This is a genomic window from Actinobaculum sp. 352 (assembly GCF_003957265.1).
Taxonomy (GTDB): domain Bacteria; phylum Actinomycetota; class Actinomycetes; order Actinomycetales; family Actinomycetaceae; genus Asp313.
Genome location: NZ_RQSN01000009.1, coordinates 1 through 57,671, shown reverse-complemented (window position 1 = coordinate 57,671; position 57,671 = coordinate 1). Strand labels below are relative to the sequence as shown.

Genomic DNA, 57,671 nt, shown 5'->3' with positions numbered 1-57,671 from the left:
CCGCCTTGCTGCATCCCACGCCGATCACCATCGACGTCACAGGCGAGTGTGGCCATCCTCTTCACGTATCCGGACTGGGGGTACTGACATGCGGGCGAGGGTGTGCCGATCCCCGCCCCTTTCAACTGATACGGCGCCATGCTAACGCTTCGCGTCATGCAAGCGTTTCGCGTGGTACTTACGCTTCGCCGGTAGCCGATGAGAACTTTCGGACTTCGCGTGCTGGAGAACAGGTGATGTGGGAAGCGCGCGTGGCAAGTGGGCAGAAGGAGGTAGGAGGCAAACAAGCGGCCTATGGCCAGTGGAGGATCCTGGACTTTGCCGGTCCGTGGATTATTGAGCAGCGCTGGTGGGATCCGCATTCGGCTCAGCGTCGGGCCTGGTTGCAAATCGCTGTTGATGCCGGAGCCGTCCTCGTGTACGCGGAGGCCGGGCAGTGGTGGGAGGCGGGGAGTTATGCCTAGGCTTCTGCGCTCTCGGCAGCGTATTCCTTACGCGGAATTGCACGTACATTCGGCCTACAGCTTTCTTGACGGCGCGTCGTTACCGGAAGAACTCGTATCCCGCGCCTGCGAGCTGGAACTGGATGCGTTAGCGCTGACTGATCACGCAGGTTTTCCCGGCATTATGCAACTTGCTGTACCGGCGCGCAGCGCCGGAATGCCGATAGTGGTAGGAACCGAGTTGACGCTGGAGGCCGGTGAATGCCGGGAGGTGGAGCCTGACGAAGAATATGCAGACAACAAGTTGGGACTAGGGCCCAAAAGGGGAAGGGAGATTCGAAAGGCTCTGAGTCTCACGAGGGAATCCGACGCTCACAAAGGCCGGAACGCCAAGGGGGAGCCGAAGGGCAAGAAAGGTCTAAGCACCAAGAATCCGGAGGCGGCGGAGGAACATATTCTGCTGCTGGCGCGCGATGCCACCGGATACCAGAAACTATCCCACACCGTTGGTGCCGCCATGTTAGCCAGTGGAGTGAAAGGCGAGGCGCACTACACACTGGAAGGGCTCGCTGAGGCCGGTGCGGGAAACTGGGTGGTGCTAACCGGGTGTCGAAAAGGCGGAGTGCGCCGAGCATTGGAGAAAACGCCTGGGGTGTGGGCGCCGCAGGCAGCTCGGCGTGAGCTTGAGCGGCTGATCGGTCTTTTCGGTAGAGATAATGTGGCAGTGGAGCTTACCGCTACCGGTTCACCACTTGATCGGGAACGTTGTGATCTACTCGCAGACCTAGCCTGCGATACTGGAGTTAGGGCTGTTGCCACCGGCAATGTTCACTATGCCCGCCCGCAGGACCGGCCGGTAGCAGATGTACTGGCGGCAACAGGCGCGCGTATGACCCTGGAGGAAATCGATCCCTATCTGCCCGCATCCGGTAGTTATCTGCGTTCTGGAGCGCAAATGCTTGCCTGGCACAAAGATCGTCCCGCAGTGGTCAATGCAGCAGCGCAGCTGGGGCAGGAGTGCGCCTTCGATCTGGCTCTCGTTACTCCCAATCTGCCCCGCTTCCCGGTTCCGGAGGGCCATGACGAACAGAGCTGGCTACGGGCATTGACGGATGCGGGAGGCCAACAGCGTTATGGCACCCGCAGCGCGAACCCCACAGCATGGGCACAGATCGACCATGAAATCGACGTCATCAACCAGCTTGGTTTCCCCGGCTATTTCCTCATCGTTGAAGAAATCGTCTCCTTCTGTCGACAGCAGGGAATCTGGTGCCAGGGGAGAGGGTCAGCGGCGAATTCGGCCGTATGTTTCGCTCTTGGTATTACGGCGGTAGATGCGGTGCGGCATAAGATGCTGTTCGAGCGTTTTCTATCCCCGGGGCGTTCCGGCCCACCTGATATCGATCTTGATATTGAATCCGGTCGCCGAGAGGAAGTCATCCAACACGTCTACGAGCGCTATGGGCGGGACAAAGCCGCACAGGTAGCCAACACCATTACGTACCGACCTCGGCTGGCCATCCGCGATGCTGCGCGGGCACTCGGGTATGATCCCGGGCAGGCTGAGTACTGGACAAAATCGGTTGAGCACCGGGTGCCGCGGGGGCGTGGCCGTACGTCCGACCCGACCAAAGAACGTGCGGCTGCGGATATGGCAGTTTTTCTGCGGGAGCGGGGAAGGGAGGCCTTGTTCACCCAGCGCTGGCAAACCGATGGTATTCCACCGGAAATTGCAGCGCTTGCCGCACGTATGCAGAATCTTCCGCGACACCTGGGGATCCATTCTGGTGGGATGGTGCTGTGTGATCGCCCGGTTATTGATGTGTGTCCAGTGAGTTGGGCATCCATGCCGGGTCGCACTGTTCTGCAATGGGATAAAGATGATTGTGCGGAAGCCGGACTCGTCAAATTCGATCTTCTCGGATTGGGGATGCTGACGGCACTGCGCATCGCATTCACCGTGTTGCAGCAGCGTGGTATCAGCGGGGAGGACGGGCACGAACTCGGCTTGCATAACCTTGCTCAGGAAGATCCACGTGTGTACCGTCTTCTGCAAACTGCGGATACCGTCGGTGTGTTCCAGGTTGAATCGCGGGCACAGATGTCCACCCTGCCACGGCTGCGCCCGGAATGCTTTTACGACATTGTCATCGAGGTCGCGCTAATCCGCCCCGGGCCGATTCAGGGACACTCTGTCAACCCCTACCTGCGGCGACGACGCGGTCAGGAACCCGTCACCTATGCGCATCCATTGCTGCAACCTGCGCTGGAAAAGACTCTTGGCATTCCGCTATTCCAAGAGCAACTGATGCAGATAGCGGTTGATGCGGCAGGCTTCTCACCCGCGCAGGCCGACAAACTTCGTAAGGCGATGGGCTCCAAACGGTCAGTGGAACAAATGGAGCGGCTACGCGGTGAACTACTCGCGGGAATGCGTGGCAAGGGAATCGACCGGGAAACGGGTGAGGAGATCTATGCGAAGCTGCAAGCCTTCGCCGAGTTCGGTTTTCCTGAATCTCATGCGTTTTCTTTCGCATACCTGGTGTATGCCTCCGCCTGGTTGAAAGTGCATCACCCGGAGGAGTTCTACGCAGGCATGCTTGCAGCGCAACCGTTAGGTTTCTATTCACCACAGACTCTGGTGGCCGACGCGCGGCGGCACGGCGTGCTCGTTCTGCCGCCCGACGTCGTCGCGTCGCAACAGGCAGCTTGTGTAGAAGAGTGTGCGGCACGTGAGATGGCAGCTCACGAACTGGTAGATGTGAGCCCCAACCTTGCCGTTCGCCTTGGGCTGGAATCGGTGCGTGGTCTAGGATCAGCGGCCACTCGTATTCTCCAGGCGCGGGCCGATGCTCCCTTTTCCAGTGTGGCTGACATGGCTAGCCGTGCGCGTCTAAACGAAAGAGAACTGGAAGCCCTGGCTGCAGCGGATGCTCTGCGTTCATTGGGGACAAACCGACGGCAGGGGATATGGTTGGCGCATGCGCTGGCAGAGCATGGGACGCGGCGGGGTATCTACTATCAGCCGACAATTCCCGGCACCGAGGCAGCCGGGACAGTGCCACCGCTACCAGAAATCACTAAAGCAGAGGCGGCCGATGCCGACATTGCGGCAACCGGAGTTTCTACTGCGTCTTACCCGGTGGAGTTTCTACGCCCGCAACTGGATGAGCAGGGAATACGACGTATCGCAGACCTCAGCCACGTCCCGGAAGATGTGAGAATCCGAGTGGCAGGAATAGTCACTCACCGACAGCGGCCATATACCGCCAGTGGCATAACCTTTCTTTCTTTGGAGGACGAAACCGGACTACTGAACGTCGTAGTCTCCCACGGTTTGTGGCAGCGCTACCGAATGGTGGCGCTGCATAGTCAGGGATTAATCGTACGTGGCATGGTGGAGCGCGGCAATGGTGCCATGAATTTTGTTGCGGACGCACTCGAAGAACTGCCACTATCGGTACGACTCAAATCGCGCGATTTCAGGTGATAGTGGCACCTGCCAACAGTCCTATTGCCTGTTCGCTCAAAGAATTAGCATGGAGTCACTGCGGTGAATATGACAATTGCCCGCTAGACTCGTCATAACGAAAGGTGGAAATACGTGGCTGGATCCTTCAAGATTCTCCTTAAGCTGGCACGTCGGGCAGGCCCTGCTGTGTTTATCGTCGTCATGCAGTACGGTCCGCAACTGCGCAAACTTATGAATGACAATCCACAGTTTGCGCAGGGGATCACCAGTCGTTTTCAACGTGTGTTGGGGGTTGGTGATTCTGGAACGGCACGCCAAGACCTCTCTGCGCGCTGCCAGGTCTTGCGTGAACAGGTGACGTTTCTATACGCATCGGCCAATACGGCAGAAGTTGCGCAGCAAGCGCGCCAATGGCGGGACGAGCTGGAATCCATTGAACGCGCACTGCCTGTTCTCGATGCGATGAGCCGGAAACAGAGAAGTGTGCAACGCCGTCATTTGGAGCGGCGAATTGACATGCTGTCACAACACATTCTTGCAGCCAGCCTTGTTGACGACATTGAAAATGCCGAAGTCGCAGAAGAAGCAACGAAGGCAGAAGAATCAACGAGGACAGACGAAACGAACCACTATGACAGCCCCCAGAACTCCGATGAACCATTTCCACCGGAGGCGGATCAACCGGAAACTCCGGGCCAGTAGCCGATAACACTCGGCCAAGCACAGTTAGAAAGAGGAAGAATGTCGACAAGCGAAGAACCCGGTCGGGATACAGCAGCTTCGGAACCATCGCCCGTTGACGGTGTGATGTCGCCCGCGCCGCCACCCAGTGTGCCATCGCCGGAGAGGACGCCGAAAACGGCACCGCAACCCGCTCCCACCTTCCCGCCTGCTGCTCTTGGAGCGGAGGGCACAGCCTCCGTGCCGCCCCAGCCTGGTGCTACGCCGGGAGGATATCCGACTTCGGCACCCGGTGCGCCCGCAACTGCGGGACAATCCGCCGGCGGATACCCAGGTGGCGCAGCACCCCAGTACCAGGCGCCTGCCGGGTACCCGCAACAGCCTTCTGCACCATCGGCGCCACAGCCGTACAATGCTCAGACACCGGGGGCAAATGAGCGTCCGACGGTGTACAGTTCACCCGTACCGGCGACAGCACAATTGGCGAATGCGCCGGGGGGCTATCAACCCACCGGCGGCTACCAGCAGTCCGGCGGACCACAGCAACCTGGCGGTTACCCGCAACCGGGTTTCCCGCCGAACCAGCCACCGCAAGGAAACTATCAGCAATCGCAGCCGCAGCCAGATGCGTATTACGGTCAGCAGGGCTCTGCGGCGGGCGGCGCCGTGCCGGCAGGTTATCCCTACCAGCAGCCGGGCGGCTATCAGGCTGCGCCTTATGGGCAATACGTGGCCCACGCCGGGTCTGCTAAAAGGCGCCCGTCCGTTCTCGCCTGGATCTCATTGGGGCTGCTCGGAGTCGGCGCCTTGATTGCACTTATTGGTGTCTTCCTGCCGTTCCTGACACGGGAAGCGGGCGGTGAAACGAGGTCGATGAATATCCTGGATGGCAACATGGGTGGTGGCATTGCGATTATTGCAGTTGCACTGCTTGCTGTTGTTGCAGGACTTTTGGCCAATGTTGTCCTCGCCAATCGCACGCCAAAACTGCTCAGCAGTCTCCTGGCTCTTCTCAGTGGAGCTTTCCTGGTCATCTTCGTGCTAATGCTGTTCAACGACGGCAATGTGGCTAATGAACTCGCTGATGGTGCAGAACGCGGCTTGGGCGCCTTCCTGACGCTATTCGGCTCAATTGCCGCGCTGATCGGCGGTTTTGGCGCGCTGCTGGCAGAAGCGCTGCATCGCGAGTCGTAACAACGCCCTCGCGTCAGTCGGCCACCTTGTTCACGGACGGGTGGCCGACTTATTGTCCGGTCAGCCATACATGTGACCAGCTACGTTTGAGACGCAGAGTCCTCGCTGTCGCACAAACGTAGCCTGCCTATTCACGTCGGCAAGTGTGTTGGTCGTCGCGCGAAAGAGTTTGTGCGGGAACGAAAGCGGCAACAAAGGACGGTGATTACCAAGGGCGCCACGATATACGGAACCGCGAGAGTCCTATACCGGAGGGCTGATCGAGGCCTGGATTGTTGAAGGTGACCGGAGGAGGTCAATCTAGGCCGAGCACACGGCGGATATCCGGCCGGAAGTAATTCGGGCCCTTCAAGACCTTGCCGTCGGCACGGTAAATCGGCTTGCCCTCGGAATCGAGCTTGGAGAGATTTGACGCCTGAATCTCTGCCAACACGTCACGCATGGGGATTCCCAACTCCAGAGCCATGCCATAGATGACATACACAAGGTCACCGAGCGCGTCTGCGGCTTCCACCGTGTCACGTGTGTGGTGATCCGCGTCAACGGCTTTCCTCCACGCTTCTTCGACGAGTCGGCGGGCAGGCTGGCCATAGATCGCTCCAACCAATTCACAGAACTCTTCGGCCACCAGTGACATTCGCATATGTGTACGTTCACGATCCGCACGAGGACCATCGGAGACTATTGGAAGGCGATAGATCTGATGGAATTGACGTACCAGGGCCTCGGGATCGCGACTGTCAGCGAATCCAGGATGGGTGTCGTCCGGGCCGAACCATGCGTGCTGCGGGGCGCGTGGTTCGGACGGCAGAATACTGGCCAGCAGTGCGTCATATGCGCGGCCGTTCTTCGAGGCAGCTCCGCGTGCATAACCTTCGAACGTGAAGCCTGTGCGCCATGCGACCTTCGCCGATGCCCAGTTGGGCTCGCCGTCGTCGATCAGGCAACGCCAAGTAATGACCTGCAAACCCATCTGCGTGAAACCGAAATCGAGAACAGCCTGCACGGCTTCGGTTATCAGACCGCGTCCGCGGGCCTCGGGAGCGGCCCAGTAACCGATTGAGGCGGTTGTGCCATCGGATGTCAGACCGATCATTCCCAATAGGGGAGAGGTGAGTGGATCGGCGCTGCGCGTACGCTCCCGAATAGCCCAGTTGGGGCTATCGGCCTGCCAACCCGGTTCGACCATGTCACTGATGAATGCCTGCCCATCTTCCAGCGTGTACGGAGATGGAATGGTAGTCCAGCGCTGGATGGCATCGTCCTGGCAGATCGCCGTGATTCGCTCCGCATCGGCGGCAGTGGGCGGCGTGAGGAAAAGACGTGCCGTGGTCAAATCGCTGCGCAACATATTCTGTAGCCTAATCGTCGCCCACACAGATGGTGAAATCCGCTCTTCGGTTTTCTCACCGGTTCTGCAATACCATCATCCTGCGCGATCAGTCCGATTGCGTCGGGGGAGTGGGCTGCGCCGACCGCGTCGGCAACCATGGGGCGACGCAGTTCACAGTGCCACAGGTTGATCGTCGGTGGTTTCAGATCGGCCAACGTGCTAACCTCTTACTCGTTGCTCGGGGCGTCAGCCTCGTCGGTCATCTGCGCGGGTGGCGGAATAGGCAGACGCGCTAGCTTGAGGTGCTAGTCCTCGTATTAGAGGGTGGGGGTTCAAGTCCCCCTCCGCGCACAGTTCAAACAGCATCGCCCTCAAACGGCGGGCCGAGTTGTGTTGCCGTAGATCGGCAATTGGAATGGGGTCATGGCGGCCTACTGGAATCACAACAGTGCCTATCACCCCTGGATTGCGAAGATTGCCGTGGAGCATCGGCACGAGGATCTGCTAGACGTCGGTTGCGGTGATGGACTCCTCCTGCAACATCTGGCTCCGATCATGCACACGGCGATGGGTATTGAGGTGGATGAAACCGCTGCCACTCGGGCGCGCCGCCGACTCTCTGAACTGGCGAACGTCTCCGTCGTCTCCGAAGACTTCATGTGTTACCGCAGTGAGCGGCAGTTTGGGCTCATCACCTTCGTGGCCAGCGTGCATCATATGCCGCTGTCTGCCGCGTTAACGCGCGCAGCGGATTTGCTCGCGCCCGGCGGGGACCTTGCTGTGGTAGGAGTCGCTGCGAATCAATCCGTCGCGGATTGGGCGCACGCAGGAGTGCGTGTGCCCGTGGCAAGAGTAAGCTCCTGGCTTCACCACGAGAGTTACCCGGAGGGTGTGCCCGTTGCGGATCCGACGCAGACGCTGGCACAAATTCGCACTGTGGCACGCTATCTCCTGCCAGGGGCACGCATACGCCGGGGATTGTACTATCGCTATCTGTTGCGGTGGACGAAGCCTTCGCGGGACGTGTAGATGGACTGCGACGGCGCGCTTGAGTGCCAGCGAAAATGTTCGGGCGGCGTGTGGAAGGATTGCATTCGGTAGTGCCGGGCTTTTGTTGACCGTGGCCTGGCCTATCATAGTCCTGGTACGAGCATTACCGGTTTGACATCGTCGCGAACGCGTGGGAGTCTCCGTGGTTTACACGGGTGGCATATCGGTGACCCTGCTCGTAGAATGAGGACGCTTTTCATGGCAGGTGGAATCGGAGTGCCTGCGCATCTTGCTGGCGCTTAGGAGCAGTCAGCATCCCTCACGCTCGCAACGAAGTGCTCGGATTGCCGACGTCTGTGACGCTATCGGCGATGGTCTCCGGCGCGTCCAGCATCATGAGATGGCGAGAATGCACCTGGCGGACATGTGCATTGCGGAAAGATGCGAGGAGCGCTTTCCGTGCTCGGGTGGAGGTATACGGGGGCGCTTCCAGTATGATCGCACGCACCGGTGCAGCGCTGCCCTGACGGCGCCGCAACATGAGAAGGTCGGCGGCCTGGCCGCGGAACGCGAGGGCCTCCTTGAGAGTTGCTACAAGTGCGGACCTGCTATTCCACGTGGGGATCCAGCGGGCGGTATCAATAAGCTCCGGATGCTGCGTTTGTGCCTTGAGGCCAGCCCGCCAGAGCGCTGATGCTAAGCGACGGAGAGGGCCTAGGCGCGTCAGTTGAGCTGCCAGCGCACTCAGGCGCGGTGCTACACGCGAATGGTGAGCGTTCAGAGGAGCCGCAGAAGGATCCACGAGCACCACTGCGGTGACGAGGTGGGGAACGAGGCGTGCTAAGGCCTCGGCCTGAAACGATGCCATCGAGTGCGCGACGACGACGGCGCTTCCCTCATCCTCGAGAAGCTCGCGCACAAAACGGGTCTCGGCGACCAACGATGGGAAGGCATCACATGAGGTGCCCAGACGACCGGGCCGGTCGACCGTGATAATCCTCCAGTCGGGAAGAGCGGCAATAACCTGATCCCAGCAAGCCGATCCTAAACCACAGCCGCTGAGCAGAACGGCGGTTGGTCTGATTCTGCCTGCAGGAGTCGGCACATTGGCTGCCGAAGCCGGGGAGGCCTGCGCGTAGGTGTGCGACGGCTCCTTCGTGCTTTCGCCTTCGGAGCGGTGTATGTGAACGGTGTGTCCGCTCGGAGAGCGCATCTCACGCGGCGTGTTGTGCGTACTCGTTAGTCCAGTCATGGGCAGCCCGTCCTAGGGTTATCACTCGACGAATCGTCGCTCCCCGGTTTGCCGAAGTCTTCCGCAGTGTTGCGATTTGCTGGCGTGCTGAGACTAGCCGGCATGCTGCGAATCGCTGCGGCACAGCGGCCTTCCGACAAATGCACGGCCAGGTAGGCGATCCAGCCCGAGCATAGCAGTACCTGGACGGCCTGCACCGGTCCCTGCGTCAAGGGTAGAAACGCGGGCAGGATGGCGCTGGCGAGCAAAAGAGTCGCGACGAGCAGGGCGAATGCTGCTACCCCGCAGGCCCTGCCCCGCCAGCCGTCCTGTTCGGCGAAGGCGATAGCAACCAGGCCGATGAGCGCCACAAGGGCGAGGCCAACAATAACCGATGAGGCCTCATGAACATGGCGCACTGCGAACGGGGTCGCCTTACACACCGCATCACGGCTCTCGGCGCATGGCAGATTGAACGTAACATCAAGGACGGTTGCTACGGCGACGGTCAGTAGGGCAGCGGCCACCTGTGGGGCACGCCGTCCGAGCCATCCCGCCCAGCCGCGCCATCCGAGCAAAGCGATAAAGGCGAAAACCAAAGCGGCAAGCAGATCACAACCTCGGAACAACCAATGGTAGGGCTGATCGCCGGCCGCTAACTCGGACAGGTACCCGAGGGCTGCCTGCGGGTCGCCGTTCAGAGGCCACAGTACCCAGCTGTTGTAAGTGACGAAAGCCAGGATCGCCAGTGCGTAGCGACCGTATCTCATCGGTTCGGCCTGACGAGAGGGAAGGTGAGTGTCTCGCGAATAGAAGCACCGGTCAACGTCATGACGAGACGATCAAGTCCCATTCCCAAGCCGCCGGAGGGTGGCATTCCCTGCTCGAGAGCGGCCAAAAAGTCCTCGTCGAGTTCCATCGCTTCCGGATCACCACCGGCGGCAGCAAGCGACTGGGCGGTGAGCCGCTGACGTTGTATCACCGGATCGACAAGCTCGGAATAGGCGGTTCCTACCTCGGAGCCGAAAATGATGAGGTCCCAACGCTCCGCGAGTCGATTGTCTTCACGATGAGGCCGTGTCAGCGGTGACGTATCCGCAGGAAAGTCGGTGAAGAAGGTGGGACCAACCGTCGTGGACTCTGCCAGGTGCTCATAGAGTTCTTGCATCACTGCCCCCCAGCTCATTCCAGAGGTATCTGAGATACCGAGGCTTCCAGCGTGAGCGGAGAGAACTTCAACAGGTGTGTCGGTTCCCACCGGTTCTCCGAGAGCCGCGGAAACCGCATCGCAAACGCTCACCGTGTGCCACGGGGCGGCGAGATCGATTTCATGCGTAACTCCGGCCACGTTGCCGCGAATGACCGTAGTGCCGAGAGCTGCCTGCGCAGCCGAGATGACGAGATCGCGCGCGACCTCTTTCATGACGTTGTAATCGGCGTGCGCCTGGTATGCCTCAAGCATGGTGAACTCGGGGTTGTGTGTGGCGTCGGCACCTTCGTTGCGGAAGTTACGGCCGATCTCGAAGACGCGTTCCATGCCGCCCACCATCAGGCGTTTGAGATACAACTCGGGAGCGATACGCAGGTAGAGATCGAGATCGTAAGCATTGATATGGGTGATGAAGGGTCGAGCGTTCGCTCCTCCATGCACCGTTTGCAAAATGGGTGTCTCGACCTCGAGATACTCGCGCGCGAGCAGTTCGTGGCGAATGGCCTGTATGGCCGTGGAACGTGTCACGACCATGGAACGGTCCTTGGGCCTTACGATCAGCGCGAGGTGCCGCTGACGCACGCGAGTCTGCGCGTCGCGGATTCCATGGTGCTTATTCGGCAGTGATCGCAGTGCCTTCGAAGTCATCTGCCACGTCTCGGCCAGTAAGCTGCGTGTGCCGGTGCGTGACGCGCCGATTACGCCCGTTACCGCTACCTGGTCTCCTGCCCGAACGAACCGCCTGAACTGCGCGACGTCGTCGCCACCAGTTGTAGACACCTCGAGAAGGACTTGCAGATCACCCGTACGATCCCGCAGGTCTGCGAAAAGAACGCCACCGTGGTCGCGCACCGCCATCACGCGCCCGGCGACGCTGCATCGCCCATCGGCTTGCGCACAGGTGGCACTGACGGCCACCGAGGGTGGATACGGATCTAGACCGGTGGAGAGCATGGCCTCTCGGCATGCCAGGCGGGAGGCGATCTGTGCGGGACGCTGCGGCGACGACGTCGGCGCATCCCCCACTGATCCGGCGGAAATGGCCTGCAGTTGTGCCGACTGCTGCGGAGTTCGCTGCGGTTGTGTACTCGGCTCGCCAATGAATCGGTCGGGTAGGCTGATGAAGCCTTCGGCCACTCCCATGGCGAGGGAAACACGCAGTAGGTCGTTTCCGTCTGGATAGCAGATCAGACGGGGAGACCATTGCGGGTTGTATTTCGCATTGGAGCGATACAGCGAGTCAATTTGCCACCAACGGGAGGCTACTAGCAGGAGGCGACGCCAGTTGCGCAGTATTGGCCCCGCGCCAATTCGCGCACCATCAGTGAGAGCGGAACGGAACATGGCAAAATTCAGAGAAACGCGGCCGATACCGAATTCACGTCCTTCGCGCATAACGGAAGCCACCATGAGTTCCGTGACTCCATTATCAGCTTGCGGGTGGCGTCTCATGACATCGAGGCTGAGACCGTCTGCACCCCAAGGAGCGAAGGATAGTAGTGCTGCAACCTTTCCCCGTGGATCACCGGTGGGGAAGAGAGCCTCGACCATCACGCATTCGCCGTCGGAAGTGTCTCCTAGCCGACCGAGCGCCATGGAGAAGCCGCGTTCCGGCTCGCCGTCGAGCCAGTGATCGGCGAGCGATGTCAAAGCCTGCAGCTCGCCCCTGGGAATGCTCCGGTGGCGTCGGATCTGCACCGTATAGCCGAGGTCGGAAATATGACGCACGACACGCCGTACGTCCGGTAGTGATTCGAGCTGGAAGAGTGCCGGGTACAAGATCGCCTCGTCGCCAATGTTGAGAGCGTGGAACTCCTCGTCAACCCAGGCGCGTGCTCCCGCTTCGGAGGCGCCGATGACGGCGGGTGTCCAGCCGTAGTCTGCGGCATGCTGTACAAAGGCTTTTACGGTTGCGCGCCACCTTGACGGGTCGCCCAGTGGATCACCCGAGGCGAGTGCGACGCCCATACAGACCCGGTACGCTATTGCACCGTTCTGCGTCAACAGGACTGACTTATCGCGGCGAGTGGCGAAGTATCCAAGAGAGTCGGACGGGAATTTGGCGAGCAGCGTGCGTATCCGCGCTTCGTCATCCACACTCATCCGGGCTGACTCTCGCTGCGACCGTAACATGAGCCACAGGGCAATGATGAAGCTCAAGGCCCAGCCGAAACCGAGCAGGCTGAGAAGCCAATCCGGCCAAGCGCGCGGACTAAAGACTCGGTCGAAGTGCTCGCGGCCCTGCAGGATAAGCATGGTGAGAAGCGCTGCAGCGGCCAGCCCGAAAAATGCGCCGAGGAAAAAGACGAGGGCGCGTCGGATATTACCCGGCTGGGAACGCACTCGATAAAAGCGACGACTGGCTATGAGGAGGGCCAAGACTGCCACCAGGACGCCGGTGTTCAAGGCGAGCGCACAAGTCAGCCACGCCTCCTCCGGGTCGATGATGAAAGCAACCAGGGAGGCGCCGTACAGGACAATCGATAGTGCGGTGAAGATCATCATCGCGATCCATGCGATGCGCTTCCGCCGTTCCAATCCGAGCGCCAGAATGAGCGTCACGAGTCCGGAGAACCAGTCGATCAGTGGCAGGGGGATAATCCACGTGAAGAGAAAGTCAAGGATAGGCGTTCCGGGGAGGAAGCCGAGTAGGCTGTCCACCAGGGCGAGTATCGCAATTACGTATAGGACGCGCGGCAGAAGCCGGGGCACCAGAGCGTCACGTTTTGCGATTGCAGACATTAGTCCTCCCGTACAGGCCGCGTGCGGATGCACCTGCAACTGACTGCCAGCTATGACAGGAGCGGGTGCTGCGGTTGCGGCTTAGTTACCCTACGGGGAGGACCTTACCGAAAAAGCCGGTGCGTTCGCCATAGGGCAGGCGCCGGGCCGACGTGATGTCCGCAGCACCGAGAGGGGAGTGACGTTGATGCCAGAGTCGACAACACCCCATTCGGCGCGATCTCTGCGACACCGGGGAAGTGACTTATGCCACCCAGCATGAACGCAAGACGTCTCAGGCTCAGCATGCGGCGAGCCTGATATGCGTCTACCGCCTCTAACAAACATGCGCCTGACGAGTCCGCCTGAGTAGAGCCCGCACGAGGACGGGACTCTACGTCCTGTCGCGGCTGCCGATCCCAGTCTCCAGTCTCTGCCGTACTACTTAGCGGCGAGCCACCCAAGTGCCGAGAATATCTGCAGTTCCGGCGTCGAGTACCGTCGCGATCTCGTCCTCGGTTGGCATAGCGGTAGAGCACTCGAGACGGGAGGCAACAATTGCACCGGCGGCGTTGGCATAGTCGATGATCTTCTTTAGCCCCCAGCCCTGTAACAACCCGTGGATAAGTGATCCACCGAATGCATCTCCCGCGCCGGCCCCGCACATCGTCGTCGCGGGCATGACCGGGACCACGACTTCTTCATCGCGAGTCTTCGCGAGTGTACCGGCGCTACCTTGTTTGACGATGGCCAGTTCAACTCCACGTTCCAGGAGCGCATCGGCTGCTCGTTGCGGGTCGTCTTCGCCAACGGCAATGCCGCACTCTTCCCGGTTCCCGACTGCTACAGTCGCGTACTCGAGAGCCTTGGCGTAACGATCAACAGCCAGATCGCGGTTCTCCCAGAACATTGGGCGCCAATCTAGATCGAAGACGCTATGCGGCGTGCGACCGCGTATGTCCCAGGCGTGAAGATGCGCAGACCACGACGGGTCTTGACACAGCCCCGAACCGGAGAACCAGAACAGACGCGCTTGGCGGACCTGCTCGTCGGGGATTCTTTCGGGTGTTACCTGAAGATCGGGCGCCGAGGGCCAGCGGTAGAAGAAGAACGGAAAGTGCTCCGGTGGAATGATCTCGCAGAAAGTGACAGGCGTGTTATAGCTCCCGTCGGTGAAGATGTAGTCGGTCGCGACACCGAGGCGCTCGAATTCACTGCGGATCCAGCGTCCAAAGGGATCGTCTCCAACTCCGGTCAGTGTGGCAACGTCCTCACCTAGTCGTGCTGCAGCACAGGCGACGTTCGACGTTGTACCACCAAGATACTTGCCGAAAGAAGTTACCTCCTCGAGGGTGACGCCTACTTGGAGGGGATAGATATCTACGCCACACCGGCCAAATGTTAGAACATCGTGCATGATTACTCCTCAGTCAGATCTCCACTGATCCGATATATCCACGCTAACAAGGACAAGAGCGGCTGTCAATGATAGTCCTGCATGTACAGACAAACGCTACGCCCGGATAGGGAACCTTTGACACTGCTCTAGGAACTCGACCCGGCCGCGAAATGGCGAGTGGTGGTAGGCGGCATCGGACCCTAAATGGGCGGGTAGCTGCCGGGTGCAGAGTGCTACCGGGCAGAGTATTACCGGGTGCAGTCAGTTCGAGTAGCCATTGCCTGCCGTAGTCCGCCGGGGCTGCAGCTGCCGCGGCGGCGTTGGATTGGGGAGTTGCCGAGTTCTTTCGGCGACCCTTATGCGTGGCCGCAGGAGCTTTGGTCGGGCTGGCGGGATTTGAACCCACGACCCCTTGACCCCCAGTCAAGTGCGCTACCAAACTGCGCCACAGCCCGTCGTGTTGACTGAAGTAGATTACACCATCGACGGCGATGGCTCCAAGTGCGAACTAGTGACGGGTTTGGACGACACGAGGATGAGTCTGCAAAAGAGAGGTCGTACTGAGAAGTCGCGCTGGGAAAGTTCTCACTTTGCGTGGCGGGAATGGGCTCATAACGAAAACTGTCTATCCGTATTGGCCTCTGGCCCTTGTCCGTTATACGATTGTTACTCGAGGCGAGGAAGGCGCGCCTCAAGGAGGAGAAAAGGGGCATATATGTCCGAGCAGTTCGACCCACAGCGTTTATCGGGCAATGCTGACCCTACCGCAACGTCCCGGTTCACCGCTCTTGGCTCTGCTCCCGAGCTTGCTGATTCGGATTCGCGGCGAGGGCTCAAGCCGGAGGAGATCGCAGCAATTGACTCGCTGCCGGCGGGGTCGGCGTTGCTGATTGCATTGTCCGGGCCCAACTCGGGGGCACGTTTTCTTTTGAACTCGGATGAGACGTACGCGGGGCGGCACCCGCATACGGATATTTTCCTGGACGATTTCACGGTCTCCCGCAAACATGCGCGTTTCATCCGCGAGGGGAATGTATTCCGCGTGCGTGATTCCGGATCACTCAATGGCACCTATGTGAATCGCGAGAGGGTCGATGACTGCATCCTCCACACCGGCGACGAGATCCAGATCGGGAAGTTCCGGCTGACCTTTTACCCGTCACGGGCTAACGCATGATCCGGGCCGCATCGCGTGCGGCACGGTCATCCCAGGAGCCGTTGACGTGGCCGCAGGACTTTTCGCACGATCCGGTACTCAAGATCGGTGAGGTGCGCTCGCGGCTTGCCGGAGACTTCCCTTTGCTCACGGTATCCAAGATCCGCCACTACGAGTCCATCGAACTCATTCATCCGCATCGCACTGCATCCAATCAGCGCCTCTTTTCCGAAGCTGATATTGAGCGCTTGCGGTTCATCTTGACAGAGCAACGTGACCGCTATCTGCCGCTGAGTCAGATCGGTGAATTGCTCCGGCAACTGGACGCCGGCGAACAACCGGTGGACGTACATCCTGGGCGTATGCGTGTTATCGACGACGGCGAGTTACGCCGTCCGCAGCCTGGAACCAGGCTACGGCTGGCCGAGGTGTCCGAGCTCACAGGTGTCTCGGTGGCCGAGATTGATGAGATGGTCGAGGCGGGGATCCTCAAGGCTGACTCGCGGGGCCGGTTGACCGCTCAGGCGCCGGAGATTGTGCGGCTGGCCTCCATTCTGCGGCAGGCGGGGTACGACTTACGTCAAGTCAGGACAGTTCGTACCTCCGCACATGCACATGCCGTGATGATCACGAATTCTCTTGCCTCACAACCGGTGCGGACATCTCCGGTAGCGGGGGAGCGAGCCATTGCACAGGCAGCCGAGAGTTCTGCCCTGGTTTCACAGCTGTATCGTGCACTGTTGGCGGAAAACGTGGAGATCGAAATGCGCTAGCCGGTCTTGCGGGCGGGATGCGCGGTCCACTTGCCGATGGAAATCGTGGCGGATGCCGGAAGTGTCCATGCGGGCAAAGTGTGGCGCTTTTCCCCGTTCGAGGCGTATTCTGAGCAGAAGGGCGATGTGCTTAACCTCAAGTTCAACTTGATGTTAAGACACGCCGAGACTGTGCGCGCCTGTTGTCACTGTCTTGCTATATCGTTAACTCGTTGGCGCGCGAGGATCGGTTCGCCCGCGCGAAGAATTACTAACTGGAGGCCAAGAATGAGCGACGCGACGGCACACGAAGCCGCGAAGCAGCGTGCGCAGCAGATGCTCTTTGGCGACCCTTTACCTGATCTCGACGCGGAGACGGGTTACCGTGGACCGATTGCATGCCGCGCTGCTGGAATCACTTATCGACAGCTTGACTATTGGGATCGGACCGGCTTGGTGTCTCCGACCATTCGCAATGCCCGCGGCTCTGGGAGTCAACGTCTTTACTCCTTCCGCGACATCCTCGTGCTCAAGGTGGTTAAGCGTCTGCTCGATACAGGGGTCTCGCTGCAGCAAATCCGGCTGGCCATTTCGCAGCTGCAGGAATATGGCGTTGATGATCTGGCACAGATTACGCTCATGTCCGACGGTGCGTCGGTGTACGAATGCACTTCGGATGACGAGGTCATCGATCTTGTACGCGGCGGTCAAGGCGTCTTCGGCATCGCTGTCGGCCGGGTGTGGCGCGAAGTCGAAGGCTCATTGAGCGAGTTACCCACCGAGCGCGCGGAGGAGGAAGGCGCGGTCGTTGTGGAGGATGAACTTGCCAAGAGGCGTGCCGCCAAGCGCAACGCCATGTGATAGCGGCGTCGCGCGAAGATCAGCGCCGCCAGGGAAGTTGCGTTGCCTTGCCAACTCCGGTTTTGGCGAAGACCTGCTTGAGTAGCTGCCGGTCAGAAACCGCGTTGCGCCGCACGAAGAAGGGCGACGGCGTCGCCTGCTCCGCGCAGTGAGACTGCTGCGTGCTGCTCGCGGCCGAATGCGAATAACGCAATCTCCAGCGGTTCGCCGATAACAGTGACCTCTGCCTGATGTCTTCGCGTTGTCGTAACGGTGAAGTGGCCGTAACCGGGGGACTCGATCCGCACGCGCACAGGGGAGCGACCGAGGAGCGTATGTGTCAGGGGCCGCAGATGCCGGAAAATCACTTGCTGGGCTTCGGGTTTCAGAGTCCGACGCTGTGGATTCTCACCGGCGCGTAGAACATCCTCGTGATGAACTGCATATTCGATTGTGTTCATGGCGCTATCAAGCGCCTCCAAGCGTAGGGGCGAGTAGCGTTGACGGCCATCGCGAAAGAGTGCCACTAAACTCGGGTAGTCGGTGGTCTGCAAGGATGCGAGGCGGGCCATGGCCTTTTTGCGCCACGGGCCGGGGAGGCGGGATCCCAGCCCGGCAGCAGTGTAAATCTCGCGTTCAATGAGATGAATCAGCAGGTCGCGTGTGGTCCATCCGGCGCACAAGGTCGGTGCGTCGGGGCCGAACTGTTCCAGAGTTGTGGTCAGCGCGGCCCGCTCTTCAGTAACGAAACGCAGGTTGCCTCCGTTCACTAGTCAGCCTTGCCGAGTGTCTGAGATACTTCAAAGTCTGCCTCGACGTCGCGCAACGTCACCGTGACGACGCCGGTCGGATCCACGGTGCACAGTTCCTCAATCAACGGGCCGTTGCCAATGCGCTGCACGGGCACACTCTTGAGTTCGACGTCTGTACCACGCAGGGCCGCATCGAAGGGCATCAGCACTTCGCCGAGTGGGATGGCTGTTCCGCGCGGCAGTCCGTTGGCATCCAAGGTGTACTCGGCGAAGCGGTAACGGCCGACGTTGTGGACGGCCCGGTAGGTGCGCGATACCGTCACTGGATCCGTGAGGCTGGTACGCAGTTCGGGTGTCAATAGAGACTCGAAATTGACGCGCGCTCCGTTCTCCTCTTCGCGGTACACGCCCACACCGCGCGACAGGCGATCCGTGAGGGTGTATCCCGCCTCGGGATCGGCCGCAATGGCCAAGCCAACCGCGGTCGATGCTGCTGTCATAGGGGAGCGGTGTACGCGTCGGCCATAGCGTTCACGCAGCATACGGGTAATCACCGGGAGCTCCGAAGCGCCACCAACCACATATAGTCCGGCGAGATCGCGAGGTAAACTCTCCTCAACCTCACCCTCGCCATACAGTAGTGCCTCCACCGTGGCCATAGTGGTAGTGACGAAGGGGGCAACCGCTTGGTAGAAATCCTTGACCGAAATGACAAGCGGGGCGCCGCCCACCTCAAGCGTGATGTACCGCGACTGGGGGTGTAGTGCTTCCTTCGCCTCACGTGCGGCGTCCACCAACGCGTCCCACTGGCCATTGGGCAATGGAGCCCCGGAGCGCTCGACCGCCAACTTTGCGAGTGCTACATCGAAGTCGTCGCCGCCTAGTTCGTTATCACCCATGGATGCGAGGACGTCGTGATTCGTACCCGTGGCCGCTACGAGGGAGGCATCGAAGGTGCCGCCTCCCATGTCATACACGAGGACCTTGGTACGGCGTGAGGTGACGGTAAGTGCGTGGCGATGCGTGTACTCGAAGCCGGCAGCGGAGGGTTCGTTCAGCATCGCGACGACGTCGAAGCCGGCGCGCCGGAATGCCTCGAGAGTGAGCAGGCGCTGCCCGGAATGCGCCTGAGCGGGAATGCCGACTGCGGCGTCCAGTAGGTCGTTCTCATCGAGCTGGAGTTCGGCGCGAATTGCCTCCCCAACATGAGCAAGGAATCCGGTGACGAGGTCGATGAGGGGTAATTCGATTGAACCGACCCGGGTGGAGGTGGTTTCGGTGACGCCGGCGCTCGATAAGAGCCGTTTAAAGGAGCGTAGGTGTGGGGCACCTCGCCGTGCGGCGGCTGCCGCCTCGTGGCCGTACACCAAGCGTCCATCCACCTCAGCGGCGATTGAAGGGACGTAGCCCTGCGCATCGCCGTCGGCATCCGGAAAGGTGAGAGCCGGGTAGTTGCCGCGGTCGACGACGGCGGCAGTCGTACGTGTGGTTCCAAAGTCGACGCCAAGTCTCATAGTCATGAGGCTATCGCGCTTTGCGGTTGCGAGCCGAGATAGCCTCACCTTGTGGACTAGATTCACAACGCGGCACGTTTGAGCCGTGCAATGAGAACTGCGCATATGGCGTAGGAACCACTGCTCGGGTCGCGTGGCATGATTCTGCTTGCACCACTGTGCGAGCAGCAACTTTTGCGCGCAGCTCCCTGATCGTTCACACGCAAACGCGACAAGTTGCCCCTATGGCGTCCGCGACTTTCGAGGCCTTTTCCAGATGAGGCACCGAACGACTTTCGCGGGCAGCTGAGATGAGTCTCGTCGAGGGCTTGCAGGTAAGGGTACGCTACATCTATACTCAACAAGGTGAGCTACATTGTTCACAAACCGTGGACCGAGTCATCTTGGTAACTCTAACGAAGGAGGAACATATGAAGCGTCGAATCAGCGGTGTCGCTGCCATTTGCGCGCTAGCACTGACAGGAATACTTCCAACCGCGTCCGCATCCGATTTGGATGGAACTGTTGTGGGCGGCTGGTCCGAAGATGGCGGGTACTTTAGCGATCCATCCGCGACAGCAGTGAGCGAGGAGATTATGCCCGCAGCTGCGACGGGAACCCCCCGGCATACCGGCAAAGCTGAGTACACGATTATTAATGGCACGAGCCACAAAAGGGCGCATGGCTGGACGACTTGGACAGGTGTGCTTCACTACACTCATGCCCGATTGGAGCACTACTGGCCCCATAGTGGCGTGATCGCTTCTTCGGGAAGAAGATGGGGGAAGGGAGGCACTGAAGCCTATACAAGGTGGGTTGCCTATAACCCAAATAAGCCTAGTAATGGTAACGGGAAGGCTCGCACCTACTACGGCAAGTGAGTCGCTGTGGGTCCCCATATTGCGCATGTTGGGCGTATGGGGACCCAAGGGCTCGTACAGAGATAGGCGGTTACGGCGAAGCATGGCTAGGGCTAAGTTCATATCGGTTCTTCTCATCATCGCTACGGCATCGGCGCTTATTGCGCTACTGGGGCAGTACTGGTTTCGGCAACAGATGCTGCTACTCGAAGGTAGTCATCTGTATACGAGTGATGCGGTGCTGCTCAAAAGCGATTCTTCGGAGTTGCTGGAACAGATGAAGAAACTTGGCGACGATGCCCGGGTCTTCAGCGAGTTGGATGCCTATGAGAATGTGCGCGTTGTTGCTGCAAACGACATAACAAAGCTCCCGTTTCCTGTGCATGACGGTACCGGCTTCACAAACTCGCGGCACCGGGAGGCGTTGGTGGGTTCCGATATTGAGACAGAGCAGCGCAATGGTGAGCGATACGTAACGCTTGGAAATGAGCAGTACAAAGTGGTTGGCGTGCTGGGAACCAAAAATGGAGGTGCCTTGCAGAACGAGATCGTGCTGAAGGACAACGAACTCTTCAGCGCAGCCCCGGCGCGCAGTGTTGTTATTGACGGCTCAGAGGCGGCAACGCGGTACCGCGAGATCGAACCTGGTGCCGTATTGGAGGCCTTCGACTATGGCGTGGCGCGGCGCACCACAGTCGATACCGTCACGCCGGTACTCCTTGGGGTGGGATACCTGTTGGCTGCGTTGAGTTACCTGTTTGCAGGTTGGCTGTACGGCAGTCAATACGTGCCACAATACCGCGTGATTCACCTCTTGGGGTTCTCACGCAGGCTGTACATTGCCAGAAGGCTGGCTGTTGTAGCATGCCTGTCAGTTGCGACTTTCGCTGCCGCGCAGCGTCTCGTCGTCCATGCGGGCACAAGTTTGCCATTGCCGATATTAACGCCGGTCATAGGACTCGCCGCGCTCTGCCTTGTTCTTTTGGCGACCATGACTCCGTTGGTACTAAGCAGAAGGGGGCTGCACGCTGATGCGTGAAGTATTCTATGACCTGCGTAGAAATAGTCCAATAACCGCAGTGAAAGCGCTCATTGTGCTTCTGGTCTGTCTGAGCGTATACAACCTGCAGTCTTTTTCGCATAACACGGACATGGCCATTGAACGAGGTTTCATGCAACAGTCTGAGTACAACATGTACACCGTGATTGACGTATTGGCCGAGCCCGAGCTCTTTTCGGCGGCCACAGACTCGCCCCATCGTGTTGCCGAAGTTGCCGATTTCTATGATCTACTGAATGCAGACGATACCCTGAAGATAGTCTCTGTATTCGACCAGTCGCTACTGGGAGTTGAATTTCAAGGTGATGTTGGCCTTGAAGATGCTTACAGCAGCAATTTCTCATCGTCTGGTTTCTATGAGAATGATGAGAGACGGCGAGTCCTGGATGTGAAGTCCGTGCAGATGAATAGGCAGGCTTACGACTTCTACGGTTTGCGCGCTCAAGAAGGACGGGAACTGCCCTGGAACGAGGTCGATTATGCATCGGGTACCATTCCGGTGCTGCTCGGAAACGACTTCAAGCCGTACTACGCCGTCGGCGACACCATTGAAGGGTGGATGTACGAGGAACTGAAGTTCAAGGTGGTCGGATTCCTAGAACCGAACTCACCAGTATATTACAAAGGGGAGCCGAACTTTTACCTTGACCGACACATCGTCATCCCTTACCCGCCGCAGTTGAACGGTTGTGCTGGCCTAGAGACCAAGTTCTGCGGAATTCTGACATTCGCCATGATTAACGGTGATATTACCGTTCGAAAGTCGGTTGGCTCGGAGGAAGTGTTCCGGCGGCTCAATACCATAGGGGAGCAGAGCGGTTTTACGGACTTCACCTTGTTGAATACCCCGGCATTCCTTCTACAACTCGGCTTTATGCGCCAACTCATTGAGGACAATCGCGGGCTGCTCCTCGGGTTGGAACTAGTCATCGCCGCTGCGGCATGCGTGGTGTTGTACGTGCTCAATCGGTTCTTGAGTGCGCGACGCGCGGCAAAGACACGGGTGTGGGCGATGCTCGGGGCTGAGGACGCTCGCGTTGTGGCGCAACATCGACGCTTCTGGTTGCTCGAATACACCTGCGCCTTCGTGCTGTTGGTGTTCATCGCCCGAAACCTGCCAAACAGGGACGATCTTGCCCTCATGGGGGCCGGCGTCCTGCTGCTCGGCATCGCCCTTGTCGATGCCACCATTCAGCGTGGCATGGTGCTACGCGTTCTACGATCTGCCCGGGAGGCGAAGTGATAGAACTCAATGGAATCTCCAAGGACTTTACGGAGCCGGATGGTAGCAAGCGAGTCCTGTTCGATGATCTGAGCTTTGCGATAGAGTCCGAACGCTCCGTGGCAATCCTGGGACGCAGTGGCTCCGGTAAAACGACACTGCTGCGCATCCTGGCAGGGCTCGATATCGCGTACAGCGGCACTTACACCTTCGAAGGTAACCAGCTGGAAAAGAAGGGCGCCGAGATGGCGAGGTACCGGCGCAAGCATATTGGCGTCATTTCTCAGCACTATGATTTGCTGTCAGACCGCAACGTAGCGCAGAACGTCGCCCTAGCCGTTGCCGAACGAAAGGAGCGTGCGGACGTCGTCACTAGATGCCTGGAACGCGTTGGACTGGGAGGATTCGAGCGAAAACGCGTCGACAAACTCTCCGGGGGAGAGGCGCAACGGGTGGCGATTGCCCGTGCATTGGCGAAGAGACCGCAGATCATCCTGGCGGACGAACCAACCGGTGCCCTCGACGAAGCTACTGAAGCTGAGATCCTAGCGCTCTTCCGTTCGCTACAGGAAACGGGCACGGTGTTCATTATCGCCACGCATAACCACACGGTTGCCGCGCAGTGCGAGGTGCAATACCAACTCGAGGACAGGCGCCTCGAAAAGACGCACATCCGCTGAACCTGTATACAAGCGACAGCGGCAAGCCGCATCGGTGTTGGGAGGCACTTGCATTCGTTCTGGTTGCTCGGCCGGTTTCCCTCGGACCGTGCAGCCGCTCCAGGCGGCCGCAGCAACACTAAGCTCCCGAAGTCGTACCGCGCCGATCGCGACGATCGCGAGAGCGCCCGCAGGTGAGAATGTCGCTAGGAGCACGACCGCAACCTCCGGGAGCAGGACCATGCACACAATGGGCAGGGGATAAGCGACTGATGCTGCAGACGGGCGGCGCACGTATCCGCTCGGCCGTTTTGACATAATGTACATTATCGGCATGCTGTGAAAAGGGGCGCATAGCCGCTCAGCTGGAATTTGCCGCGTTAGAACACCGTTATCGCAACTGAGCGCACTCCGGCGACAATCCGCCCGATAAAATCGAGTGCTGAAACAAAGGAGGAACAACATGGCCGAGCGTTCACTGCGCGGAATGAAGATTGGCGCTAACTCTCTGGAGACCGATGAAGGTGTCGCTTTTGTCGACCGCAAGCAGGTGATGTATGACTGCCCGAATGGGCACGAATTCGGTGTGGCCATGGCCCTGGATGCGGAGCCTCCCGCAACGTGGGAATGTCGCTGTGGTCAAGAAGGTAAGTTGCGAGATCAGGTTGAGCTGGAGGAAGAGAAACCGGTCAAGCCTCCGCGTACTCATTGGGACATGCTAATGGAACGTCGCACCGAGGATGAGCTGCAAGTGCTTCTGGACGAACGTCTTGAACTGCTGCGCTCCGGCAAGCTGCGGATGCGACGTCGGCGTAAGTAGCGACGCTGCCATAGAGTGCTGCTGGCCGCCTCGGCCAGCAGCACGCCTAAGCAACTGCACCACTAGTAGATAAAAGCCGAACTCAGGCCACGTTTTGTCATAAAAACTGACATAATATAGACGCCATTCAGACATAGTATCTGGCTCGTGACATAACGTGGAAGCCAGCTACGTGATTGAAATACTTCGACGCCGGATAGGTACCTATTTGCGCTTTCGACGGATGCTCTGCCCGAAGGCCTTGAGCTGCCCTCCCCTACGCCGCAGCCCCATTTTGGTGGCCCGGCTCAGGGACTCCGTGAATACCGCACCGGACAGCTTCGACTCCCCCACCTCACGCTGGGCAAAGCTGATGGGCATCTCAACGATATGTCCCCCCAGTTGGTTGACGCGGTCGGTCATATCGGTCTGGAAGAAATAACCCTTTGATTCTACCGAGTTGAGATCGAGTCGCTGCAGCATGGCGACCCGATAGACGCGGTAACCGGCGGTGATATCCTGCACGGGAACGCCCAGCCACAGTCGCACGTAAAGATTTCCGGCCCGTGAGAGCGCCTCGCGCGACTTGGGCCAACCGACGGTCTCCCCTCCGCGCACATAACGAGAACCTATCACCAGGTCGGGGTGGTCCGACATCGCGGCCCGTTCAAGTAGCAAGGGAAGCTGTTCCGGGCGATGCGAACCATCGGCATCCATCTCTACCACATGGGTATATGCACGCTCCATGGCGAGGCGGAAGGCAGCGATATACGCACGCCCGAGCCCCTCCTTACCCGCTCTGTGCAGTACGGAGACCTGGCCATCGCCGTCGGCAATGCGATCAGCTATTTCACCGGTACCATCGGGCGAGGCGTCATCGACGACGAGAACATCCGCATCGGGAACGGCGTTACGAACCCGGCGAATGATAGGCGGCAGCGACTCCGCCTCGTTATAAGTCGGAATAATGACAAGGACGCGCACAGAGATCCCTTTCGGTATCGGTCAGCCACGCGCATGGGTGCGGCGCGTGTGCCACGAATGAACGAGCTGTAGCAATGCTAGCGCAGCAAGGGCGACACCGACGGCATAGCAGGTGATCCAAATCTGGTCGGTGAAGCGTGTCGCCAGTGTTAAGGAGGATCGCAGCCCAACTCGTGCCACCCGAGAATCGGCGGTCCACGGTTCGGTGGTTTCCCGTACCACGCCGTTCGGTTCCACAATTCCAGAGATACCTACAGTGGAGACCTGGATAGCGGTACGCCCCTGCTCCACCGCACGGAATCGCGTCATATCGAACTGCTGCAAGGACTCCGAGGAATCACCGAAGGACGCGTTGTTCGTAGGAACTACGATCAGCTGCGCGCCGTTGTCAACCGCCTCGGAAACCGTTGGGGTGACGGCAACCTCGAAGCAAATGGGTACCGCAATGCGCACCTTCCCGGCGGAAAGATCAACATCAACATACGCGGGCTCGGTCCCGGCGCGCATATCGACGCTCACCCGATCAACCGCCGAGGTTATCGAGCGGAACACCTTGCGCCCCGGGATGTACTCACCGAAAGGAATCGGGTGCTGCTTCGTATAACTATCGGCGATTTCGCCGTTGGGCATCCACACCACGTAGTCGTTGTACCGATAGTCCTCGGGATAGCGCTGCGTGCCAAGCAATATGGGTACACCGACGCTTGAGGAAGCTTGCAACATCAGACGGCGCGCATCGGGATCGCTACGGATATCTCGATCCGAAGCCGATTCGGGCCACAGCACGATCTCCGCTCCCCCGTCGGCGATCTCGGCCGATTCAGTGACGAGATTCTGTGTGACCGTTAAGGCCCGCGAGACACCTTCGGGTAACCTGCTCTCATCGGGGATCTCGCCTTGCACAAAGCCTACTGTGACATATGACTCTGCGCGGGCCGACAGTGGCAGAAACGCGGGGGTGATCATCAGCGCCGCCGCGGCCAGCAGGCTCGCGGTAGCCGTGACGTGCCGTCCTGCGGTGCCTCTGAAAATCGCCCAGTGGAGTAGTACGCCGATACTGATGACGAGCAACGCAACCAGCTGGGTGGAACCCCAGGGCGCGAGCCGTAACAGCGGGCCGTTGACCTGGCCGTATGCCAAGGCGCCCCACGGCATGCCACCCAGAGGCCATGATGAGCGTAGCTGCTCCATGGCAACCCAACTCAAGGCGAGAACGAGCGCGCGAACCCACACCACCTGACCGGTTATCCTGCCGCGCAGCAGCCCCTGCCATATAACCGCAAGAACCGCGAGGTACAGCGCCTCTACGGCTGTCAGGGCGACCTGTGCCAGAACGATGCCGGCAGCAATGTACGCCCAGTGGAACAGGAACAGGAAGTACGCCATTCCGAACACGAAGCCGAGGCCGAAGGAGGCTAACCAAGATCGTCCCTCCAAGGCGATTATCAGCAGGGCAATGCCCGGAAAAGCAGCGGGCCACCAGCCCAGTGGAGCAAATGACGTGTACACGCATAGTCCACCACCGAGTGCTGCGAAGACGGCCCATAGCCAGTGGTGTATCTTCATCCCTTAGAGATTACCGGCCGGTGCCCGAACTGCCGCCACGCCACCCCGATCACGCACCGCGTTGGTTAATTCATCCGCAACTTGCCGTAGCGCTCAAAGAAGCTCACTACGACGAACGAGACGCCTAGCCTCGAATGCGGTGGTTTCGATCCACGTTCCAGATCCGGCCAAGGCTATCTGCCCCAGCAGATCAACCAGACGACGCGCCATGGCAATAAAGTCACCGGCACTCAAGCGCACCATACGCAGGCACGTTTCCAGATCGGCCCCACTTGCCCACAGGGCGAAAAGGTCTGTACATCCGGGCGTTGGAGCAGCGGTGCGTTGTATCGAGTGCCGCTGCTCGACCGTCTGCAGGAACTCCGCCTCTCGTATGGCCCGAAGTGACAGAGTTCGCAGGTTAGCACGCTGCGGCAGGTTTGTGCCCATTCGGTCATCCACAAGGAACATCGAGGCCCAGCCCGCCATGCCAGCAGCGTCAACCTCTCCCTCCTGCAGCGCAGCCAGACACTGGTAAAGGAGCAGATCCGATTCGATATGCAATTGCCGCAGCAACGCTGCCCCAGGGCCCAGGCGGGCGGTGCCTACATCGTCGGACCGCAGCAGGCCCAGTTCGCGCAGAACGCCGACCGTGTTATCGAAGTCCCGACCTACCGAATCGACGTACGATGCCGACAACGCGTTCAACTCCTGCAGTCGCCCATCCAGCGAAAGCAGCGTTTCTCCCTCACGGATATGTGTGGCTATATCGGGACAGGCTGCACAGGGGTGCGAGGCGAGTTCCGGAATATCGGGTACCGCGAACCGCGACCAGGATTCCAGCAGATCACGGTCAACCCCAAGATCGGAACGCTCCTGAACTGCAGCCAGGATCGCATCGGCCACCTGTTCGCGAGTTTGAGGTGAGCGTAACGACCGTCCATGTGGGAGCTCCACGCGGCCGACTGCGCGCATCTCGGATGATAATGCGTCTACGCGTAGCCAAGACATCTGCCCGTACCAGTCGATGATTCGTAACCGATGACGCTCGGCGGATAGAACCACACCGTAGAACAGTTCACCGTCGCGCGCAAAGGCATACAGGCTGCCCGTAGTTGCGGCGTCGAAGCTCTTCGCAATACGCCGCTGATACTCCTTCTTAGCGGCCTTCCGGGCGGACTTTGCCGCCCGACCCGCGCTGCCACGTAGGCGAAGATAACCAACGAGATCGCCGAAATCGCATTCCAGGCGCTCTTCTTCAGCGACAATACGCCGGCGCAGCCGCACGCGACGTGCCTCTACTTCGCCCAGGTCCGCGTCGCGTTGGAACTGAGCGAAACTGGACCCCATGAGCTGGCGCGCCTCTTGATAGCTGCGCTGTGCCAACAGATTGATCACCGTGTTGTATGAAGGCTGGAACGCCGAGAGCAACGGTTCCAGACGTCCGGAGCCCAAGTCCGCGAGATGCTCGGGATCAAGCTCCGCATCGGCAAGCACTACCGCGTTGCCATGCGTATCTCGACCTCGTCGCCCCGCCCGGCCGATCAACTGCGTGTACTCGGTAGCGGTCATATCGACGAAGTCGCTGCCGTCCCAGCGGCGCAGTTCTTCCACCACTACCGTGCGTACTGGCATGTCGATACCAAGCGCCAGTGTTCCGGTGGCATACACGAGCCGGATAAGACCTCGTTCGACCAGACGCTCAGTCAACTCCTTGAGGGCGGGAAATACCCCTGCGTGGTGTGCACCAAAGCCGTTGAGCAAGGCACGTGTATAGCTGTCAAAGCGGACGGCGCGGCGGTCAGAGGCACTCAGCGTCTCACGTAGCGTTGCGATCTCTTGCCGTATTTCCTTCTGCTCGCGCGTTGATGTCAGCATGACACCGCGGCGTTGGAGTGCGGCGACTGCTTCGTCGCATCCCTTGCGGGAGAAGATGAACTCAATGGCCGGTAGCATGTCGTGCTTGGACAGGTAGTTGACGAGCCGGTGCCGCTCGCCCGCAGTGATGCGGCGATTTCGCCCGCGCGGGTCGTTCTCGGCTCTCGCCAGTGCTGTGGTCAGTGTTCGGGAGGGTGTGACGCCGTCGTCGGCGTATAACGGGTAGACCTTGTTGCCAACAGAGACGAACTGGCTCAACGGCACCGGGCGGACCTCGCTGGTTATCAACTCCGTCTCGCCGCGCACGGAACGCATCCAGGCAACCAGCTCATCGGTGTTGGCAATCGTTGCGGAGAGGGATACCAGCCTGACCGTCTCCGGTAGGGACAGGATGATCTCCTCCCATACCGGTCCGCGATCACGGTCGGCCAGGTAGTGGACCTCATCTAAAATGGTGTACCCGAAGTGATCGGTGTCCGATCCCTGCAACAACATATTGCGCAGGACTTCGGTAGTGACAACCAAGATTTGTGCTTCTCGATTCACCACGGTGTCGCCGGTCAGCAACCCGACGTTCTCCTGTCCGAGCAGCCGCGTCAACTCGGTGTATTTCTGGTTCGACAGTGCCTTGATCGGCGCGGTGTAGACGCAGCGACGGCCGGTGGCCAAGGCAAGTTCAACGGCATAGTGGGCTACCACAGTCTTACCGGAACCGGTGGGAGCGCAGACAAGAACGTCGTGATCGGCGCTGAGTGCGCGGCAGGCCGCCACTTGGAAGTCGTCGAGGTGTATCCCACGGGCCGCGTAGCGTTCCATGTAGTCCGTGAGAAGGGCATCGTGGTCCATCAGACTAGCAACTCCAATGATCCGGGTCGACAGTAGATGTTCAGTGGCACCTCGCCGATGATTTCACCGTCGGCCATGGCGGTCGGTGCCGGTGCACCTGCCGAAGGTTTCGCATTGATTCGAATATGTTGCCCGCGTAGAAGATGAACACCCTTGGCATGGATATGCCGCCCACCGTAGAGCAGCGGAAACAGCGACACGATCTCAGGGACGGACATAGCACGGGCAATGATAATGTCAAGGAGGCCATCGTCCGTGCGAGCAGAGGGAGCAATATTCATCCCTCCGCCGACGAAACGCGTATTGGCCGCAGCAACGAGCGTGGCCGCACCGCTGGCGACCTTGCCATCAACCTCGACTTCGAGTCCGTAGGGTGAGAATTCGGTCAGACATTGGAAAAGTGCGCGGGCATAGCGCAGGTTTCCCTTCGGCCAGGTCAATTGGTTGGTGCGCAGATTTGTAGCCGCGTCAATACCGGCTGACAGAACTGCCAGCGCGTGTGCGTTCCCGGAGCGATGCGTGACCTCAATGGTGTCTGTTGCGCGGCTGCGCCCGGCTAGTAGAGCCGTCACGGCCCGGTGTACGGCTCTCGGCACGTTACGGATGGGGAGTCCAAACTCGCGTGCAATGTCATTGCCGGATCCTACCGAGATGATTCCCAAGGGTACGTGTGTCCCGGCCAGCGCCTCGACTCCTATATGGACCATGCCATCACCGCCGACGACGAAGAGTGCGTCCAGATTTCCGGCGAGGACCTCGCTGCGGGCAGCCGCTAGGCACTCCGCGGCGTTGCGCCCCGAAAGCTCGACGATAGTCGCCCCGTACACGGCAAGAAGAGAGCGTACCTGTGTTCCGTAGCGTGCTCCCCTTCCAGCGCCGCTGGAAGGATTACTGGCAACCCCTATCCTCATGCCGACGCATCCTGCCTGCGCGTTGCGGTGGGACGAGGTTGTTGGACGGATGTGTGGCGTGACATGCCGGAGCATTTGAGCCCGGCTGCGTCACTCCAACGTGCAGATGCGCGGTCAAGCCGCCGCCTCTTGGCTTGCATGCGCTGCATGCGAATCCGCGCACGAATGGTACGGGCGGAATCACGGCTGAGCGGGGCCACCGGCTGTGCCACGGCCTGCTGGTGTGCGCTCAACCCGCTGCACTTATCGATGAGCGAGCCCCCGGCACGGCCGAGTTTCTTTACTGATCGCCAGAGTTGCCGCACAGTTACGGCCGCATAGGAGGCGAGCAATGCCACGACAAGAAGAGTAATCAACAGTTTCACGGTGTGTTTCGTAGTCCTCAGCTTGTTGCTAGAAGGTATTTCGAATTTCCTCGAACCGCGCTGACATGCGTGCGGCGACGTCGTCGGGCTCAATACTCAATACGGCCGTTCCGAGTTGGATCAGGTAGGAGGCAAGCCAATCATCCGAGCGGGAGCGGAATCGAACCACGAGCACATCGCCTTCCCTGTGCCATCGTGCTCCCGGCAGTGTCTCCACCGCCCACAATCCCGGACGGTCCAAGCGCAGTAGCACCTCCTGGCCTCCATCCGTCCACCGCGCCTCCCCAACCCGGGCGTCGTGCCGTGCCTCCCGGTCTTCCTGAATCAGAGAACGCCGCGTCGCGGCACCCTCCGAACGCTTGACGGCGCCGCCGGGCTCGACGTCGCCAATCCGGTCTAGTCGGTAGCTGCGTGCGGAACCTGCGCGAGAGGCGCGTAAGACGGGCGTGTGACCGGTCGTGATCTCCCAGGGCACAATATCGACCACTTCTCCACGCGGCTTTCCCGGGTGGTAGTAGGTGATACGAAGATGCTGTCTGCGTCGAATCGCGCTGGTAATAGCCTCGAGGCGATCCCCCGGGATTAGCCGCTGCGGTGGTGCCCAGAACGCCGCGCCATATCCCGCCTGCGAGGCAGCCTCCGTGAGATGCTGCCGGGTGTTCTGCAAGGCCTGCGCCTCGCTTCCTGGTGGTGTCACCGCGAGAACGGCGTCGAGAAGAGCAGTGAGAATAATCGTCTCCGGGAAAGTGACCAGCAACTCGGGAACGTCCAGTGCCCCGTGCCTTCCAAGAGAAACCGGCGCATCTGGGCCGGGCTGTGGCCCTTCGCCATCCCACTGGTCAACTGGATCCGGCAGGGAAAGATCGAAGGGAATAGCGATGCCGAGGATATCAACGGTGTTGGCGTCCCAGAGCAGGCGCAGCACGTCGCGCCAGTCCATGGCGAAATGAACGGCCAGTTCGCCGAGTGTCACCTCCGTGTCTTCCATGGTTGCCAAGTACACCAGAATGGCATTTGTCTGTACGATCTCCTGGACGGTAGTCATTGCGCATCCCGCCTCAGTGTTGCCAGGTGTTCAACTCGCCGCTTCCACTGCGCCACAAGCGTGTCGTCTCCAACAAGCCGTACATCGCGGCCATAGAGGAAGAGGTCTTCGAAGAGCCGTTGACGATCAACGTCGCTATAGAGGTAGTACTCCCAGTCCTCCCCCGGCGGCTTGGTCGTACCGCCAGTGTTCGTCAGTTCACCGACGGCTACGGGTGTGCCGCGTGCGGCAAGCGGAACCGCGCAGCCGGGGCGGATGGCCACGATGGCTTCAGTGGCGATAAAGATGCCCTGCGGCGCCGTTCCCTGCCGGTGTTGTTCAGTCGCCTTCCCGACATCGCGCAAGGTCCCCGCGGTAATACGTGAAACACGGAAGGTACGCCAGTGCCAGGTCTCGCCTGATGAGGAGGCTCGGTTCTCGTTATCACGCGAATCGGAAGAGCTGACTACGGGACAATGTGATGCGCTGCCACTGACGTAAAAGGCCGCGAAATGCACGGAGATCTCCGCCGGTTCGAGAAGATAATCGCGTTTGGGGCCGGTTGTTCCCTCATACTCGAAGGAGACTCTCCTGCGCAGTTGCACAGCGCGGGCGAGTTCCACAATATTCTCGCCCGTAGGAATTCCCGCATGCAGATACTCGGCGTTATCCTCACCCGTAGATGCCACGGCGAGTAGCTTCTGCAGCCCACTGGCAGCCAGCGACATATGCGGTGATCGGTGGTCGAGACCGCTCAGAATCGAACGGAGCAGCCCGGCGTCAAGGGCACTGACCGGTGTGGCGAGAGGTGCCCGCCCATCATAGTGATAGCGGTACTCGGAATCGGTGCTGATTGGATAGCCAGCTTGGCGCAAGTGTTGCAGATCCCGCTCGAAGGTGCGGCCGAACGCAGCATCAGAGCCGGTGGCATAGATGGACAGGGCGCGGATATCGTCCTTGGTGAGTGCACCGCGCGCGGACAATGCGGCCAGCAGGGAAAGTTGCCTCTCGTTGCGCTGCCGCTTCTCAGCGTTCTGCCGTGATGTACTTGCCACACATCAAGAGTAATGGACAGGTACCCTTAATGCCGTGATGATGTGGCGTAATGGTCGGATAGTTTCACTTGGGCGTGCCTGGGGAGAATCTCAAGAATGCCAGGTTGAACTCGATGATGGATCTGAGTACCGTGCACTGGCTTATCGCCGACTCGTCGGCACGCCCCGGGTAGGAGATCGCGCGCTGCTCGGCGCATCGGCCGTACACCGCGGCTTGGGAACCGGTGGTTATCTCATGGTCGTGGCCCTGCCCGACCGACTTCCCGCTGATCCGCCACCCGCGCCGGGGCATATTGTGAAGGCACGCTATACGCCGCTGCAGTATATGACTCTGGGTGTTGATGAGCAGGAGTCTCCATATTACGACCTGCTCTCGCAGGCGGACTCAATCGCCGGTATGCCTGTGGTGGTGGCGGATCTGCATTCGGCTCTGCCCGCCGTGGTTGCCGCAGTGCACGCGCACCGACCGCATGCTCGTATCGGCTACATCATGGACGACGGCGGAGCGCTTCCGGTGTGGTTCTCACAGGTCGCTTCCGCCTTAACCGCTTCCGGGGACATTCTCGGAACGATTTCCTCCGGCCAGGCTTTCGGTGGCGATCTCGAATCCGTGAACATTCATACCGCCTTGCTGGCGGCTCGCCTGGTGTGGCAGGCCGATCTGGCAATCGTCACGCAAGGGCCGGGAAACCTGGGCACGGGGACGCGCTGGGGATTCTCCGGAACACGCGTCGGTGACATAATCAACGCCGTCCACACGCTCGAGGGGCGTGCCATTGGATTGCTCCGCATGTCCAGTGGTGATGCACGTGATCGGCACTTTGGTTTGTCGCACCACACGACCACCGCTCTGACTCGGGTGGCCCTCTCCCCCGTTCTGTGCCCCGTACCGCGATTCGATGCGACAGACGAACTGAGCGCCTTGGTTGACTCCGGCACTCGGACAAAGATTGCGCGGCAGTTCAGCGAGCTCTTTGCCTGCCCGCGCCTGGAACGTCGCGATATTGCGACGACCGGCTTGACGGAAGTCCTGGAAGCCTCGCCTGTGAATCTGCGCACCATGGGACGGGGGCTGCGCGAAGACCCACTCGCGTTCCTTGCCGCAGGCGTGGCCGGCTACGCCGCGGCGCAACTCCTACCGGAGTCGACGGACCGGCAATAGGAGGAGACGTGCGTCTCCGTGAGTCTTAGTGCGCCAAGCCAGCGCCACGGTGACGGCAACGTCGGTAGACGCCGTCCTCGTGCCCACCGGTATGCAAACCGCGCGACACGACAACGCGAAGCAACCGGTGGCTTCGGATGCGAACCGCGTTATTTCCCTTCGCAGCGCTGCGTCGGCTAGATCCGGCAGGCAAGCACGGGCGTCACAATGACACCACGCGCACCTGCGGCGTAAAGCGCGTCCATGATGCGATTCATGTCGTCACGGCTGACCATGGCGCGAACCGCGTACCAGCCAACCTCGTGTAGAGGTGAAATAGTTGGCGACTGCAGTCCCGGGGTCAGTTTCACAGCTTCTTCCAACTGTGTGGCCGGGCAGTCATAATCAAAGATGACGTATTGCCTGGCAACCAACACACCCTCAAGACGGCGGTCAAGCGTTTCCAGGCCCTGCGGCTCTTCCCTATCCTTGCCGCGGATAAGTACGGCTTCGGAATGCAGAATCGGCTCGCCGAAGACCTCCAGACCTGCGGTGCGCAGCGTGGTTCCCGTTTCGACGACGTCGGCAATAAGGTCGGCCACACCCAACTGAACGGACGACTCTACCGCGCCATCCAGATGAACTTCGGTCGCATCGATTCCGCGTTCTTCGAGGAACAGCCTCACCAGGTTGTCGTATGAGGTGGCAACCCGCTTGCCGCGAATATCTTCCAGTGTGGAGCAGGTGCCCTTCGGAGCGGCGAAACGGAACGTCGACCGGGCGAAGCCGAGGGCGCGGTGTTCGACCGCGGCGGCGCCGGAGTCCAGAAGTAGATCACGTCCGGTGATTCCGACATCAACTGTTCCAGCGCCCACGTACACCGCAACATCGCGCGGGCGAATGAAGAAGAACTCGACATCATTATCCGCGTCGGTCAGCACCAGCTCGCGTGAATCACGCCGTTGCCGGTATCCCGCTTCGCGCAACATGTGGGACGCCGGTTCAGACAGGGAGCCCTTATTGGGGACAGCGATACGAAGCATGAAGAATCCTAAAGATAGCGGTAAATGTCATCGAGAGTCAGGCCACGTGCAATCAGCATGACCTGCAAATGGTACATGAGCTGAGAGGCCTCCTCGGCCAGTTCCTCATCGCTCTGATACTCGGCAGCCAGCCACACCTCACCGGCTTCCTCAACGATCTTCTTCCCAATGGCATGCACACCCGCATCTAATTCCGCCACGGTGCCCGATCCCGCGGGGCGCTCAGTAGCCTTCCTACTGAGTTCGGCGAACAGCTCGTCAAAAGTCTTCACGGGTATAGCCTACCGCTGTGCGGCTCGCGTCTTCGTAGCGGTCCAGCTAATCTCGCAGCGCCACATAGGCCTCGTTGGCCGGCACGGCTTCCTCCAGTAACCCATTGTCCTGCATGAAGTCGGCCATCGCAGTCCACTGTGCATCATTCTGTGATCCGAACACATCTGCGCCCGTGTAGAGCTGCAGGGTTTCGTCAAGCGTGATGGCAGCCGTAGCACGAACATCTTCTTCCGCCAGAGCCGGAACGTACTTCTCCGTGATGTTCAGTGCCTCCTCGGGATGTTCTTCGCAGAAATTAACGGCCCGCTCCAGCGCGGAGAGGATCTTCAAGAAGTCGCCCTTGCTGCCCGACAAGGTATCGGAAAGCGAGGCGAGTCCAACCCCGACCAACGGAAGGCCGCCATCGACCATGTCGATTGTGCGTACCTTCACTCCCGAATTCTCGATGGCGACTACGTCCGAGTTAATGAAGCCGATGACCGCATCAACCTCCCCCGACTTCAACGCCGCCGCCTGCGTGTAGCCGATGTACCGCACGTCGACGTCGTCGTCGCTGAGGTCGGCAGCGTTCATCATGGCGAGAAGTGCGTAATAGTTCTCGCCGTACTGGCCCGGTAGGCCAACGCTGTGGCCAGGAAGGTCCGCCGCCGATTGAATCGCGGAGTCTTCAGGCACGATAAGCGTCACCGGATACTGTTGGTACATGGTCGCCCAGTTGACGACGTCGATTCCGGTGGAACGCCCCTGCATCACCTCGTCTCCTCCGGCAAAAACGATATCCTCGTCGCCCGACTGCAGTGCGCCCAGGAGCGATTCCTGTGCGCCGTGATTGCGCACGGTGACGTCCACACCGGCATCGTCGAAATATCCCTGCTCGGCGGCGACGTAGAAGGGAGCGAATTGAACGTCCGGCACATACGTCAGGCCAATGGTGTACGTGGCCTGTCTTTGGCCGGTGGACGCTGCATCGCTGCTGCCTGAGCAGGCACTGAGTGCCAAGAGGCAGGCGGTCATGAGGGCGAGGATCTGTTTCTTCACTGCTAACTCGTTTCTAGTATGTGGGGAAGATGTGATTGTCCGACGGCGATGGCCGAGCTCGCCGGAAGGGGCGGAGTCGATTCCGGTCGGCAGGTCTCCCGTCGGCGGGTTAAGGTTCGCTACGGCGGAGTCGAGGGCCCATGCGGCAGTCACCCAGGATGCCGCGTCTAACTGATGAGGTAATTTGCTCTACGCTCCACCAGCAGCAACATGCCATAGATTGATACCGCGCTGATGGCCAACAGGATGATGATGGCAAAAAGTCCCTTTACATCCGAGGATTGTTGTGCCGTACCGAGCAGGAGGCCTAGCCCCTCACCTCCCATCACCATTTCTCCGACAATCGCACCGGTGATTGACAGCGTAAAGCCGGTTCTGATACCGGAGAGAATTGTCGGTGCGGCCAGCGGTACCTCAATACGTCGAATGAGTGTCAGACCCGCGGCACCGTCGAGCCGGGCTGCCCCGATAATCTCCGGGTCGATCTGCCGCACGCCGACCGATGTAGACACCGCGATTGGGAAGGCAACCATAATCGTGCACAGAACCACCACGGAAGCAAGGCCGTGTCCGATCCAGATGGTCAATAGCGGAGCGATGGCCACTGCGGGAATCGCCTGTGAAGCGGCGAGATAGGGCTGCGATATGCGCGAGAAGACGCGCGACTTGGCGATGGCATACCCCAGTGGAATACCCACGGCCGCGGCAATCATGCAGCCTGCCATGGCCTCCTCGAGGGTCACCAGCAGCGCACGCCACAAGTATCCCGATTTCAGGCCGGAGAGCAGACGAGAAACGGCGGCCTGCGGGGTGGGAAGAAAATGCTGATCGACAAGCGCGAAAGTGGACGACGCCCACCATAATGCGAGTAGCGCTAGCCCGAATTCCAGCGGCGGGAGCCACCCTCGCCTTAAACCCATCCGGCGTACCTTCCCATCCTGCAGCAGGGCGGAGAGAACGGACGAAGGTCATGCTGGCACATAGCCGCGATTCGTGCGCCTCCCATCCGGACTTTAACCGTCGGTCAGGGAATTCCACCCTGTCAACCGCTTGCGCGGGTCGCGGACTGTCACCGCCGGTTCAGATTTCCACTGACCCCGGAGCACGTTTGTGTTCAGGGCGATTATTGCACAGTATGGTACATGGGCCAATTCCGACTGCGGTACTGGTGCAGGTAAGAGAGCCACTGGGTCGCGGGACCCGAAATACTCAATGCGAGATTCGCGAGGTTCGACGCGCAGTTGCTTTACGAGACCGGAGCCGCCCAGATCAGTGTGTATGCGAGGCTTCGCGGGCCAGGCGTCGTAATTCCTCCACTTCGGTGTACGCATCGTCGGCTCGATACACGGCGGACCCCGCCACGAAGTTATTCGCTCCGGCTTCGGCGGCCTGAGTGATAGTTGCACGGGAGATTCCGCCGTCGACCTGCACCCACGTTTCCAGGCCTGCATTCTCGATGGCCGCGCGGGTGCGGGCAACCTTCGGCATCATCGACTCGAGGAATGACTGTCCACCGAAACCCGGCTCGACGGTCATGATGAGAATCATGTCGAACTCGGAGAGTATATCGATATACGGCTCGATTGCGGAGGCCGGGCGCAATGCCAGGCCCACCCGAGTGCCCTGGGCGTGGAGCTCGCGGGCAAGCCGAATCGGTGCGGCGGCCGCTTCAGCGTGGAAGGTCACCGAAGCGCAACCGATCTCGGCGTAGGCCGGCGCCCAACGGTCCGGGTCTTCGATCATCAGGTGCGCATCCACCGGTATTGGACTGGCGGTGACGGCGGCTTCGGCCACGGGCAGGCCGAGAGCCAGGTTCGGCACGAAGTGGTTGTCCATCACATCTACATGTGCGTAGTCGGCATTGGCTATCTTCGCAAGTTCATCGCCGAGATGGGCAAAATCGCAATTGAGAATGGACGGGGAAATAACAACGCTCATGCGCCAAGCCTACACGGGCACGGTGGCCCGGAAGGGGGCAAATGCCGTGCCGCTGTCTACTTCTTGGTGATCAGAGCCATGAACATCGCGTCAGTCTGATCTATATCCGGCCACAGCTGGATCATCTTGTCGTAACTCTCCACTTCTCGTATTGCGCAACGCGAGGCAATGGGAGCAGCATCGATAAGTTCGGCATCCGCATGATGGTTAAGGAAGGACGCAACGATATCGCGTGTTTCGGCACGCAGCGGAGAGCAGGTGGAGTAGACGAGCGATCCGCCGGGCCGCAGGGCCGCAAAGGCCGCAGCAAGTAATTCGCCCTGTAGCGACGTGAGCTCGTCAAGGCTGCGCTCTCGCCAGCGAGACTCGGGCCGACGTCGCAACGCGCCGACGCCGGTGCAGGGGGCGTCCACCAGGATGCGGTCGTAAACGCCTGGCTCTTGCGCTGCCAGGTCGCGTCCGTCACCGAGCCGCAAATCGACCAGATCGGACCAAGGCTCGACGGCATTCATGACTAGGTCAAGCCGGTGTTCCTGAATCTCATTGGCGTGAATACGAGCTCCCCGCTGCGCGGCGTAGGAGGCGAGAGTCGCCGTCTTCCCACCTGGTCCGGCACACATGTCAAGCCACAACTCGTCTGGTCCATGCAATGGCGCATGTGCCAGTAGCGCAGCAATGAGTTGGCTTCCCTCGTCCTGGACCCCGGCCTGCCCGTCCTGCACAGCCCATAGGCGATGCGGATCTCCCGCTGTCAGCAGCCGCGCGCTGGGCATCAATACGCCGGGGGCGCTGTCCATTCTTGCCCGGGCGATCTTCTCCGCAAGCTGTTCGGCGCTGATCTCGCGCGCCACTAGAGCCACCTTCGCCGGCTCGTTGTCGGCCTCCAGAACCTGCGGCAGATCGCCCGTATCGCGTCCATGAACAGGCAGTGCCTGCGCCAGCTCCTCCACAATCCAGCGGGGATGCGAATGCCACACAGCGAGGAACTCTTCCTCGGATGCAGTGCTGGAGCGCAGGATCTCCTCCCACCGATCTGCCCGTTCGCTGATTCGGCGTAGCACGGCGTTTACGAAGCCTGCCGCGCCCTGCCCGAATTCATTGCGGGCAAGAGTGACGGTCTCGTGGATGGCGGCATGTGGCGGCGTGCCCAGTCCAAGCAGCTGCTGGCATCCAAGCCGAAGCACATCAAGGAGTTCGGGATCGATATCGTAAATGCGGCGCCCTTGCGAACAACGGCCGATAATCGCATCCCAACGTCCGCGCATGCGCAATGTGCCGTAGCACAGATTCGTGGCGAATGCCGCGTCAAGGCGTCCCAGCCGAGCGCGACGCAGCTCCTGCGGTAGGGCGAGGTTCGCATAGGCTCCGTCCTCATCCACTGCGCGTAGCACGTCGTAAGCAACCTGGCGGGCCGGGTCTGTCCATTTCCGTCCGGGATGCCATCCACTTGGGCGTTCCGTCATGCTAGTACCTCAAATCCTGCGGAAGGAGACAAGTGCGCGCCGCGTAGCCAGTCAGTTGCCGCCATCGGCCGTTTACCTGCGGGGGCAACCGTTCCCAAGCGCACGGCGTAGCTACCGGTACCCACCAGGTCCTCCCGCAACTGTCCGGGGACGAGATCCGTTGTTCCCGGTACCGGCGTAACCGGTCCGAGTTTAATCCGCAGGTCCCCGAGCACGGTCCAGGGTCCCGGTGCGGGCGTGTATCCGCGGATCATGCTTTCGATCTGTTGCGCGCTCTGCTTCCAATCAACTCGAGCATCCGCAGAACTGAGAGCGGGAGCATAGGAGGGCTCGCCGCGCTGTGGTGTCGCTATAGCGGAACCGTCCTCCAGCGCCGCGAATGTTTCGACCAACAGATCGGCACCGGAATGGGCAAGTCGCTCAAGTAACGTACCGGATGTGTCGTCGGGCCGGATAGTCTCGCTAAGAGTCTTGAATACCGGTCCGGTGTCGAGTCCTTCCTCCAGAAGAAAGGTGGAGGCGCCGGTCCCCTCTTGTCCGGCAGCGATGGCGTACTGAACCGGGGCAGCTCCACGCCATTCCGGAAGTAAGGAAAAATGAAGGTTGATCCAGCCCTTACGCGGAACTGACAGCAGGTCCGCAGGTACCAGTAAGCCATAGGCGACGACGGCGACCGCGTCGGGCGCTAACTCGCGAATTGTCTTGCCGATATCCGCATCGCGCAGGCTGCGCGGTGTCAGCACGGGGATGCCGAGTGCTGTCGCCGCCTCGTGCGCCGCTGATGGGTGCAGCGTTCGCTTCCGTCCCCTGGGGGCAGGAGCACGGGTGAGTACCGCCAGCACGTCGTGTCCGGCCGCGATGAGGCGACTAAGCGAAGGAACGGCTGTCTCGGGGGTACCGGCAAAGATAATGCGCACGCGCCGATTGTACCGTCTAAGTGCGATGAGGGTTTCAAACGCAGTGCTGAACCATCGCGGCCGCGCGGCTATCGCTAGCGCCGGGGGCATGGATGTGAAGGGAGCGTGAAGTACCGGCTATACGGGGCGTCTGCAGCGCCGACTACAAAGAGGGATCGGCTTCAATGCGCAACGGGGATCCCAGGGAGGACGCCGTGTATTCGCGATAGCTGCGTCGTACGCTGGCTGCAAGCAAATCGGCGCGGGTACGGGACTGACGCAAGTAGACCGTCACTTCTCCCATCCGCCGTGCCGGGACTGGTCCCAATAGTTCAACGCCCCCGGCGAGGCGGTGCACGCCGCCGACAAGTAGCGCGTCAACTGGAATCTCCTCTCCCGGAGCCGCAGCCTCGGCTGGCGTGTTGCCTTCCTCCCGCCAGAGCGTTACCTGTGCTAGGGCGAGGAACTTCCGTACGTCCCGTGGCGCTCCGGAAATCCCGAACCAGCGGCTGGCAGGAGGTAGCCGCAACGTTTCGCGTTCTTGTATAGCATCGCCAGCACGCAGTCTATGTTGCCATTCGGCGAGTACGCGAGTGATCGCCGGGTCTGCACCTCCGGCCAGAATCACATGCCCTCCTTGGCGAGCCGACCGCACACGGATGATGACACGCGCCATACGACGCAGAAATTGCGTCTGCGCGTCGAGTCCCTGCCCCTGGAGGAAACGGGAATCAAGCACGACGGCCGCAGCAAATCCTCCCGCTGCTTCTGGCTCCGCATCCGGCGTGGCAACAACGAGACGCGGGCGTTCATTCACCGAAGCGATGATTCCGTCTGGTGCATGAGCGCCAGAAAGCACGATTCCGATGCCGGGAAATGCCCGTCCGATCTCTTCCGCGGTGCGATGCGAGCCGATGCGTACCGCACGCAGCTGGGCGCTGCCGCAGCGGGAACAACGCCATGCCTGCGCCTTCCAGCCGCATCGGGAGCATCGTGGTGCCTCCTGTGCCTGTGCGATGGACAACGCGCCAGAACACTGCGGGCAATCCGCATGCGTATGGCAGACGGCGCACGCGACGATGGGCACATAGCCTGCACGCGGGACGACCATGAGTACAGGGCCCCGTGTCAACGCTTCTCGAACTAGCCTGAAGACGGAGTCCGGGATGCGCGACCACGGTGTTCGCTCCCGTTCCCACTGCTCCGCAGCGCTGACACGCGGCAGACAGGAGCGAATGGCCTGTGGGGTTCCTTCCAGGGCCACCGCCTGCCCGGAGCCCACCAGAGCAGCTGATTCCTCACTGACGTAGGGCGAGAACACGAGCAATGCTGCATGTGCGGCCTGTGCGCGGGCGGTGAGCACACTGCGAACGTGGTAGTACGGCGAGCGGACCTCGCGCAGAGGCTCTGCCGCGTCGTCGACGACGACGCACATACCAAGATTCAGAACCGGCGCCCACACGGCTGCGCGAGTGCCGACAACGATCCGGGCCTGCCCGCCAAGAATCCGCAGGAAGGTGCCGTAGCGCTGCTGTGAGGCGTCCTCCCCCGACACAAGAGCTACGTCTTCTTGTAGCAGTTGCCGCAAGGTGATGGCTAGGCGCTCCGCATGCCGCGTAGTTGGTGCAATGACCAGGACCCCGCGGCCCCCGCGTCGAACTTCACTGATCGCGGTGGCCAGCGCCTCCGATCCTCCTGCTCGTCCGGGAAGCGCACAGCACACCGCATGTGGTGCACCGTGCCGCAGATGGTTGAGAAACGCATTACCACCGCGATAGGAACTCCACGCGGAGTCTGATGATGCGCCGCGCGCGGCCCCTTCCGCATCATATGCGTGAAAAGGAGCCTCCTCGGATGCCTCGCCGCTCGGGGCCTGCTCTTCTCCCTGCCGACTGTTCATGACCTGCAGGGCATCCCGCGTTATCGGCCCGTGCTCCTGAAGGTAAGCGCGTTCAGACCGCGCATGACGCTGCGGAACAGCCAGACGAAGGACGTCCGCTGTTGGTGCAGCGTGCGATTTCGCAACCTGTTGGGCAACCTCGTACACCTCCGGGCATAATACGGGCACCGGTGACACCACGCGCCGCAACGGACGCAGTCGACTCGCCGTCGTCGTGACTGAATCACGTGCGACGATAAAACCGGAGGCCTGCCGCCCTGCGATATCCACGGTGACACGGACCCCTACCCGTGCCGTATCGGCGAACCGTTCCGGGATCAGGTAGTCAAAGACACGGTCAAGATGGGGCTGTTGCAACTCAAGGTGGACATGCGCCACAGGATCGGGCGCCGACCCGGTGATTTCGCGTTGTGTGATGGGGATAGGAAGCAACACGCCCTGTTCCTGTGCCGCTGGCACGGTGCCGAGCCCGGGGAGTTCGGTCAGCCCAGGCAAAGCCTGCAAGGAATCAAGGCGCGCCTGGCCGCTAACCGATTCGGCTGACGCACCGTACTGTGGATTCCTTTCCATAGTGTTATTTCACCACGTGGCTCCGTCACATTTCAGGTTGGTCTCTGCTCATGCAGTGGCCTCGCACGGCACGTAGTCGTTGTGCTTCCGTTCCAAAAGCACTTACAAGGCGCGGAGCAGATCCTCAACCCGATCCGTCCTCTCCCAGGTGAAATCAGGAAGCTCGCGGCCGAAATGACCGTACGCCGCAGTCTCTTGATAAATCGGGCGTTTCAGATCAAGCTGCTCTATGATGGCAGCCGGACGCAGATCGAATACCTTATGGATCGCATTCTCGATCCGATCCACGGGCTCTGTTTCCGTGCCGAAGGTCTCGACGCGTACCGAAACCGGCCGGGCACGTCCAATCGCGTATGCCACCTGCAATTCACAACGTGACGCCAGCCCCGCAGCCACCACATTTTTCGCCACCCACCGAGCCGCGTACGCGGCAGAGCGGTCGACTTTCGATGGGTCTTTCCCGGAAAACGCACCGCCGCCGTGCCGTGCCATACCGCCGTAGGTATCGACGATGATCTTGCGCCCGGTCAACCCCGCATCACCCATCGGCCCACCAATCACAAACCTTCCCGACGGATTGACCAGGAGGCGAAGCCCCGCGGTGTCCAGGTGAAGATTCTCGTCTTCCAGCACCGGCTCCAGCACGTGGGTGCGCAGTGTGCCTTCCAGCCATCCGTGTTCGATCTCCGGAGCATGCTGAGTGGAAATGACCACCGTGGTCAGGGCGACAGGGTGGTCGCCGTCGTATTCGATGGTCACCTGCGTCTTTCCGTCCGGGCGTAGGCCCGGTACGACACCGTCCTTGCGGACGTGGGTGAGGCGTTCGGCCAGGCGGTGCGCCAATTGTATAGGTGCAGGCATCAAGGTGCGAGTTTCACGGCAGGCGTAGCCGAACATAAGGCCCTGGTCACCGGCCCCCTGGCCGTCAAAGCGATCCAGTCCGACTCCTTTCTCACGCTTCTCCAGCGACGTATCCACGCCATCGGCGATATCCGGAGACTGCTGGCCGATTGACAGAGTGACACCACAGGAGCTGCCATCAAAGCCCACGTCGGATGATGTGTAGCCAATCGTCCGGATGGTCTCACGCACCAGAGCAGGAATCTCCACATAGGACTCTGTGGTGACTTCGCCTGCCACGTGAATAAGGCCAGTCGTGGCCATCGTTTCCACAGCTACACGGGACTGTGCATCGTCTGTCAGCATGGCATCAAGAATGGCGTCGGAGATTCTGTCACACACCTTGTCCGGATGTCCTTCGGTAACGGATTCCGAGGTGAATGGCATCGGCATGTAGTTCTCCTTGTAGCGGTGGTGGTGGGTGGCGTCGTGAAGTGGACGCTTAGGGGCGTTCGCGCCAGGCGACAATGGCGTCGAGTAAATGGCGAGACATCGCCGATTTGGTTCCTGAGGCGGTACCGAGGATATTGCCGTCGCGGTCGACAATCGTCACCGTGGTATTAACCGGACCGAAGCCGCGATCAGTACCGACCTCGTTGATGACCATGAGATCTGCCCCTTTGCGGCGAGCCTTGTCACGTCCGTACTGCAGCACGTCGTGCTCGCCATCCCCTGTTTCGGCGGCGAACCCGACGATCATCTGCCGTTCCCTGTGCCGCTGGTGGGCGAGCTCGGCGAGGATATCGGAGTTTTCGACCAAAGTGAGGGTAAGCCCCGTTTCGGTTTTCTTGATTTTCGCGTCGGCCGTACGGTCAGGCCGGTAATCGGCCACGGCAGCGGCCATGATGAGGATGTCGGCATCACGTGCGGCCGCATGCATCGACTCTCGAAGCTGCGCCGCCGAGACAACAGGAACGATGCGGGCGCCGGGCACGCGGGCCAACACCTCGGAGGTTACATTCGCGGCCACCAGGGTCACATCGGCACCTCGCTGTGTCGCCGCAGCTGCTATCTCCGCGCCGAATATACCGGTGGACCGATTGCCGATGAAGCGAACCGGATCGATGGCCTCATGCGTTCCGCCGGCGCTGATTGCTATCTTCAGGCCCGTGAGGTCGCGCGGAACACCGGCTAGTCGTGCCTGGACGAGCTGCGCGATCTCCTCCGGCTCCGGCATTCGCCCGGGTCCGGAGTCGGGACCGGTCAGTTGTCCGACGGCGGGCTCGACGACTTCAATACCGCGTCGGCGCAATGTTGCCACGTTGTCTTGTGTCGCCGGATTCAACCACATTTCGCTATGCATAGTCGGCACGAGCATAACCGGGCACGTCGCCGTTAGTAAGGTCGCCGTCAAGAGGTTGTCCGCCGTTCCGGCCCGGACCTTGGCGATTGTATTCGCGCTGGCGGGTGCCACGACCACCAGATCTGCACTCCGGGCGAGACTGACGTGCTCCACGCCTGCCGCGTTCTCGGTGACCAAGGTGTGAACCTTCCGGCCGCTGAGTGCCTCCCACGTGGTTCGGCCAACCATATCAAGCGAGGCCGGGGTTGGGACCACCGTGACGTCGAGACCCGACTTCTTCAACAGCCTGACCAGCGTACAACTCTTATAGGCAGCAATGCCCGCCGTGACGCCGACGATCACATGATGCGGGCCGTCCCCCCGGGCGGCCCGAGATTCGCTCACTCGGACTCAGTTCCCCACTCGATCTTCTCGGCGACAATCTCTCGCAGAGCGACCGACAGTGGTTTATCCTCCGGACCTGCTTCAACAAGTGGTCCGAAATGACTGATGTTGCCATCCCCGCGTGTCATCTCCTGGCGGTAGGAATTGATTTGACGCGCACGCTGCGCGGCATACACGGCTAGCGCGTACTTCGAGTCGACTTTCTCAAGCAACTCGTCAATGGGCGGGTTCGTGATGCCCTCGGGCTCGGGAACGGTACCGAACATGTTATTCCTCTCCTTATGTGCAGCTATAGATTCTACTGCCCGAGCCCCATGATGCGAAGTAGCTGGTCCGTGGCACCCGACACGGAATCGTTGATAACGACGTGATCGAATTCGTCGCGGGCCGCACGTTCAACACGCGCGGTTTCCAGGCGGCGCTCTTGCTCCGCCGCATCTTCGGTACCACGCCCCCTGAGGCGGTGGACAAGTTCTTCCCACGACGGTGCGTCGACAAAGATCTGTTCGACATCTGGCCACGAACGCCGGATCTGCCGTGCTCCATCCAGGTCAACTTCTAGAATAGGGATCCGGCCCCGCGCGAGCATGTCAACCACAGGCTGCCGCGGCGTGCCGTAACGATTCCGGCCGTGGACGATAGCCCATTCCAGCATTTCGCCGGAGTCGATGAGACGGTCGAACTCCGCGTCGGAAACGAAGTGATAGTCAATGCCTTCCCGTTCTCCGGGCCGAGGCTGTCTAGTTGTCGCGGAGACCGAAAGCCAACACTGCGGCGCCCTCGCAAGGAGATCGCGAATAACCGTGCCCTTGCCCACCCCGGAAGGGCCCGCCACCACATACGGAATCACCGCGGTCGAAGCGCCGCCATCTGAAGCACCCATGCCTCAATAGTGCCATGATCGCGGGACGCCGCGGAATTCATGCATGGTTCGGTCAACTGAACCGCTTGATAAGAGCCTCCCGTTGATGACGTCCGAGTCCAGCGATGCGCCGGGACTCAGAAATGCTCAGTTCGTCCATGACCTGTTTCGCCTTCGCGGTACCAACACCCGGCAAAGAAGCGATAAGGGCCGAAACCCGAATCTTGCCTAACACAGGCTCCGAGGCGGAGAGTTCTATAACTTCCGGAATCGTCATCTTACCCGCTTTAACATTACGCTTAACCTCGGCGCGGCGCTGGCGTGCGGCAGTCGCCTGTTCGAGAGCAGCTGCGCGCTGCTCATCAGTAAGCTTGGGAAGTGCCATCTCGGTCTCCTTGATGTCCTACCCCGCAGAAGCACCTGCGGTAAGGCCTTTATAACCCACTTTTTGCGCGTTTTCGCGTGTTTCTGCGCGTTAGGAAAAAAGCCGACGCCGTCGCGAATATCTTCGCAGGTCATCGCGGTGCGACTTGGTGAGCGCGAAAAAACCTGAAAGATACGTCAGAAATAATGTGCATCCAATTGTGAACATAGTTGCAAAGAACTGGTTACGATAACGTAACCAGCCGAAGAGAATGTGTCTGTACCTCGCGGTCAGTCCACAACCTCGATATCCGTTAACACATCCATGAACGCTTCTCGTAGCCCGTTGGCATCCGGTCCTCCTGCGAGCACCGAGCGTGATGCCGATGCCAGAACACGTGGATTGGATGCGCCGAAGACCGCACGTAGTTCGCTCCCACCGGCGCCCTGCGCGCCGACACCGGGAGCGAGAATCAAGCCGGGAAAGTCGGCGAGCTCGATACGGAGCTGACGCGCCGCGTCGGCGATGGTTGCGCCAATGACGATTCCGACCGGTCCGATTCCGGCCGGACACAGCTCCCGATCCCACCGAGCCACCATGTCGACGACGGTTCTCGCCACCGATTCGCGACCATCGCCGGCGTGCTGAACGATGGCTCCTTCGGGATTTGAAGTCAGCGCGAGTACAAAGAGTCCCCTCCCGCGTGATGCGGCTCGATACGCCGTCTTCTTCAATGAAGCCGGTCCCAAATAGGGAGACACAGTGAGGGCATCGGCACGTAATGACCCTTCGAGGTAGGCGTCCGCGTAGGCGTCCATGGTGGAACCGATATCGCCGCGTTTAACGTCGAGAATCGTCGGTACGCCGACGGCCCGCGCAGCCTGTAGTACCTCCTCCAGAACCGCAACTCCCTGTGCCCCGTGTCGTTCGTAGAACGCCGACTGCGGCTTAAACGCGGCAACGTAATCACCGAGCGCATCGATGGTGCGTAAAGAGAATTCGCGCAGGCCGACCGGAGTGTCAGGCAAATCCCATCGTTCCAAGAGACTGGCGTGCGGATCGATGCCCACGCACAGCGGACCTCGTTCGCGCATACGTTGACCGAGGCGCACGCCGAAGTCCGCCATTTCCGCACGGTGATCAGCCGTCATACCAGGCGCTCCTCGCGTTCCTGATCGTAGTTCTGCAGGGATTTCACGGCGAAACTCCTCTTCCGGCGGGCGGCAATTCCCTGCACTGCCGCGGCAAACTCCTGCACCGTCGTGATAATCGGCTTATCCGCCGCCGTCGTGGCAGCGCGGATGGAATACCCATCACGCCGCGCCCCAGGCGTGTTCGGGGTGTTGACCACCATATCGATGTCACCGGAGGTGATGAGATCGACGATTGTCGGACTACCATCGGGGCCGCGCCCCTCTGACTGTTTTCGCACCACGGCGGCCGGCACGCCGTAGCGGCGTAGCACGGCGGCGGTTCCGGTGGTGGCCACAACCTGGAAACCGAGGTCTACCATTTGCAGTACGGGGAAGATGATGGAGCCCTTGTCATGGTCAGCGACGGAGATGAACACCGTACCCGAATCCGGTAGGCCGCCGTAGGCTCCCTCCTGCGACTTCGCAAAGGCAGTTGGGAAGGTATCGGCGTACCCCATCACCTCGCCGGTAGAACGCATTTCCGGGCCGAGAACCGTATCGACGACGCGGCCATCGCGGGTAGTAAAACGCTTGAAGGGAAGAACCACCTCTTTTACAGCCACACTGGAATCAACGTCCATGACACTGGCATCGTGTTCCGGCAGCAATCCGAGCCGCCGGAGCTCAGTGATCGATCTCCCCGCCATCACCCACGCCGCCGCACGTGCCAGAGGTACACCTGTGGCCTTTGAAACAAAGGGAACGGTGCGGGAGGCGCGTGGATTGGCCTCAATGACATAGAGGATGTCATTCATCAACCCAAACTGAATATTCAACAGCCCGCGCACGCCCACGCCGCGTGCAATAGCTTCGGATGCCTTACGGATACGGTCGATAATGTGTTGCGAGAGTGTGACTGCAGGTAGCACACAGGCGGAATCGCCGGAGTGGATACCACATTCCTCGATATGCTCCATGACCCCGCCGAGGAATAGCTCCTCACCGTCAAATAGCGCATCTACATCGATTTCGGTGGCGGCGTCGAGGAAGCGGTCCACAAGCAGCGGTGCGTTGACACGTGAGGCGTCAGTTCGCGCAGTTTCGTGCCGGTCCAGGTAGTTTCGCAGCTGTTCTTCCGAGTAGACGACTTCCATGCCACGTCCGCCAAGCACGTACGACGGCCGCACAAGAACCGGATAGCCGATACGCTTCGCAATCTCCAGCGTCTGATCGTCGTTCGTGGCCGTGCCGTAGTCAGGCGCGCGCAGACCTGCCTGGGCGAGCACACCGCCGAAAAGCGCACGATCCTCCGCCGCGTCAATGGCACCGGGCGAAGTACCGATAATCGGGACTCCGGCGGCCTCCAGTGCGGCAGCGAGCGAGAGAGGCGTCTGGCCGCCCAATTGAACGATCATGCCGTACACCGGACCTGCCGCGCATTCGGCCTTATAGACTTCTAGGACATCTTCCAGCGTCAGCGGTTCGAAATACAAGCGGTTGGAGATATCGTAATCTGTTGAAACCGTCTCCGGATTGCAGTTGACCATGATGGTCTCGTACTCGGAAGCCAACGTCTGCGTGGCGTGGACGCAGGAGTAGTCAAACTCAATGCCCTGGCCAATACGATTGGGCCCGGAACCGAGAATGATGATTGCCGGGCGCTGCCGCGGGCTGACCTCCGTCTCCTCGTCGTAGCTGGAGTAATGGTACGGCGTACGCGCAGCGAATTCAGCCGCGCAGGTGTCCACCGTCTTATACACCGGGTGGAGGCCGTACGCCCAGCGAATCTGCCGCGCCGCCTCCTCGGAAATGCCGCGAATCCTGCCGATTTGCGCATCGGAGAAACCATGCCTCTTCGCCTCTCGCAGCGTGGCAGGACGGAGGGACTCCTCAACGGCTACAAGCTCTGCCACCTCGTTAATGAGGCTGATCTGGTCCAAGAACCAGGGGTCGATACCGGTTGCCGCATATAGCTCGTCAATGCTCGCACCGGCGCGTAGTGCCTGTTGGACCTGGATCAACCGGTCCTCGGTCGGTGTAGCACAGTCGCGAATAAGCCGCGCGAGAACTTCGCCAGTGGCAGGAGTGCCATCCCAATGGAAGACAGTGCCCTTCTTATCGATGGAGCGCATGGCCTTTTGTAGGGCTTCGGTGAAGTTCCGCCCAAGGGCCATCGCTTCGCCCACCGACTTCATGGTGGTTGTCAGCGTGGGGTCGGCATCGGGGAACTTCTCGAAGGCGAAACGCGGCACTTTCACCACGACGTAATCGAGGGTCGGTTCAAAGGACGCCGGCGTGGACTCGGTAATGTCGTTGGGAATCTCATCCAGCGTGTATCCGATTGCCAGCCGAGCGGCGATCTTTGCGATGGGGAACCCTGTTGCCTTTGAAGCAAGGGCGGAAGAACGCGATACGCGGGGGTTCATTTCGATAACAATCACCCGGCCGGTCTCCGGTTCGACGGCGAACTGGATGTTGCACCCACCAGTGTCGACGCCGACTTCGCGGATGATTGCGATACCAATGTCACGCAGGCGCTGGTATTCGCGATCCGTAAGTGTCAGCGCCGGAGCTACGGTGACCGAGTCCCCCGTATGCACACCCACCGGATCAACATTCTCAATGGAGCACACGACGACGACGTTGTCCGCCTGGTCGCGCATGATCTCCAGCTCGTACTCCTTCCAGCCGATAATCGACTCCTCCAGCAGTACTTCTGTGGTCGCGGAGTAATGGAGCCCTTGGCCGGCTATTCGGTCGAGGTCCTGCTGATCGTATGCGAGACCGGAACCCAAGCCGCCCATCGTGAAGGAGGGACGCACAACAAGCGGGTAGCCCAGTTCGGATGCCGCGTCATGGCATTCATCCAGCGAATGACAGATCACCGAGCGGGCGGACTGTGCTCCGCAACGTTCGACAACCGCCTTGAATTTATCGCGGTCTTCACCCTTGGTGATTGCATCGGCATGCGCGCCGATGAGTTCCACTCCGTAGCGGTCCAGTACTCCTCGCTGCACCAAATCCATCGCGGTGTTCAGAGCCGTCTGGCCGCCCAGGGTCGGCAGCAACGCATCTGGCCGTTCCTTGGCGATCACCTTCTCCACGATCTCCGGGGTGATCGGCTCGATATAGGTGGCATCCGCCATCTCCGGATCGGTCATAATCGTGGCCGGATTGGAGTTGACGAGGATGACGCGCAACCCCTCCTCCTTCAACACCCGGCAGGCCTGTGTACCGGAGTAGTCGAACTCGCAGGCTTGACCGATCACAATCGGACCGGAGCCGATCACGAGAACGGAGGTGATATCAAGGCGCCGCGGCATCAGTTGTTCTCCTTGTCTTGCGTTGCCTTCGTTTCGTCTTCTCCGGGATCTTCCGTCTTGCCGCGTTGTGCGACCATCAGGTCGAGAAAGGCGTCGAACAGGTAGGACGCGTCATGCGGTCCGGCGGCGGCTTCTGGATGGTACTGCACCGAGAACGCGGGAATATCAAGGCAGCGTAGGCCTTCAACCACCTGGTCATTCAGGCCGACATGCGAGACTTCGACCCGCCCGTACTTGCCTCCGGCGAAGGGCGAGAGCGATGGGTCTTCCACCGGTGCATCGACGGCGAACCCGTGGTTGTGTGCCGTGATTTCCACCCGGCCGGTAGAACGGTCCAAGACCGGCTGATTGACTCCGCGGTGCCCGTACTCGAGTTTGTAGGTGCCGTAGCCGAGTGCCCGCCCTAGCAACTGGTTTCCGAAGCAGATGCCGAAGAAGGGGTAACCAGCGTCGAGCACCTCGCGGAGCAATTCGACCTGTTGGTCGGCAGCCTGCGGATCCCCGGGACCGTTGGAGAAGAACACGCCGTCGGGCCTGTACGCCTCGATCTGCGCGAGGCTCACCGTCATGGGAACGACGATGACACGCGCACCGCGCGCGGCGAGTTGTGCGGGGGTACGGGCCTTTATCCCCATATCGACGGCAACAACGGTTGCCCGCTCCTCCCCCTCCGGTTCCACAACATAGGCGTCGGGGGTGGTGACTTCGCTGGCCAAGTCCGCACCGGTCATTTCGGGACTTTGCCGAACAATACCGGTCAGCACCTCGAGGGCTGCCTCTTTCCTTTCAACAGCCCCATCCGGCAATGCCGCCCCGGAGAAGATCCCGGCGCGCATCACACCTTTTTCACGTAGATGGCGTGTAATGGCGCGCGTGTCGACGTCGGCGATGCCTACCACGCCGGCAGCAGCAAGCGCATCCTCCAACTCGCCGGTGGAACGCCAATTCGAGGCGCGCCGGGCTGGATCGCGCAATACGACTCCGGCGGCCCAGAAACGTGCGGATTCCGGATCCTCGGCGTTAATGCCGGTGTTGCCAATATGCGGCGCCGTCATGACGATGATCTGGCGGTGATAGGAAGGGTCGGTGAATGTCTCCTGGTACCCGGTCATGCCGGTAGAGAACACAATCTCTCCCAGTGTCCGTCCGCGTGCAGCGTAGGCGTGACCGATGTATGTACTTCCGTCCTCCAGGACGATGACGGCCGACTCGCGTTGCGTGGTCACCACGCCTCCCTTTCTGCTGCGATTTCCTCGCGGCCACGTAGTTGACCGTCCCAGACGGTTGGGACGCCCCGATAGAAGGTATACATGATCCGCCCGGGCAGCTCACGGCCTTCCCAAGGAGTGTTCGCCGATTTTGAATGCTGCGCATTGGCGCGAATCATGCGAGTGGCGCGAGGATCGTGCAGGCAGAGGTTAGCTGGCTCGCCGACGGCAATCGGCCTGCCCTGCGCCGGATTCTGGCACAGTTGCGCCGGAGTGTAGCTCATGAGACGCGCGACATCCGACCACGTGATCAGCCCAGTGTCTACGAGGGTCTGCTGGACGACGGACAGAGCGGTCTCCAATCCGATCATGCCGTGCGCGCCGGCGCTCCATTCGCAATCCTTATCCTCGGCGGGATGCGGGGCATGGTCCGTACCGATCACATCGATTGTTCCATCGACAATGCCGCGTCGTAGTGCCTCGATATCGGCCGGCGTGCGCAGCGGCGGATTCACCTTGAAGCGAGGGTCGTAGGAGCACGCTTCGCGGTGGTCAAGGGCCAGATGATGCGGGGTGGCCTCGGCCGTCACAGGCATACCCTCCGATTTGGCCCAGCGGACGAGATCAACCGATCCTTTGGTAGACAGGTGGAGAATGTGTACGCGGCTACCCACATGCTGTGCGAGGAGGCAATCACGCGCCACGATGGATTCCTCAGCGACGGCGGGCCAACCGGCCAGACCGAGTTGGGCGGAGATCTCTCCCTCATGCATTTGCGCGCCTTCGGTCAGGCGCGGATCTTGGGCGTGCTGTGCAATAACACCGCCGAAAGACTTGGCGTACTCGAGGGCACGACGCATCAGAACCGGATCTGCTACACAGGCGCCGTCGTCGGAGAAATAGCGTACGGCTGCCGCAGACTCGGCCATGGCACCGAGTTCGGCGAGATGCTCACCGGCTAGCCCGGCGGACACTGCACCGACGGGTCGCACGTCAACGTAGCCCGCCTCGCGCCCTAAGCGTAGAACCTGTTCGACGACACCGGCGGTGTCCTGCACCGGCATCGTATTAGCCATTGCGTTGACGCAGGTGTAGCCGCCGGCGGCGGCCGCCTGTGAACCGGTGAGTACGGTTTCGGAGTCTTCGCGGCCGGGCTCACGCAAATGCGTATGCGGGTCCACCAGACCGGGTAGCGCGATGAGACCAGCGGCATGGACAATAATCGCATCTGCTGGTACCGGGAGGTCGGCACCGACGGCTTCAATCGTGTCGTCACCCGTGAGAATGTCAACGACTTCCTTGCCCAGGAGGCGGGCGCCTCGGATCAAGTACCGGCTCATGCTGCAATCTCCTCACCGTGCGCCAGAAGAAGGTAGAGGGCGGCCATGCGCACGGAGATTCCGTTGGCCACCTGCTCGGTGACAACCGACCGGGCGGAATCCGCAGCTTCTGCCGTAATTTCCAGCCCTCGGTTCATGGGCCCCGGGTGCATGACGACGGCGTCAGGGCCCAATGCTGCCAGCCGCTGCGAGTTCAGGCCAAAAGTTCGGTGATATTCGAAAGGCGAGGGAAAGAATCCCCCACCGGCGTGACTCATCCGTTCACGCTGCACGCGCAGCATCATGACGGCGTCGGGATGTGCGGTGATAGCCTCATCCAGGCTCAGTACCACATCGCAGGTCCAGTCGTCCATGCCGACGGGTAGCAGGGTGGGTGGAGCGACGAGCGTGACCCGGGCACCGAGGGTGGTCATGAGCTCGACGTTGGAGCGGGCCACTCGAGAATGCAGAATATCCCCGACGATTGCCACATGCGCGCCGTCGAGTCCCGAGCCGTCCGGTGCAGGCAGATCATCGTGCCGATGCAGATGGCGGCGCAAGGTAAAAGCATCGAGAAGCGCCTGTGTGGGATGCTGGTGTGTTCCGTCTCCCGCGTTGAGAATCGGTACATCCACCCAGTCGGTATCGGCAAGACGTTGCGGGGCACCGGAGGCCGAGTGCCTCACAATAAGCGCCTCCGCACCCATGGCCACGATGGTCTGAGCGGTATCCTTCAGGGATTCGCCCTTGGAGAGCGACGATCCGCGTGCCGAGAAGGAGATGACATCCATTGAGAGGCGCTTCGCGGCTGTCTCAAAGGAGAGCCGGGTACGCGTTGAGTCCTCGAAGAAGAGTGTGGCGACCGTCCGTCCCCGTAGCACCGGTAGTTTCTTGATAGTCCGCGCCTGAGTCGCCGCCATCGCCTCCGCGGTGTCGAGGAGCAGGAGTACGTCGTCGCGCGAAAGATCGCGTGTGGAGAGCAGATGCCGCATGTCAGTTCTCCTCAATCCGGACGCCGTCGTTGCCGTCGATCTCCACCAACGAAACTCGGACGCGCTCATCGTGGGAGGTTGGCAAGTTCTTGCCGACGTAGTCGGCGCGGATCGGCAGTTCGCGATGACCACGATCAACCAGAACCGCCAACTGGACGGCCCGCGGTCGCCCCAGATCGGAAAGTGCTTCGAGTGCCGCGCGGATTGTGCGGCCCGAATACAGCACGTCGTCGACGAGAACCACAGTTTTATCATCAATGCCGCTGGCGGGAATGCTGGTGGGATGAGGTGCGCGAGTTGGCTGCGCGGCAAGATCGTCGCGGTACATGGTGATGTCCAGTGCACCGACGGGAATATCGGCCTGCGCGGCGGTATCGGCCAGAATATCGTGCAGACGTCTTGCCAGGGGCACTCCACGAGTCAAAATGCCCAAAAGGACCACATTATCGACGCCGCGGTTGCGTTCCAGGATTTCATGGGCGATACGCCGCAGCGACCGCGAAATATCATCAGCGTCAAGCACCGCGTGGGTGCGTGCCGGAACCATTGAGTTCTCCTTCCCCGCCTCACGGGACGGTGATTAAAGGACGCGGGCCAGCCAGTAGACAGACCCCGGTTCTAGTATTCAGTTATGGCGGGCAATCAGGCCCGCTAGTCCATATTCTCGCCAAGGCCCTCTGTAGCCTCGGCAGACGCGGCAGCGGAGCCGCCAATGCCTTCGGACGCATCCGCGTCCGCTACTGCATCTTCCGCAGAGTCATCCTGCTTCCCACTGCGCGAATCAAGAGTAGCCGCCTCGCCAGCTCCGGCATCGTCCTGCCCGAGTTCTCGTGCCCGGATATCGGCGACCCGGTTGAGCACGCCCATGACGAAGCCGACGGAGCGGTCCGTTGAGAGCTCTCGCGCCAGGGCAGACCATTCGGTGACGACGAGGGCGCGTGGGGTACCCATGAACATCAACTCCGCGCTTCCGGCACGCAGAATCGTGCGATCAACGACGTTCATACGTGCCATTGCCCAGTCCTCGCTCGCCGCTTCGATTATGGTATCGATATTGTCTGCATGACTGGCGTACGCCTCCACAATCTGTGCGCCAAAATCGCCGATTGGCGTCTGCGCGGTGGAAACACTCCTACGCTCGGTCAGGAGATGAAGAAGTTGTTCCTCTTCCAGCAGGTCCTTCTCGTCAGCCTCAAATATGACATCGAGGGCACGATGACGTTGAGTGGTACGTGCGGTCCGCCGCCGTTTTGCCATCAGTCCGTCACGCGAGAGATGTAATCGCCGGTGCGGGTATCAACCTTCACCTTGTCACCCTGATTGAGGAAGAGGGGAACCTGGATTTCGTAGCCTGTCTCAACCGTGGCGGGCTTTGTTCCGGCCGACGAGCGGTCTCCCTGCAATCCAGGCTCGGTGTAGGTGATTTCTAGCACTACCGATGCCGGAAGTTCGACGAAAAGTGTCTGTCCTTCGTGGGAGGCAACAATTGCCTGCTGGTTCTCCAGAAGGAAATGTGCGGCATCGCCAACGATTTCTGGGGACACCGGAATCTGTTCGTAGGTTTCAAGGTCCATGAAGATGAAGTCCGTGCCGTCGTTGTAAAGATACTGCATGTCGCGACGGTCCACGGTAGCCGTTTCGACCTTGACCCCCGCGTTGAGGGTGCGGTCAACGGTCTTCCCGGACAAGACGTTCTTCAGCTTAGTACGTACGAAAGCCGGGCCCTTACCCGGCTTGACATGCTGGAACTCGACGACACTCCACAGCTGTCCGTCAATGTTAAGCACCATGCCGTTCTTCAGGTCATTCGTGGTCGCCACGCGACTTTCCTCCTCGCTGTAATGCGCCCAGCGGGCGCGGCCACATCACAGGATACCCCGAAGGTCCCGCCAGTGCCTTGCCATGGCCGTATGACACGCGCTACTTCCGTACCAGGCTGGAGGGAGGTGAGGGCCGTGCTTGCTTCGCGGCAACGCAAAACGGTAACTCTCTCATTTGCCGCCAGTTCTCCGCCAGGCGGTAGCGCAGTTTACTTGGATCGACCTTCGTGTTTTCCACTCGTCCTCCTCCTGCGGAGTCCGGTTGGAGTGTGCCCGGGTCTCTTCCTCACCGTGGTGGAGTCCGCGCCCAGTGGCACGAAGTTCCTCCGGCACCACCTGTGTATCGTCCGACCATGTTTCCTCCGAGAGCTAGAACGCCGAGCCGAGCATCCACAGGTCGTTCACCGCACCCATTCCACAATCGGCGCCTGATTCGCTCACCTGATTGACACCGCTGAGTGGCAGAATGTCGAGCGGCGGGACGCGCTGGTGCCCATGCTCCATATCTCACAATCTTCCGAGACACCCCGCCACTCGCGTCAGGAGATGGTCAGCGAGGTTGAGGACGCTGCCGCTTGACAAACCACATAAGGGCACCCCCAGAAGCGACGCCGTTGCCAATCAGGATGCTTCCCTGGTCATAAGTTGAGGTGCGACCGGCATCGAAGTACTGGGAGCGTCCTTAGGACGGCGAGTAGTCGATGCCCTCGGGACTGATCCATCCGCCTGTACCGATACGGTGACCTTCGCTTACCGGAGGTTGCCCGCCAAAACGTGCTATTACTGCAACTCCGTCGCCGGGGGGTGCCCCTATGTGGTTTGTCAAGCGGCGGTGGGTAGTTGCTGTGCTGGTTGGGGGTCGTAGAGGGAGCCGTCGCGGATCATGGCGTATAGGGTGAGGATGCGGCGGTGGGCGAGGGTGAGGA

General features: G+C 60.5%; 49 protein-coding genes, 2 tRNA genes and 1 riboswitch (1 of these 52 running past the window's edge). Of the genes, 15 read left to right on the top strand and 36 right to left on the bottom strand.

Annotated features, from left to right (window positions below; genetic code table 11):
• The 4 genes from EKN07_RS09950 to EKN07_RS09935 all read left to right on the top strand — a co-directional run.
• Positions 1-464, top strand: the end of a protein-coding gene (locus EKN07_RS09950; protein ID WP_126146306.1) for a DNA polymerase Y family protein. 1,261 nt of this gene lie to the left of the window's left edge; the window shows 464 of its 1,725 coding nt (coding positions 1,262-1,725); its start codon lies off the left edge, out of view; it ends in the stop codon at positions 462-464.
• The gene (locus EKN07_RS09945) at positions 457-3,933 is read left to right on the top strand and encodes an error-prone DNA polymerase (protein WP_108715645.1); all 3,477 of its coding nucleotides are present in this window, start codon (positions 457-459) and stop codon (positions 3,931-3,933) included. Before EKN07_RS09950 ends, EKN07_RS09945 begins: the two co-directional genes overlap by 8 nt.
• 114 nt (positions 3,934-4,047) lie before the next feature.
• Positions 4,048-4,617 (top strand): hypothetical protein, encoded by a 570-nt coding sequence (locus EKN07_RS09940; protein ID WP_108715644.1) that lies wholly within the window; start codon positions 4,048-4,050, stop codon positions 4,615-4,617.
• Between the two features lie 426 nt (positions 4,618-5,043).
• Positions 5,044-5,790, top strand: a complete 747-nt coding sequence (locus EKN07_RS09935) for a hypothetical protein (RefSeq protein ID WP_126146305.1) — start codon at positions 5,044-5,046, stop codon at positions 5,788-5,790.
• Between the two features lie 295 nt (positions 5,791-6,085).
• On the opposite strand, the gene EKN07_RS09930 is transcribed toward EKN07_RS09935, so the two are convergent.
• The gene (locus EKN07_RS09930) at positions 6,086-7,141 is read right to left on the bottom strand and encodes a GNAT family N-acetyltransferase (RefSeq protein ID WP_108715642.1); all 1,056 of its coding nucleotides are present in this window, start codon (positions 7,139-7,141) and stop codon (positions 6,086-6,088) included.
• A 247-nt stretch (positions 7,142-7,388) separates the two neighbouring features.
• Here EKN07_RS09930 and EKN07_RS09925 point away from each other — a divergent pair.
• Positions 7,389-7,474: transfer RNA gene (locus EKN07_RS09925), tRNA-Leu, on the top strand.
• Between the two features lie 72 nt (positions 7,475-7,546).
• Complete coding sequence (locus EKN07_RS09920) at positions 7,547-8,152, top strand: class I SAM-dependent methyltransferase (protein ID WP_108715641.1); 606 nt, start codon at positions 7,547-7,549, stop codon at positions 8,150-8,152.
• Between the two features lie 280 nt (positions 8,153-8,432).
• Here EKN07_RS09920 and EKN07_RS09915 read toward each other — a convergent pair whose 3' ends face one another.
• From EKN07_RS09915 to EKN07_RS09895, 5 genes are all read right to left on the bottom strand, one after another.
• A complete protein-coding gene (locus tag EKN07_RS09915) occupies positions 8,433-9,365 on the bottom strand; it encodes an alpha/beta hydrolase (protein WP_126146304.1) in 933 nt (310 codons plus the stop codon).
• The gene (locus EKN07_RS09910) at positions 9,362-10,114 is read right to left on the bottom strand and encodes a DUF998 domain-containing protein (protein WP_126146303.1); all 753 of its coding nucleotides are present in this window, start codon (positions 10,112-10,114) and stop codon (positions 9,362-9,364) included. The genes EKN07_RS09915 and EKN07_RS09910 overlap by 4 nt, the downstream gene beginning before the upstream one ends.
• A complete protein-coding gene (gene lysX / locus EKN07_RS09905; protein WP_126146302.1) occupies positions 10,111-13,296 on the bottom strand; it encodes a bifunctional lysylphosphatidylglycerol synthetase/lysine--tRNA ligase LysX in 3,186 nt (1,061 codons plus the stop codon). The genes EKN07_RS09910 and lysX overlap by 4 nt, the downstream gene beginning before the upstream one ends.
• Positions 13,297-13,720: 424 nt before the next feature.
• Positions 13,721-14,692: a 5-dehydro-2-deoxygluconokinase gene (gene iolC / locus EKN07_RS09900; protein WP_108715638.1), complete on the bottom strand. Its 972-nt coding sequence runs from the start codon at positions 14,690-14,692 to the stop codon at positions 13,721-13,723.
• Between the two features lie 360 nt (positions 14,693-15,052).
• Positions 15,053-15,129, bottom strand: a tRNA-Pro gene (locus tag EKN07_RS09895).
• Between the two features lie 260 nt (positions 15,130-15,389).
• Here EKN07_RS09895 and EKN07_RS09890 point away from each other — a divergent pair.
• The 3 genes from EKN07_RS09890 (at position 15,390) to EKN07_RS09880 (ending at position 17,443) form a co-directional block, all read left to right on the top strand.
• Complete coding sequence (locus EKN07_RS09890; protein ID WP_108715637.1) at positions 15,390-15,851, top strand: FHA domain-containing protein; 462 nt, start codon at positions 15,390-15,392, stop codon at positions 15,849-15,851.
• On the top strand, positions 15,848-16,603 hold the full coding sequence (locus EKN07_RS09885) for a MerR family transcriptional regulator (protein WP_108715636.1): 756 nt from the start codon (positions 15,848-15,850) through the stop codon (positions 16,601-16,603). Before EKN07_RS09890 ends, EKN07_RS09885 begins: the two co-directional genes overlap by 4 nt.
• A gap of 267 nt (positions 16,604-16,870) precedes the next feature.
• Positions 16,871-17,443 carry a MerR family transcriptional regulator gene (locus EKN07_RS09880; RefSeq protein ID WP_108715635.1) on the top strand — a complete coding sequence of 191 codons (573 nt, stop codon included), beginning with the start codon at positions 16,871-16,873 and terminating at the stop codon, positions 17,441-17,443.
• Positions 17,444-17,535: 92 nt separating this feature from the next.
• Here EKN07_RS09880 and EKN07_RS09875 read toward each other — a convergent pair whose 3' ends face one another.
• Positions 17,536-18,192, bottom strand: a complete 657-nt coding sequence (locus EKN07_RS09875; protein ID WP_108715634.1) for a TIGR03085 family metal-binding protein — start codon at positions 18,190-18,192, stop codon at positions 17,536-17,538.
• Positions 18,192-19,694: an Hsp70 family protein gene (locus tag EKN07_RS09870; RefSeq protein ID WP_346426199.1), complete on the bottom strand. Its 1,503-nt coding sequence runs from the start codon at positions 19,692-19,694 to the stop codon at positions 18,192-18,194. The genes EKN07_RS09875 and EKN07_RS09870 overlap by 1 nt, the downstream gene beginning before the upstream one ends.
• Before the next feature lie 404 nt (positions 19,695-20,098).
• Between EKN07_RS09870 and EKN07_RS09865 the strand changes: the two genes are divergently transcribed.
• From EKN07_RS09865 to EKN07_RS09850, 5 genes are all read left to right on the top strand, one after another.
• On the top strand, positions 20,099-20,548 hold the full coding sequence (locus tag EKN07_RS09865; RefSeq protein ID WP_206435712.1) for a hypothetical protein: 450 nt from the start codon (positions 20,099-20,101) through the stop codon (positions 20,546-20,548).
• 82 nt (positions 20,549-20,630) lie between these two features.
• Positions 20,631-21,566 carry a hypothetical protein gene (locus EKN07_RS09860; protein ID WP_126146301.1) on the top strand — a complete coding sequence of 312 codons (936 nt, stop codon included), beginning with the start codon at positions 20,631-20,633 and terminating at the stop codon, positions 21,564-21,566.
• Positions 21,559-22,830: a hypothetical protein gene (locus EKN07_RS12610; protein ID WP_164546653.1), complete on the top strand. Its 1,272-nt coding sequence runs from the start codon at positions 21,559-21,561 to the stop codon at positions 22,828-22,830. The genes EKN07_RS09860 and EKN07_RS12610 overlap by 8 nt, the downstream gene beginning before the upstream one ends.
• Positions 22,827-23,489, top strand: a complete 663-nt coding sequence (locus tag EKN07_RS09855) for an ABC transporter ATP-binding protein (RefSeq protein ID WP_164546652.1) — start codon at positions 22,827-22,829, stop codon at positions 23,487-23,489. Before EKN07_RS12610 ends, EKN07_RS09855 begins: the two co-directional genes overlap by 4 nt.
• 442 nt (positions 23,490-23,931) lie before the next feature.
• Positions 23,932-24,288 (top strand): RNA polymerase-binding protein RbpA, encoded by a 357-nt coding sequence (locus tag EKN07_RS09850; protein WP_108715630.1) that lies wholly within the window; start codon positions 23,932-23,934, stop codon positions 24,286-24,288.
• Positions 24,289-24,492: 204 nt separating this feature from the next.
• On the opposite strand, the gene EKN07_RS09845 is transcribed toward EKN07_RS09850, so the two are convergent.
• The 7 genes from EKN07_RS09845 to EKN07_RS09820 all read right to left on the bottom strand — a co-directional run bounded on the left by EKN07_RS09845 (position 24,493) and on the right by EKN07_RS09820 (position 32,875).
• Entirely contained in the window at positions 24,493-25,251 is a 759-nt protein-coding gene (locus EKN07_RS09845) for a polyprenol monophosphomannose synthase (protein WP_126146299.1), read from the bottom strand.
• Between the two features lie 21 nt (positions 25,252-25,272).
• Entirely contained in the window at positions 25,273-26,817 is a 1,545-nt protein-coding gene (gene lnt / locus EKN07_RS09840) for an apolipoprotein N-acyltransferase (RefSeq protein ID WP_126146298.1), read from the bottom strand.
• Between the two features lie 93 nt (positions 26,818-26,910).
• The gene (locus EKN07_RS09835) at positions 26,911-29,520 is read right to left on the bottom strand and encodes a DEAD/DEAH box helicase (protein ID WP_126146297.1); all 2,610 of its coding nucleotides are present in this window, start codon (positions 29,518-29,520) and stop codon (positions 26,911-26,913) included.
• The gene (locus EKN07_RS09830) at positions 29,520-30,431 is read right to left on the bottom strand and encodes a diacylglycerol kinase family protein (protein ID WP_164505475.1); all 912 of its coding nucleotides are present in this window, start codon (positions 30,429-30,431) and stop codon (positions 29,520-29,522) included. The genes EKN07_RS09835 and EKN07_RS09830 overlap by 1 nt, the downstream gene beginning before the upstream one ends.
• A complete protein-coding gene (locus tag EKN07_RS12605; RefSeq protein WP_164546651.1) occupies positions 30,428-30,796 on the bottom strand; it encodes a hypothetical protein in 369 nt (122 codons plus the stop codon). The genes EKN07_RS09830 and EKN07_RS12605 overlap by 4 nt, the downstream gene beginning before the upstream one ends.
• A gap of 28 nt (positions 30,797-30,824) precedes the next feature.
• Positions 30,825-31,841 (bottom strand): WYL domain-containing protein, encoded by a 1,017-nt coding sequence (locus EKN07_RS09825; RefSeq protein WP_108715625.1) that lies wholly within the window; start codon positions 31,839-31,841, stop codon positions 30,825-30,827.
• Positions 31,838-32,875 carry a WYL domain-containing protein gene (locus EKN07_RS09820; protein WP_126146296.1) on the bottom strand — a complete coding sequence of 346 codons (1,038 nt, stop codon included), beginning with the start codon at positions 32,873-32,875 and terminating at the stop codon, positions 31,838-31,840. Before EKN07_RS09820 ends, EKN07_RS09825 begins: the two co-directional genes overlap by 4 nt.
• 37 nt (positions 32,876-32,912) lie before the next feature.
• Between EKN07_RS09820 and EKN07_RS09815 the strand changes: the two genes are divergently transcribed.
• A complete protein-coding gene (locus EKN07_RS09815) occupies positions 32,913-34,037 on the top strand; it encodes a DUF3866 family protein (RefSeq protein ID WP_126146295.1) in 1,125 nt (374 codons plus the stop codon).
• A gap of 176 nt (positions 34,038-34,213) precedes the next feature.
• On the opposite strand, the gene hisG is transcribed toward EKN07_RS09815, so the two are convergent.
• The 21 genes from hisG to efp form a co-directional block, all read right to left on the bottom strand.
• A complete protein-coding gene (gene hisG, locus EKN07_RS09810) occupies positions 34,214-35,059 on the bottom strand; it encodes an ATP phosphoribosyltransferase (protein ID WP_126146294.1) in 846 nt (281 codons plus the stop codon).
• An 8-nt stretch (positions 35,060-35,067) separates the two neighbouring features.
• Complete coding sequence (locus tag EKN07_RS09805) at positions 35,068-35,331, bottom strand: phosphoribosyl-ATP diphosphatase (protein WP_108715621.1); 264 nt, start codon at positions 35,329-35,331, stop codon at positions 35,068-35,070.
• A 46-nt stretch (positions 35,332-35,377) separates the two neighbouring features.
• Positions 35,378-36,370, bottom strand: coding sequence for an ABC transporter substrate-binding protein (locus EKN07_RS09800; protein WP_241228173.1), 993 nt, complete (start codon positions 36,368-36,370; stop codon positions 35,378-35,380).
• Between the two features lie 167 nt (positions 36,371-36,537).
• Positions 36,538-37,290, bottom strand: coding sequence for an ABC transporter permease (locus EKN07_RS09795; protein ID WP_126146293.1), 753 nt, complete (start codon positions 37,288-37,290; stop codon positions 36,538-36,540).
• Positions 37,291-37,360: 70 nt separating this feature from the next.
• A riboswitch (FMN riboswitch) is annotated at positions 37,361-37,479 on the bottom strand.
• A gap of 160 nt (positions 37,480-37,639) precedes the next feature.
• Positions 37,640-38,308, bottom strand: coding sequence for a ribulose-phosphate 3-epimerase (gene rpe, locus EKN07_RS09790; protein ID WP_126146292.1), 669 nt, complete (start codon positions 38,306-38,308; stop codon positions 37,640-37,642).
• A gap of 56 nt (positions 38,309-38,364) precedes the next feature.
• Positions 38,365-39,771, bottom strand: a complete 1,407-nt coding sequence (locus tag EKN07_RS09785; RefSeq protein WP_126146291.1) for a transcription antitermination factor NusB — start codon at positions 39,769-39,771, stop codon at positions 38,365-38,367.
• A complete protein-coding gene (fmt, locus tag EKN07_RS09780; RefSeq protein ID WP_126146290.1) occupies positions 39,768-40,688 on the bottom strand; it encodes a methionyl-tRNA formyltransferase in 921 nt (306 codons plus the stop codon). Before fmt ends, EKN07_RS09785 begins: the two co-directional genes overlap by 4 nt.
• A 142-nt stretch (positions 40,689-40,830) precedes the next feature.
• A complete protein-coding gene (locus tag EKN07_RS09775) occupies positions 40,831-43,137 on the bottom strand; it encodes a primosomal protein N' (RefSeq protein ID WP_126146289.1) in 2,307 nt (768 codons plus the stop codon).
• Positions 43,138-43,239: 102 nt separating this feature from the next.
• Entirely contained in the window at positions 43,240-44,430 is a 1,191-nt protein-coding gene (metK, locus tag EKN07_RS09770; protein WP_126146288.1) for a methionine adenosyltransferase, read from the bottom strand.
• Positions 44,431-44,479: 49 nt separating this feature from the next.
• Positions 44,480-45,724, bottom strand: coding sequence for a bifunctional phosphopantothenoylcysteine decarboxylase/phosphopantothenate--cysteine ligase CoaBC (gene coaBC, locus EKN07_RS09765; protein WP_206435711.1), 1,245 nt, complete (start codon positions 45,722-45,724; stop codon positions 44,480-44,482).
• On the bottom strand, positions 45,721-45,990 hold the full coding sequence (gene rpoZ, locus EKN07_RS09760) for a DNA-directed RNA polymerase subunit omega (protein ID WP_108715612.1): 270 nt from the start codon (positions 45,988-45,990) through the stop codon (positions 45,721-45,723). The genes coaBC and rpoZ overlap by 4 nt, the downstream gene beginning before the upstream one ends.
• A 32-nt stretch (positions 45,991-46,022) precedes the next feature.
• On the bottom strand, positions 46,023-46,607 hold the full coding sequence (gene gmk, locus EKN07_RS09755) for a guanylate kinase (RefSeq protein WP_126146287.1): 585 nt from the start codon (positions 46,605-46,607) through the stop codon (positions 46,023-46,025).
• A gap of 52 nt (positions 46,608-46,659) precedes the next feature.
• On the bottom strand, positions 46,660-46,971 hold the full coding sequence (gene mihF, locus EKN07_RS09750) for an integration host factor, actinobacterial type (protein ID WP_108715611.1): 312 nt from the start codon (positions 46,969-46,971) through the stop codon (positions 46,660-46,662).
• A 269-nt stretch (positions 46,972-47,240) separates the two neighbouring features.
• Positions 47,241-48,101 carry an orotidine-5'-phosphate decarboxylase gene (gene pyrF, locus EKN07_RS09745; RefSeq protein WP_240611189.1) on the bottom strand — a complete coding sequence of 287 codons (861 nt, stop codon included), beginning with the start codon at positions 48,099-48,101 and terminating at the stop codon, positions 47,241-47,243.
• A complete protein-coding gene (gene carB, locus EKN07_RS09740; RefSeq protein WP_108715610.1) occupies positions 48,098-51,406 on the bottom strand; it encodes a carbamoyl-phosphate synthase large subunit in 3,309 nt (1,102 codons plus the stop codon). Before carB ends, pyrF begins: the two co-directional genes overlap by 4 nt.
• Positions 51,406-52,632 (bottom strand): glutamine-hydrolyzing carbamoyl-phosphate synthase small subunit, encoded by a 1,227-nt coding sequence (carA, locus tag EKN07_RS09735; protein WP_126146286.1) that lies wholly within the window; start codon positions 52,630-52,632, stop codon positions 51,406-51,408. Before carA ends, carB begins: the two co-directional genes overlap by 1 nt.
• Positions 52,629-53,954, bottom strand: a complete 1,326-nt coding sequence (locus tag EKN07_RS09730; RefSeq protein WP_108715609.1) for a dihydroorotase — start codon at positions 53,952-53,954, stop codon at positions 52,629-52,631. The genes carA and EKN07_RS09730 overlap by 4 nt, the downstream gene beginning before the upstream one ends.
• Positions 53,951-54,925 carry an aspartate carbamoyltransferase catalytic subunit gene (locus EKN07_RS09725; RefSeq protein WP_108715608.1) on the bottom strand — a complete coding sequence of 325 codons (975 nt, stop codon included), beginning with the start codon at positions 54,923-54,925 and terminating at the stop codon, positions 53,951-53,953. The genes EKN07_RS09730 and EKN07_RS09725 overlap by 4 nt, the downstream gene beginning before the upstream one ends.
• Position 54,926: 1 nt before the next feature.
• Positions 54,927-55,472, bottom strand: coding sequence for a bifunctional pyr operon transcriptional regulator/uracil phosphoribosyltransferase PyrR (gene pyrR, locus EKN07_RS09720; protein ID WP_108715607.1), 546 nt, complete (start codon positions 55,470-55,472; stop codon positions 54,927-54,929).
• 104 nt (positions 55,473-55,576) lie between these two features.
• Positions 55,577-56,182 (bottom strand): transcription antitermination factor NusB, encoded by a 606-nt coding sequence (locus EKN07_RS09715; protein WP_108715606.1) that lies wholly within the window; start codon positions 56,180-56,182, stop codon positions 55,577-55,579.
• On the bottom strand, positions 56,182-56,745 hold the full coding sequence (efp, locus tag EKN07_RS09710; protein WP_108715605.1) for an elongation factor P: 564 nt from the start codon (positions 56,743-56,745) through the stop codon (positions 56,182-56,184). Before efp ends, EKN07_RS09715 begins: the two co-directional genes overlap by 1 nt.
• Between the last annotated feature and the right edge of the window lie 926 nt (positions 56,746-57,671).

Excerpts from the sequence above, each read along its gene's own strand:
- EKN07_RS09945 (WP_108715645.1), top strand. The coding sequence starts at position 457 with ATGCCTAGGCTTCTGCGCTCTCGGCAGCGTATTCCTTACGCGGAATTG.
- EKN07_RS09930 (WP_108715642.1), bottom strand. The coding sequence starts at position 7,141 with ATGTTGCGCAGCGATTTGACCACGGCACGTCTTTTCCTCACGCCGCCC.
- EKN07_RS09920 (WP_108715641.1), top strand. The coding sequence starts at position 7,547 with ATGGCGGCCTACTGGAATCACAACAGTGCCTATCACCCCTGGATTGCG.
- EKN07_RS09915 (WP_126146304.1), bottom strand. The coding sequence starts at position 9,365 with ATGACTGGACTAACGAGTACGCACAACACGCCGCGTGAGATGCGCTCT.
- EKN07_RS09910 (WP_126146303.1), bottom strand. The coding sequence starts at position 10,114 with ATGAGATACGGTCGCTACGCACTGGCGATCCTGGCTTTCGTCACTTAC.
- lysX (WP_126146302.1), bottom strand. The coding sequence starts at position 13,296 with ATGTCTGCAATCGCAAAACGTGACGCTCTGGTGCCCCGGCTTCTGCCG.
- iolC (WP_108715638.1), bottom strand. The coding sequence starts at position 14,692 with ATGCACGATGTTCTAACATTTGGCCGGTGTGGCGTAGATATCTATCCC.
- EKN07_RS09890 (WP_108715637.1), top strand. The coding sequence starts at position 15,390 with ATGTCCGAGCAGTTCGACCCACAGCGTTTATCGGGCAATGCTGACCCT.
- EKN07_RS09885 (WP_108715636.1), top strand. The coding sequence starts at position 15,848 with ATGATCCGGGCCGCATCGCGTGCGGCACGGTCATCCCAGGAGCCGTTG.
- EKN07_RS09880 (WP_108715635.1), top strand. The coding sequence starts at position 16,871 with ATGAGCGACGCGACGGCACACGAAGCCGCGAAGCAGCGTGCGCAGCAG.
- EKN07_RS09870 (WP_346426199.1), bottom strand. The coding sequence starts at position 19,694 with ATGACTATGAGACTTGGCGTCGACTTTGGAACCACACGTACGACTGCC.
- EKN07_RS09865 (WP_206435712.1), top strand. The coding sequence starts at position 20,099 with ATGAAGCGTCGAATCAGCGGTGTCGCTGCCATTTGCGCGCTAGCACTG.
- EKN07_RS09860 (WP_126146301.1), top strand. The coding sequence starts at position 20,631 with ATGGCTAGGGCTAAGTTCATATCGGTTCTTCTCATCATCGCTACGGCA.
- EKN07_RS12610 (WP_164546653.1), top strand. The coding sequence starts at position 21,559 with ATGCGTGAAGTATTCTATGACCTGCGTAGAAATAGTCCAATAACCGCA.
- EKN07_RS09850 (WP_108715630.1), top strand. The coding sequence starts at position 23,932 with ATGGCCGAGCGTTCACTGCGCGGAATGAAGATTGGCGCTAACTCTCTG.
- lnt (WP_126146298.1), bottom strand. The coding sequence starts at position 26,817 with ATGAAGATACACCACTGGCTATGGGCCGTCTTCGCAGCACTCGGTGGT.
- EKN07_RS09835 (WP_126146297.1), bottom strand. The coding sequence starts at position 29,520 with ATGGACCACGATGCCCTTCTCACGGACTACATGGAACGCTACGCGGCC.
- EKN07_RS09830 (WP_164505475.1), bottom strand. The coding sequence starts at position 30,431 with ATGAGGATAGGGGTTGCCAGTAATCCTTCCAGCGGCGCTGGAAGGGGA.
- EKN07_RS09825 (WP_108715625.1), bottom strand. The coding sequence starts at position 31,841 with ATGACTACCGTCCAGGAGATCGTACAGACAAATGCCATTCTGGTGTAC.
- EKN07_RS09815 (WP_126146295.1), top strand. The coding sequence starts at position 32,913 with ATGATGTGGCGTAATGGTCGGATAGTTTCACTTGGGCGTGCCTGGGGA.
- hisG (WP_126146294.1), bottom strand. The coding sequence starts at position 35,059 with ATGCTTCGTATCGCTGTCCCCAATAAGGGCTCCCTGTCTGAACCGGCG.
- EKN07_RS09795 (WP_126146293.1), bottom strand. The coding sequence starts at position 37,290 with ATGGGTTTAAGGCGAGGGTGGCTCCCGCCGCTGGAATTCGGGCTAGCG.
- rpe (WP_126146292.1), bottom strand. The coding sequence starts at position 38,308 with ATGAGCGTTGTTATTTCCCCGTCCATTCTCAATTGCGATTTTGCCCAT.
- EKN07_RS09785 (WP_126146291.1), bottom strand. The coding sequence starts at position 39,771 with ATGACGGAACGCCCAAGTGGATGGCATCCCGGACGGAAATGGACAGAC.
- EKN07_RS09775 (WP_126146289.1), bottom strand. The coding sequence starts at position 43,137 with ATGGAAAGGAATCCACAGTACGGTGCGTCAGCCGAATCGGTTAGCGGC.
- metK (WP_126146288.1), bottom strand. The coding sequence starts at position 44,430 with ATGCCGATGCCATTCACCTCGGAATCCGTTACCGAAGGACATCCGGAC.
- rpoZ (WP_108715612.1), bottom strand. The coding sequence starts at position 45,990 with ATGTTCGGTACCGTTCCCGAGCCCGAGGGCATCACGAACCCGCCCATT.
- gmk (WP_126146287.1), bottom strand. The coding sequence starts at position 46,607 with ATGGGTGCTTCAGATGGCGGCGCTTCGACCGCGGTGATTCCGTATGTG.
- mihF (WP_108715611.1), bottom strand. The coding sequence starts at position 46,971 with ATGGCACTTCCCAAGCTTACTGATGAGCAGCGCGCAGCTGCTCTCGAA.
- pyrF (WP_240611189.1), bottom strand. The coding sequence starts at position 48,101 with ATGACGGCTGATCACCGTGCGGAAATGGCGGACTTCGGCGTGCGCCTC.
- carB (WP_108715610.1), bottom strand. The coding sequence starts at position 51,406 with ATGCCGCGGCGCCTTGATATCACCTCCGTTCTCGTGATCGGCTCCGGT.
- EKN07_RS09730 (WP_108715609.1), bottom strand. The coding sequence starts at position 53,954 with ATGAGCCGGTACTTGATCCGAGGCGCCCGCCTCCTGGGCAAGGAAGTC.
- EKN07_RS09725 (WP_108715608.1), bottom strand. The coding sequence starts at position 54,925 with ATGCGGCATCTGCTCTCCACACGCGATCTTTCGCGCGACGACGTACTC.
- pyrR (WP_108715607.1), bottom strand. The coding sequence starts at position 55,472 with ATGGTTCCGGCACGCACCCACGCGGTGCTTGACGCTGATGATATTTCG.
- EKN07_RS09715 (WP_108715606.1), bottom strand. The coding sequence starts at position 56,182 with ATGGCAAAACGGCGGCGGACCGCACGTACCACTCAACGTCATCGTGCC.